At 68.0% G+C, this 49,060-nt stretch carries 42 protein-coding genes, 1 pseudogene and 1 riboswitch; of the genes and pseudogenes, 37 read left to right on the top strand and 6 right to left on the bottom strand.

All coding sequences use genetic code 11. The features are described 5' to 3' along the window. The first annotated feature begins 173 nt into the window (after nt 1-173). From N864_RS02445 to N864_RS02430, 4 genes are all read left to right on the top strand, one after another. The gene (locus N864_RS02445) at nt 174-764 is read left to right on the top strand and encodes a GtrA family protein (RefSeq protein WP_240474177.1); all 591 of its coding nucleotides are present in this window, start codon (nt 174-176) and stop codon (nt 762-764) included. Continuing rightward, nucleotides 757-1,956: a 5-(carboxyamino)imidazole ribonucleotide synthase gene (locus N864_RS02440; RefSeq protein ID WP_034713064.1), complete on the top strand. Its 1,200-nt coding sequence runs from the start codon at nt 757-759 to the stop codon at nt 1,954-1,956. Before N864_RS02445 ends, N864_RS02440 begins: the two co-directional genes overlap by 8 nt. Before the next feature lie 23 nt (nt 1,957-1,979). Further along, nucleotides 1,980-2,528: a 5-(carboxyamino)imidazole ribonucleotide mutase gene (gene purE, locus N864_RS02435; protein WP_034713061.1), complete on the top strand. Its 549-nt coding sequence runs from the start codon at nt 1,980-1,982 to the stop codon at nt 2,526-2,528. Nucleotides 2,529-2,887: 359 nt separating this feature from the next. After that, nucleotides 2,888-3,781, top strand: coding sequence for a hypothetical protein (locus tag N864_RS02430; RefSeq protein WP_155892793.1), 894 nt, complete (start codon nt 2,888-2,890; stop codon nt 3,779-3,781). Here the strand turns inward: N864_RS02430 and N864_RS02425 are convergent. Continuing rightward, entirely contained in the window at nt 3,771-4,235 is a 465-nt protein-coding gene (locus N864_RS02425; protein ID WP_034713015.1) for a CoA-binding protein, read from the bottom strand. The two genes, N864_RS02430 and N864_RS02425, sit on opposite strands and share 11 nt — an antisense overlap. A gap of 238 nt (nt 4,236-4,473) precedes the next feature. Here N864_RS02425 and N864_RS02420 point away from each other — a divergent pair, with 238 nt between their 5' ends. After that, nucleotides 4,474-5,493 carry an LLM class F420-dependent oxidoreductase gene (locus tag N864_RS02420; RefSeq protein WP_034713056.1) on the top strand — a complete coding sequence of 340 codons (1,020 nt, stop codon included), beginning with the start codon at nt 4,474-4,476 and terminating at the stop codon, nt 5,491-5,493. 19 nt (nt 5,494-5,512) lie between these two features. Here N864_RS02420 and N864_RS02415 read toward each other — a convergent pair whose 3' ends face one another. The 3 genes from N864_RS02415 to N864_RS02405 are packed head-to-tail and all read right to left on the bottom strand — an operon-like array spanning nt 5,513 to nt 8,053. Continuing rightward, complete coding sequence (locus N864_RS02415; protein WP_034713012.1) at nt 5,513-6,298, bottom strand: SDR family oxidoreductase; 786 nt, start codon at nt 6,296-6,298, stop codon at nt 5,513-5,515. Further along, the gene (locus N864_RS02410) at nt 6,291-7,082 is read right to left on the bottom strand and encodes an acylneuraminate cytidylyltransferase family protein (RefSeq protein ID WP_034713009.1); all 792 of its coding nucleotides are present in this window, start codon (nt 7,080-7,082) and stop codon (nt 6,291-6,293) included. Before N864_RS02410 ends, N864_RS02415 begins: the two co-directional genes overlap by 8 nt. Then, nucleotides 7,079-8,053 carry a Gfo/Idh/MocA family oxidoreductase gene (locus N864_RS02405; protein ID WP_034713006.1) on the bottom strand — a complete coding sequence of 325 codons (975 nt, stop codon included), beginning with the start codon at nt 8,051-8,053 and terminating at the stop codon, nt 7,079-7,081. Before N864_RS02405 ends, N864_RS02410 begins: the two co-directional genes overlap by 4 nt. 33 nt (nt 8,054-8,086) lie before the next feature. Between N864_RS02405 and N864_RS02400 the strand changes: the two genes are divergently transcribed. The 8 genes from N864_RS02400 to N864_RS02365 are packed head-to-tail and all read left to right on the top strand — an operon-like array spanning nt 8,087 to nt 17,245. Next, nucleotides 8,087-9,532, top strand: coding sequence for a lipopolysaccharide biosynthesis protein (locus tag N864_RS02400; RefSeq protein WP_240474176.1), 1,446 nt, complete (start codon nt 8,087-8,089; stop codon nt 9,530-9,532). Between the two features lie 42 nt (nt 9,533-9,574). Continuing rightward, entirely contained in the window at nt 9,575-10,996 is a 1,422-nt protein-coding gene (locus N864_RS02395; RefSeq protein ID WP_240474175.1) for a hypothetical protein, read from the top strand. Continuing rightward, complete coding sequence (locus tag N864_RS02390) at nt 10,993-11,730, top strand: PglD-related sugar-binding protein (protein WP_081793299.1); 738 nt, start codon at nt 10,993-10,995, stop codon at nt 11,728-11,730. The genes N864_RS02395 and N864_RS02390 overlap by 4 nt, the downstream gene beginning before the upstream one ends. Beyond that, the gene (locus tag N864_RS02385) at nt 11,727-12,764 is read left to right on the top strand and encodes an N-acetylneuraminate synthase family protein (protein WP_051518091.1); all 1,038 of its coding nucleotides are present in this window, start codon (nt 11,727-11,729) and stop codon (nt 12,762-12,764) included. The genes N864_RS02390 and N864_RS02385 overlap by 4 nt, the downstream gene beginning before the upstream one ends. After that, nucleotides 12,764-13,954, top strand: coding sequence for a UDP-N-acetylglucosamine 2-epimerase (neuC, locus tag N864_RS02380; RefSeq protein WP_051518090.1), 1,191 nt, complete (start codon nt 12,764-12,766; stop codon nt 13,952-13,954). Before N864_RS02385 ends, neuC begins: the two co-directional genes overlap by 1 nt. Next, on the top strand, nt 13,951-15,006 hold the full coding sequence (locus tag N864_RS02375) for a nucleotidyltransferase family protein (RefSeq protein ID WP_034713000.1): 1,056 nt from the start codon (nt 13,951-13,953) through the stop codon (nt 15,004-15,006). The genes neuC and N864_RS02375 overlap by 4 nt, the downstream gene beginning before the upstream one ends. Nucleotides 15,007-15,065: 59 nt before the next feature. Then, nucleotides 15,066-16,076: an SDR family NAD(P)-dependent oxidoreductase gene (locus tag N864_RS02370; RefSeq protein WP_034712996.1), complete on the top strand. Its 1,011-nt coding sequence runs from the start codon at nt 15,066-15,068 to the stop codon at nt 16,074-16,076. Beyond that, nucleotides 16,073-17,245, top strand: coding sequence for a DegT/DnrJ/EryC1/StrS family aminotransferase (locus tag N864_RS02365; RefSeq protein WP_051518088.1), 1,173 nt, complete (start codon nt 16,073-16,075; stop codon nt 17,243-17,245). Before N864_RS02370 ends, N864_RS02365 begins: the two co-directional genes overlap by 4 nt. A 55-nt stretch (nt 17,246-17,300) precedes the next feature. On the opposite strand, the gene N864_RS02360 is transcribed toward N864_RS02365, so the two are convergent. Beyond that, nucleotides 17,301-18,623: a bifunctional o-acetylhomoserine/o-acetylserine sulfhydrylase gene (locus N864_RS02360; protein WP_034712995.1), complete on the bottom strand. Its 1,323-nt coding sequence runs from the start codon at nt 18,621-18,623 to the stop codon at nt 17,301-17,303. Nucleotides 18,624-18,699: 76 nt separating this feature from the next. Then, nucleotides 18,700-18,816: riboswitch (SAM riboswitch) on the bottom strand. Between N864_RS02360 and wecB (N864_RS02355) the strand changes: the two genes are divergently transcribed. The 8 genes and pseudogenes from wecB (N864_RS02355) (at nt 18,811) to N864_RS25005 (ending at nt 26,288) form a co-directional block, all read left to right on the top strand. Continuing rightward, nucleotides 18,811-20,085, top strand: coding sequence for a non-hydrolyzing UDP-N-acetylglucosamine 2-epimerase (gene wecB, locus N864_RS02355; RefSeq protein WP_081793301.1), 1,275 nt, complete (start codon nt 18,811-18,813; stop codon nt 20,083-20,085). Its footprint overlaps the riboswitch before it by 6 nt. Before the next feature lie 9 nt (nt 20,086-20,094). After that, the gene (locus N864_RS02350; protein ID WP_034712991.1) at nt 20,095-21,255 is read left to right on the top strand and encodes an acyl-CoA dehydrogenase family protein; all 1,161 of its coding nucleotides are present in this window, start codon (nt 20,095-20,097) and stop codon (nt 21,253-21,255) included. Next, a complete protein-coding gene (locus N864_RS02345) occupies nt 21,252-22,271 on the top strand; it encodes a glycosyltransferase family 2 protein (RefSeq protein WP_420805199.1) in 1,020 nt (339 codons plus the stop codon). Before N864_RS02350 ends, N864_RS02345 begins: the two co-directional genes overlap by 4 nt. Beyond that, a pseudogene (locus N864_RS26365) lies at nt 22,268-22,855 on the top strand (glycosyltransferase family 4 protein); the annotation flags it as partial. The gene N864_RS02345 and the pseudogene N864_RS26365, both read left to right, overlap by 4 nt. A 3-nt stretch (nt 22,856-22,858) precedes the next feature. Continuing rightward, nucleotides 22,859-23,431, top strand: a complete 573-nt coding sequence (locus tag N864_RS25895; RefSeq protein WP_240474174.1) for a glycosyltransferase — start codon at nt 22,859-22,861, stop codon at nt 23,429-23,431. Nucleotides 23,432-23,498: 67 nt separating this feature from the next. Next, nucleotides 23,499-24,377 carry an ABC transporter permease gene (locus tag N864_RS02335; RefSeq protein WP_051518086.1) on the top strand — a complete coding sequence of 293 codons (879 nt, stop codon included), beginning with the start codon at nt 23,499-23,501 and terminating at the stop codon, nt 24,375-24,377. Then, the gene (locus tag N864_RS02330) at nt 24,352-25,146 is read left to right on the top strand and encodes an ABC transporter ATP-binding protein (protein ID WP_051518085.1); all 795 of its coding nucleotides are present in this window, start codon (nt 24,352-24,354) and stop codon (nt 25,144-25,146) included. The genes N864_RS02335 and N864_RS02330 overlap by 26 nt, the downstream gene beginning before the upstream one ends. Before the next feature lie 500 nt (nt 25,147-25,646). Further along, on the top strand, nt 25,647-26,288 hold the full coding sequence (locus tag N864_RS25005; protein WP_162164493.1) for a glycosyltransferase: 642 nt from the start codon (nt 25,647-25,649) through the stop codon (nt 26,286-26,288). Here N864_RS25005 and N864_RS02320 read toward each other — a convergent pair. Beyond that, nucleotides 26,274-27,422 (bottom strand): glycosyltransferase, encoded by a 1,149-nt coding sequence (locus N864_RS02320; RefSeq protein WP_240474173.1) that lies wholly within the window; start codon nt 27,420-27,422, stop codon nt 26,274-26,276. The genes N864_RS25005 and N864_RS02320 overlap by 15 nt on opposite strands. Nucleotides 27,423-27,738: 316 nt before the next feature. Here N864_RS02320 and N864_RS02315 point away from each other — a divergent pair, with 316 nt between their 5' ends. From N864_RS02315 to N864_RS02240, 16 genes are all read left to right on the top strand, one after another. Continuing rightward, on the top strand, nt 27,739-28,338 hold the full coding sequence (locus N864_RS02315; RefSeq protein WP_034712987.1) for an acyltransferase: 600 nt from the start codon (nt 27,739-27,741) through the stop codon (nt 28,336-28,338). Beyond that, nucleotides 28,335-29,429: a DegT/DnrJ/EryC1/StrS family aminotransferase gene (locus tag N864_RS02310; protein ID WP_034712984.1), complete on the top strand. Its 1,095-nt coding sequence runs from the start codon at nt 28,335-28,337 to the stop codon at nt 29,427-29,429. Before N864_RS02315 ends, N864_RS02310 begins: the two co-directional genes overlap by 4 nt. Further along, complete coding sequence (locus N864_RS02305) at nt 29,429-30,427, top strand: Gfo/Idh/MocA family protein (RefSeq protein WP_034712981.1); 999 nt, start codon at nt 29,429-29,431, stop codon at nt 30,425-30,427. Before N864_RS02310 ends, N864_RS02305 begins: the two co-directional genes overlap by 1 nt. A gap of 386 nt (nt 30,428-30,813) precedes the next feature. Beyond that, the gene (locus N864_RS02300) at nt 30,814-32,019 is read left to right on the top strand and encodes a glycosyltransferase family 4 protein (RefSeq protein WP_034712979.1); all 1,206 of its coding nucleotides are present in this window, start codon (nt 30,814-30,816) and stop codon (nt 32,017-32,019) included. Continuing rightward, complete coding sequence (wecB, locus tag N864_RS02295) at nt 32,016-33,083, top strand: non-hydrolyzing UDP-N-acetylglucosamine 2-epimerase (protein ID WP_034712977.1); 1,068 nt, start codon at nt 32,016-32,018, stop codon at nt 33,081-33,083. The genes N864_RS02300 and wecB (N864_RS02295) overlap by 4 nt, the downstream gene beginning before the upstream one ends. Next, nucleotides 33,080-33,754 (top strand): class I SAM-dependent methyltransferase, encoded by a 675-nt coding sequence (locus N864_RS23395; RefSeq protein WP_051518083.1) that lies wholly within the window; start codon nt 33,080-33,082, stop codon nt 33,752-33,754. Before wecB (N864_RS02295) ends, N864_RS23395 begins: the two co-directional genes overlap by 4 nt. Next, the gene (locus tag N864_RS02285; RefSeq protein WP_034712975.1) at nt 33,754-34,509 is read left to right on the top strand and encodes a hypothetical protein; all 756 of its coding nucleotides are present in this window, start codon (nt 33,754-33,756) and stop codon (nt 34,507-34,509) included. The genes N864_RS23395 and N864_RS02285 overlap by 1 nt, the downstream gene beginning before the upstream one ends. Next, on the top strand, nt 34,506-35,795 hold the full coding sequence (locus N864_RS02280; RefSeq protein ID WP_034712972.1) for a nucleotide sugar dehydrogenase: 1,290 nt from the start codon (nt 34,506-34,508) through the stop codon (nt 35,793-35,795). Before N864_RS02285 ends, N864_RS02280 begins: the two co-directional genes overlap by 4 nt. Before the next feature lie 3 nt (nt 35,796-35,798). Continuing rightward, nucleotides 35,799-37,625 carry a glycosyltransferase family 4 protein gene (locus N864_RS23390; RefSeq protein WP_240474178.1) on the top strand — a complete coding sequence of 609 codons (1,827 nt, stop codon included), beginning with the start codon at nt 35,799-35,801 and terminating at the stop codon, nt 37,623-37,625. Nucleotides 37,626-37,632: 7 nt separating this feature from the next. Continuing rightward, nucleotides 37,633-40,218 (top strand): glycosyltransferase, encoded by a 2,586-nt coding sequence (locus N864_RS02270; protein ID WP_081793297.1) that lies wholly within the window; start codon nt 37,633-37,635, stop codon nt 40,216-40,218. Between the two features lie 85 nt (nt 40,219-40,303). Then, a complete protein-coding gene (locus tag N864_RS02265; RefSeq protein ID WP_162164491.1) occupies nt 40,304-41,575 on the top strand; it encodes a glycosyltransferase in 1,272 nt (423 codons plus the stop codon). Nucleotides 41,576-41,655: 80 nt separating this feature from the next. Then, on the top strand, nt 41,656-42,111 hold the full coding sequence (locus tag N864_RS02260; protein WP_034712970.1) for a hypothetical protein: 456 nt from the start codon (nt 41,656-41,658) through the stop codon (nt 42,109-42,111). Continuing rightward, a complete protein-coding gene (locus N864_RS02255; RefSeq protein ID WP_240474172.1) occupies nt 42,024-43,154 on the top strand; it encodes a DUF6270 domain-containing protein in 1,131 nt (376 codons plus the stop codon). The genes N864_RS02260 and N864_RS02255 overlap by 88 nt, the downstream gene beginning before the upstream one ends. A 131-nt stretch (nt 43,155-43,285) precedes the next feature. After that, entirely contained in the window at nt 43,286-45,043 is a 1,758-nt protein-coding gene (locus N864_RS23385; protein WP_162164490.1) for an N-acetylmuramoyl-L-alanine amidase, read from the top strand. Continuing rightward, nucleotides 45,040-47,130, top strand: a complete 2,091-nt coding sequence (locus tag N864_RS23380) for a SpoIID/LytB domain-containing protein (RefSeq protein WP_051518078.1) — start codon at nt 45,040-45,042, stop codon at nt 47,128-47,130. The genes N864_RS23385 and N864_RS23380 overlap by 4 nt, the downstream gene beginning before the upstream one ends. Nucleotides 47,131-47,232: 102 nt before the next feature. Next, nucleotides 47,233-48,954, top strand: a complete 1,722-nt coding sequence (locus N864_RS02240; RefSeq protein ID WP_034712962.1) for a D-glucuronyl C5-epimerase family protein — start codon at nt 47,233-47,235, stop codon at nt 48,952-48,954. The last annotated feature ends 106 nt before the right edge of the window (nt 48,955-49,060 follow it).

Here is a 49,060-nt window from a genome sequence, read left to right as displayed (position 1 = left end):
GCCCCAAGGCCACAGTCCGTCGAAAGGCCACAACCCGTCGTGGGCCTCACCGGGCTGGGAGGCCAGCGGCACGTGGAGCTGGCTGAGCGGCATACGACCCGGTGCTCTTGGGGGACTGGGCGGGATGCCCGAATCGTCCGGTTGCACCCAGCCGCGGACGCTAACCTCTGCAGGTGAGCCGGATCCGGGACTACCTGTTTGTGCGCCACCGGCACAACTGGGTGCTCCTGCTGCGCTTCGGCATGGTCGGCGCGTCCGGCGTGCTCGTCAACATGGTCGTGCTGGTCCTCGTGAAGCGGCTCGGCCCCGACCCGGACGGCGCGGTCCTGCCGATCCCGTTCACGGACTTCAACGTGCGGTGGTACCACCTCTACTCGACGGTCGCGTTCCTCGCCGCCAACCTGTGGAACTTTCAGCTCAACCGGTCCTGGACCTTCCACAGCGCCGGACACCAACGGTGGTGGCGCGAGTACTGGCCCTTCCTCGTCGTCGGATTCGTCGGCCAGGCCATCGGGCTCGTCCTGCTCACGCTCCTGATGCACCCGGGCTCGTTCCTCGCCCTGCCCACCTCGGTCCTCGACGACTCGACCGGTCTGCGGACCCGGCTCTACTGGGCGCAGCTGATCGTCATCGCGGTCGTGACGCCGCTGTCGTTCATCCTCAACAAGGTGTGGACCTTTGCCGCAGTGCGGGCCCCGCGTCCGACCCCCGGCGCGCCGGAGGTCGGGGCCGGCTCCCCGACTACGCTTGGTCGTCGTGACTGAGCCGAAACGTGCCCCCGGAGGTTTCCCCGTCGTCGGAGTCGTCGGCGGTGGCCAGCTCGCGCGCATGATGCAGGGCCCGGCCATCGAGCTCGGCATCCAGCTGTCCGTCCTCGCCGAGGACGCTTATGCCGCAGCGGCGCTCGCGATCCCGTCGGCACCCGTCGGCGAGCACACGGATCTGGAGATGATCCGCAAGTTCGCCGCGTCGTGCGACGTCGTCACCTTCGACCACGAGCACGTGCCGCAGGATGTCCTGGCTGCGCTCGAGGCCGACGGAGTCGTGATGCACCCGACGCCCGCGGCGCTGCGGCACGCGCAGGACAAGCTCGTCATGCGTCGCCGGCTGAGCGAGCTTGGGATCGCCTGTCCACGCTGGGCCGTCGCGCGGACGGCCTCGGAGGTGGCGGAGTTCGCCGAGGAGGTCGGCTGGCCGCTCATCGCCAAGACCCCACGCGGAGGGTATGACGGCAAGGGCGTCCTGCTCGCGAGCTCGGTCGACGACATGGCGGAGTGGCTGACCCAGGTGGGCCGCCGGGGCCCCCTCGAGGACGGGCTGCTCCTCGAGGAGCGCGTCGACTTCGTCCGCGAGCTCGCGGTGCTCGTGGCGCGCAGCCCCTCGGGGCAGGCCGCGGCGTGGCCCGTGGTCGAGACGGTCCAGACCGAGGGGATCTGCACCGAGGTGCTCGCGCCGGCGCCGGGCCTCGACGCCGACCTGGCCTCCGTCGTCACGGAGGCGGCGCTGCGGATCGCCGGCGAGCTCGACGTGACCGGGGTCCTGGCGGTCGAGATGTTCGAGGTCCGGCCCGGCGGGGCATCCTCGTCGTCGTCCTACGTTGTGAACGAGCTCGCGATGCGGCCGCACAACTCGGGCCACTGGAGCATGGACGGGGCCGTGACGGGCCAGTTCGAGCAGCACCTGCGCGCGGTCCTCGACCTGCCGTTGGGCGACCCGCGGCCCCGAGCACCGTGGACGGTCATGGCCAACGTGCTGGGCGGTGAGGACGAGGAGCTCTACTCGGCGTACCGGCATATCATGGCCCGCGACCCCGGGGCGAAGATCCACGTCTACGGCAAGGGTGTCCGGCCCAGCCGCAAGATCGGCCACGTCAACGTGTCCTCCGACGACCTGGAGTCGGCCCGCGAGCGGGCCCAGCACGCGGCGGACTACCTGAGGGGAACGGTGAGGGAGTGAGCCCCGTGGACTCGGCGGACTCGATGGACTTGGAGCGCGACGTGGACCTGTCCGCCAAGCGTGCGGTCGTCGGCATCGTCATGGGCAGCGACAGCGACTGGCCGGTCATGCGTGAGGCAGCCAGGGCCCTGCAGGAGTTCGAGATCCCCTTCGAGGCCGACGTCGTCTCGGCGCACCGGATGCCCGACGAGATGGTCGCCTACGGTCAGCAGGCGGCGGCTCGCGGGCTGCGCGTCATCATCGCGGGAGCCGGCGGAGCGGCCCACCTGCCCGGCATGCTCGCGTCCGTCACGCCGTTGCCGGTCGTCGGCGTGCCAGTTCCCCTCAAGTACCTCGACGGCATGGACTCGCTGCTGTCGATCGTGCAGATGCCGGCCGGTGTCCCCGTCGCGACCGTCTCGATCGGCGGGGCCCGCAACGCCGGGCTGCTGGCCGCACGCATCATCGGCTCGTCCGGCGACGAGCTGGGGCAACGGGTGCACGAGCGGATGGTGGCGTTCCAGTCCACGCTCCGGGACCAGGCCCACGCGAAGGGCGCCTCGCTGCGCGATGAGGTGGCCCGGGGCCTCTGACCCCGCGTCGACCGGTCACCTTCTCCGCCTTGACCGGTCACTTCTCCCGCGTTGACCGGTCACCTTCTCCACGTTGACCGGTCACCCTCCCGCAGTCGAGACCCAGGCTGGCCCCTCACGCGTCGCCCGCGGCGCTGCCGTTTATCCACATGCCCTTGAGCGGAGAGGGCTTGTCCACAGCTCCGAGTCGCGTGGCGGCGCTTGGGCCTGCCCTGCAGCAGCCTGAGGTCATGAGCGGACTGAATCTCCCGGACGCGTTACGTACCGGACCCTTCCGACTTGCGGATGGCCTCGAGCAGGGCCTGTCGCTGGCGCAACTGCAGTCGCCCGAGCTGGAAAGGCCCACCCGAGGTGTGCGCATGGCCGACCCTCCGGTGGGGCTGGCTGAACGCGCCCGGGCCTTCGCCCTCGTTCTGCCGGCAGGCGCCGCCTTCTCGCATCTGACTGCCGCCCGGCTATGGGGCTTCCCGATCTCTGCACAGATGGAAAGCGACGAGCGTCTCCACGTGATGGTCGACGGTGCGGATCGCCGGATCCGTCGGCAAGGGGTGGTGGCCCATCGCGGCCTCGACTGCAGAGAGACAGCCCTCGTTGAGGGCCTGCTCACGGTCGGCATCTCCGATACGTGGGTCGACCTGGGGGAGCTGACCGGTCTCGGCAACCCGGTCGGCCTCGACGACCTCATCGTCGCCGGCGACGCCGCTGCTCAGCTGCTGGGAGACGTGTCTCCGCTCCGGGACGCCGTCCTGCGGCGTGTCCGACCAAGGGGCAAGCTGATGCTGCTACCTGCCCTCCGCATGGTCCGATTGGGAGCGGAGTCCGGCATGGAGACACGGGTGAGGTTGCTCTTCGTCAGAGCGGGCCTTCCCGAGCCGGAGCTGAACGGCCTCGTCTGGACGGCCAGAGGCAAGCTGCTCGGCCGAGCGGACATGTTGTGGCGCAGCCGCCGAGTTACGGCCGAGTACCAGGGCGCGCGGTTCCATTCGGCCCCTGACCAGAAGCGTCGTGACAGGAGGCGTCTCCAGGGGTTCCGCGCCGATGGCTGGCGAGTCGGCGAGATCTGGGCCGATGACATGCGTACACCGGAGGCACGTCGCGACTGCGTGTTGCGGTTCGCCCGGCTGCTTCGGGTCAGCGAGGACTCGCTGAACCTTGATGCATGCGAGCCGCCCTTCTTCTCTCAGGAGTACTGGGAGGCGATGCTCGACCGCCGGGCCCGTCGACGGCACCAACAGCGTCTCGTCACCCGGTGACGGCCGCGGACCCGTCGCCGGGTATCAGCCGTGGGAACTCGATCTTGGGGCAGGTGTCCATGACGACGTGGAGGCCGGCAGCTTCTGCGCGGGCCGCGGCATCTTCGTCAATGACGCCGAGCTGCAGCCAGAGCGACTCGATGCCCAGCCGACCCTTCTGATCGATCGCTTCATCGACGAGCGGTGCCACATGCTCGCTGTTGACGAAGTAGTCCACCACGTTGACCTTGGTCCCGGCCGGGATATCCGCGAGGGAGGCGTAGGCCTGCGCTCCGTGCACGGGCAGCGCCTTGGGGTGAATCGGGATGAGCTGCATCCCGAGCTCGAGCTGTAGCCACTTCGACACTCCGAAGGCAGTGCGCTCCGGGTTGTCGCCCAGTCCGACGACCGCCCATGTGGCGGGCGTCGTGAGCAGGTCCCGGATGACTGCTGGATCGTTGCGGTGGGCTGTCATGCCCCCATCCTCACATGCGGGCACCTGAGCAAACGGGAGCGGCGTCACCGCCATCTGGCGTGAGCATGTTGGGCCCAGCCCACAGAGCGCATTGGCTGCTGAGGAAGATGACCGGTCGACGGGGGGAAGGTGACCGGTCGAGGGAGGCAATGTGACCGGTCGACGCGGGGAAGGTGACCGGTCGAGGGAGGCAATGTGACCGGTCGGCGGGGGTTGGGTCCGTGCAAGGATGGCGGTCATGCGCTTTGGAATCTTCGTGCCCCAAGGCTGGCGGATGGACCTCGTCGGCATCGACCCCGACCAGCAGTGGGACGCCATGAACGGTCTCGCCCGCTACTTCGACGAGGGGGACACCTTCGAGTCGATCTGGGTCTTCGACCACTTCCACACCGTCCCCGCCCCGACCGAGGAGGCGACGCACGAGGCCTGGTCGCTCATGGCCGGCCTCGCCGCCACGACGAACCGCGTCCGGCTCGGCCAGATGTGCACCTGCATGAGCTACCGCAACCCCGCGTACCTCGCCAAGGTCGCTGCCACCGTCGACCACATTTCCGGTGGCCGGGTCGAGATGGGCATCGGTGCCGGCTGGTACGAGCAGGAGTGGCGGGCCTACGGTTACGGGTTCCCTTCTGCGAAGGAGCGGCTCGGCCGGCTGCGCGAGGGCGTCCAGATCTTCCGCGACATGTGGACCAACGGCCGCGCCACCCTCGACGGCGACTACTACCAGGTCGACGAGGCCCGCTGCTACCCCCGCCCCCTCCAGGGGACGACTGCCCCGGGAAGCAAGCTCAACGGCATACCGATGTGGATCGCCGGCGGCGGCGAGAAGGTCACCCTGAAGATCGTCGCCCAGTACGCCGACTACGCGAACGTCGACGGGACGCCCGAGGTGTTCGCCCACAAGAGCGAGGTGCTGCGCAAGCACTGTGAGGACCTCGGGCGCGACTTCGACTCCATCACACGCACGGCCGACTACAACGTGTTCATCGCGGAGACGCAGTCCGAGCTGGAGGACCGCTTCCGGTTCTACGAGGAGACGCTGCGCAAGGGCGGCATCCCTGAGGCGAGGATCGAGAGCAACGTGGCCGCGATGCGGCGCGGGCCGGCTGTCGGCACGCCCGAGCAGATCGTCGAGGCGCTCAAGGGCCTTGCCGGCATGGGCCTCAGCTATGCCATCACGAACTTCTTCGAGGCGGCCTACGACCGCTCCGGGATCGAGCTGTTCGAGTCGCAGGTCGTGCCGGCCCTGCGCGGCTGACGGGTGCCGGCTGGACGGCTCACCAGGCCGTCCAGCCGCCGTCGACGGCGACCGTCTGTCCCGTCACGTACGCCGACGCGTCCGACGCGAGCCACGTGACGACCCCGCGGAAGTCGTCCTCCGTGCCCATCCGCGCGAGCGGGGTGAGCCGTTCGTACCGCTCCACGAACGCCGGGTCCTGCCCGCGCGCGATCCCACCCGGGGCGAACGCGTTGACCCGGATGTCGGGGGCGAGCACGGTTGCCAGATAACGGGTCAGCTGGGCGATGCCGCCCTTGGAGGCTGCGTAGGCTGCGGGGTTGCCCATGCGCGTCCCCTCGTAGAGGCCCATATTGGGACCGACGAGCCCGTAGATGCTCGAGACGTTGATGACGCTCCCGTGGCCCCCGGCCCGCAGCAGGGGAGCCAGCCGTCGGGTCAGCGAGAACGGTGCAAGGAGGTTGAGCTGCAGCGCCAGCGCGAACGCCTCGTCGGTCTGCTCCTCGAACGGCACGGCATAACCCGGCACCCCGGACGTGCCCGTGAAGGCGGCGTTGTTGACGAGGACGTCGCACGCCTGCAGCTCCTCGGCGCAGTCCACCACGGCCGAAATCCCCTCGGGTGCAAGAAGATCGGCCGGGCATGCGACGTGGTCAGTGCCGGGCAGCGCCGCCACCGTCGTCGCACAGGCCGGTCCGTCGAGGTCGACGACGACGACCCGGGCACCCGCCCGGGCCAGGGCGTCGGACAGGACCGAGCCGAGCGGCCCCGCCCCACCGGTCACGATCGCCGTCCGACCGGTGAGGTCGGTGCTCCCGTCAGCCATCACGGTCCTTTCGTGCTGTGTCACCGTGCGCGGCGACGGACTGCTCGGTGAGCCAGGGCAGCTCGATGAGTCCGGCGTCGACGAGCGCCTCGATGAGCCGGAACTCGTACTCGTCGTCGATGGAGAAGGCCTGCGCCTCGGGGATCTCCAGCCCGGCGTGCCGGCCCTCGTCGAACCAGGACCCCTCGAGCCGCCGGACGAAGTCGGCCCTCCACAGGTAGAAGTTGCCGTTGATCCGCAGGAACCGTGGTACGTCCTGGCGGCGGGTCACGCCCGTCCCCGCGTCGAAGAACCTCGTCAGCTCGCCGAGCTGCCCGGACTCCCCAGCGGGGCGGACGCCGACCCAGACCGGGTTGAAGGTCGGCTCCGAGACGCTGATCACGCCGTCCAGGGACGGGTTCTCGGCCAGCTGTCTGGCCGCCTCGTCGAACTGGCGCGGCACCCGCGCGGGGCTCGTTGGGTCGAGAAGGAGGACAGCGTCATACGGGCGGCCCTCCTCCCGCTCCACGCTCTCGAGCGCATGGCGCACGACCGGGCCCATCGGGGTGTCGTCCTGCGCGAGCCGGGCGGGCCGCAGGAACGGGACGTCACCGCCGTGGTCCCGCGCGACCTCCGCGATCTCCTCGGAGTCGGTCGTCACGACGCAGCGCGTGACCGCCGGGGAGAGTGCTGCGGCCCGCAGACTGTGGACGATGAGCGGCAGACCCGCCAGCTCGCGGATGTTCTTGCCGGGCAGGCCCTTGGACCCACCCCGGGCGGGTACGACGGCCAGGATCCGGCTCACGAGAGAGCCCTCGCGCGGTCGCACACCTCGAGCGCGGCCAGCCCCTCGCGGAGGGTGGCCGGAGCCCCCGCGGTATGCCGCTCAGCCGCTGAGGTGGTCGGGTGCAGTTCCAGCGCGGCGCGGGCCTGGGTGGCCATGACGGTGTCGCGGTCAAGGTCCTCGGGGAAGTGGCGCTCGGCCGTGGCCCCCCGAGCGTCGGCGGATCGCACGCGCGCCGTCGCCACGGACCATGAGACGGAGCCGCCGGCGCTGCGGATGACCGTGCCGCGGGACGCGGGTCGGGTCACGTAGTCGAGCCGCGTCGTCCCGGTCGCACGGGCCGTGGCCCACAGGAGGGTGGCTGCCTGCTCGGCCGCCAGGTCGAGGGGGCCGTCGTGCTCGAGGTGGGCGCCGAGCAGGCTCGGCTCACCGAACAGGACCATGGCGTAGTCGATCTCGTGGACCAGGTCCCGCAGGACGCCACCCTCGTCGGGGCGTGCCGAGTAGCTCTCGCGATAGTCGCGACCCGACCGCCAGTCTGGCAGCCAGGACTGGCACCACACCTGGGCCGAGAGCCGCCCCTCGAGGCGCGTCACCTCGGCAAGGAGGTGCCGGAAGGCGGCGTGCGCGCGTAACGGGGCGGCCACCCACACGTCGTCCCCTCGGGGATGGGCCGCGAGCTGTGCGGCAGCCGCGCGCGTGGGGGCGACGGGCTTCTCGAGGAGCACGCGGCCCGCCCCACGATCGAGCGCCTCGACCGTGTCGCTGACGTGCCGTCCGGTGTCGGTCGCGACGACGACCAGGTCGGCGCCGGCGACGGCATCCGGACCCGAATTGTCGTCGAGGAGCGGGACCCCGGTGGCCTCGTCCTGACGGAGCGGACCTCGCGACCGGAGCGGCCAGAGCCGCACGTCGGCGCCCAGGCTGCGGAAGACCCGCGCGTGGCGCTGCCCGATGGAGCCGGCGCCGCGGACCACGACGGTCGCTGTCACGTCCGGCCTCCTTCGTCCTAGTAGGTTCACATCGTGGCAGATTCTCCGGATCCACTGGTCCCGGGCGACCCCGCCCCGGCCGCGGCGGACCGGACCGGGAGCGCACGGCGGGTGGCCGTGCACTCCCTCGCCTACGTCGGGGGAGCGGCCCTGCAGGGCCTGGGGATCCTGCTCATCATCCCGTTCGCGACCCGCCTGCTGGGCCCGGCGGAGTTCGGCCGGGTCGCGACGGGGCTCGTCGTCGTGCAGATGGTCGGCACCCTCGCCGCGGCGGGGCTGCCGCAGGTGATCATCCGGGAGCACCACCGTGGCCGCGAGGGACCAAGGGTCGCCCGCGCCCTCGCCGGCACGATGGTCCTGCTGGCCCTCACCGTGGGCGTGGCGGGCGCGGTCGTGCTGCTCGTCCTGTCCGCGCTGACCCCGGTCTCGCTCGGCGTCGGCGCCGCGGTCGTCGTCGCCGCGGTCGCCCTGACGATCGTGGTGGCCGCCCAGTCGCTCATGCGCGCACAGCTGCGGCCGGCCAGCTTCCTCGCGCTCGCGGTGCTCGCCACGGTGGTCGCCCAGCTCGCCGGGCTGATCGCCGCCCGCGGCAGCCGCAGCGCCGCGACGTACCTCGCCGCCTACGCGGGCGTGCTCGTCGTCGCCGCCGTCGTGGCGGTCGTCATCGGTCGGCCGCTTTCACCCACCGTCGAGCGGGACCGGACCCGGGCCGGCATCCGACTTGCTGCGCCCCTGCTACCACAGGCCGTCGCCATGCTCGGCCTGCTCATGGGCGATGTGCTGCTGGCCCGATGGCTCCTCGGGGAGGCTGCGGCCGGCGGCTACCAGGTGGCACTCCAGCTCGGCAACATGCCCTTCGTCCTGTCGACCGCGCTGTTCAACGCGTGGAGCCCCCTCGTCCTGTCGCACCCCGTCGACAGGCGGGCGCGCTTCACGGCTCGGACGGGCAGTGTCCTGACGATCGTCGTCGGGCTGGGCGCGCTCGGGGTGGCGCTGCTCGGCCCGTGGCTCGCCGCCGTCATGGCGCCCGCGAGCTTCGGGCACGCTGACCTCGTGCGCACGCTGGCGTGGCTCGTGGGGGTCGCCGTGCTCTACATGCTCTACCAGGGCGGCTCCCTGGCCGTCCTGGACGCGGAACGAACGGGCCGGCTCGCCTGGGCGGCTCTCGCGGCTCTCGCGCTCCTCGTCCTTGCCGCCCTCCCGCTGTCGGCGTTCGGAATCGCCGGAATCGCCGTCGCGAAGCTGCTCGGCTATCTCGTCCTCGTCGCCGCGACGACCGGCTTCGCCTACCGCCACTCCCGGCTGCGCTGGCCCCGTGCGACGCTCACCTTCACCGCCCTCACCGTGGCCGCGGCTGGAGCGGTCGGCTGGCTCGGGGTGACGGGCGCCGGCGCCTGGACCCGGGCCGCTCTCGCCGTCGTCGTCGCAGGCATCGCCGTCGCCCTCGCGCCGCGCGTCCTGCGCACGCTACGTGGCTAGGATGACGACGCCCGATCCCATCGCTCAGGAGGCCCTCGTCCCGTGGTGACGCCGCTGGTCCACATGGGGCTCGGGTACGACGATCTCCTCGTCCCCGCCCTCGTGCACGCCGGGTTCGACACCCGAGACCTCATCCTCGTCGTGCGCACCGACGCGAACCTCAGCTGGGTCGGCCGCCACACGCCCCGGGCGACGGTCGTGCGCCTGCCCTACGCGCAGGCCCGCCGCGCCAACGCCGTGTCCGGGCTCGCTCCGCACGCCGCCCTCAAGCGTGCCTGCGCCGGGGTGGGTCTCGACGTGCTCGACCTGCTCGTGTGCGAGCGGGCGCTGCGCCGCAACCGCGTCGACACGGCCATGAACTTCCTCAACCTGGCGGCAGAGGAGCTCGAGGCGGCCATCGCCGGACGTGGCCCCATCCTCGCCCTGACCGAGTTCACCGTGACCTCTGAGCTGCTCACGGCCGGGCTCGTGACCCACCACGGCGGCCTCGCGACCTGGCCACGCGGCATACGGCTGCCGTCCGACCGCTTCGGACTGATCGGCGCACCCAAGGGCATCACGCTCTTCGAGCGTCCGATCGAGGACCCGGACGCCGTGGCTGCGGGGGAGCGCTACCTCGCCACGTGGCGGGAGGAGCAGGGCCGGCCCATGGGTTTCGCCCGGAACCTCAAGGTCGAGTCGGGCCAGGAGATCTGGCGGCTGGCGACCGACCGGCTCAAGGAGTTTGCCCGCGACCGCGGCCGCAACCTGCAGCTGCCGAAGCCGACGGACTACGCGCGCCTGCCCTGGCTCAACCCCCTCAAGGCGCGCCTGAACCTGCACGAGTACCGGACCCGTCGATGGGACCCGGTGCCCGACCGCTTCGTGTTCCTGCCGCTGCAGGTGCAGCCCGAGTCGAGCATCGACGTCATGGGGCAGGAGTGGCGCGACCAGGCCTATACCGCGCGGGTCCTCGCCGACGCCCTGGCGCCGCTCGGCATCGGCGTCGCCGTCAAGGAGCACGCGCACTTCATGTGGCGCCGCGACCTCGACTTCTGGCCCCAGTTCGACGTGCACCCCAACATCGCGACGGTCGACCCATTCGCCGACTCGCGCGAGCTGATGAAGCGTGCGGTCTTCACGGTGACAGCCACCGGGACTGTCGGGCTCGAGGCAGCGCTGCTCGGCCTGCCCGTCGTCACCGGGGCCCCCATGCCGTGGAGCGAGCTCGGTTGTGTCGCACGGCTGCGCGACCCCGACGAGCTGCCCGACTTCGTGGCGCGCCGCGGCTGGGAGGAGCTGCGCGAGGAGGAGACGCGCATCGAGGAGTGGTTCGCGCACCGCTACGTGCGCAACTCCTGGCAGGGACTCGTCCTCGACCCCCCGCGGGTCCCCGAGGTCCTCTCCGCGGGCAACATCCGCCGCGTCGGTGCGGCATTCGCCGAGGCGGCCGGCGCCCTCGGCCAGGCGGGGGGCGCCGCATGACGGAGTGGTATGCCGCTCAGCCGGCACCACGCCAGACCACCAGGGGTGGGGCTGAGCCTGTGGACGGGTCCGGGTGGGTCGTCTTCGGCGCGGGCGGGCACGCACGCGCCGTGGTCGACGTCCTCGAACGGCTGGGCGAGACTGTCGCCGCAGTCGTGGGCGACGCGCAGGGCTCGACCTGGCACGTCGAGGTGATCGCCGACGACACAGCCGGGCTCGCCCTCGTCACCGACCAGCGGCTCCGTGCCGCGGTCGCGATCGGGGCCGCCGGCCCGCGGCTTCGCACGCTGGGGCAGCTGCGGGAGACGGCAGGCCGGGGTGGAGGAGCTGGGCGCCCGATCGAGGAGGTCGCCCCGGCGGTCGTGGCGACGAGCGCCACCGTGGCCCGCACCGCCGTGCTGGGCGCCGGCACGATCGTGCTCGAGCACGCCCACGTCGGTCCCGCCAGCCGGGTCGGCGACGGCGTCATCGTCAACACCGGCGCCATCGTCGAGCACGACTGCACGCTCGGCGACGGGGTCCACGTCGCGCCGGGGGCCGCCCTGCTGGGAGGTGCCAGCGTCGGGCCGCGCACGCTCGTCGGGTCGGGCGCCCGGGTGCTGCCACGGGTGACGGTCGGCAGTGACGTCACGGTGGGGGCCGGGGCAGTCGTCGTCCGCAGCGTCGAGGACGGGCTCGTCGTCCTCGGCGTGCCGGCCACCAGCGCAGCCGCAGCAACCGGAGGAGCATCATGAGAACCGTTCACCTCGGCAGCTGGCACCTGCCCCAGCCCCAGGCCGTCCACGTGATCGCCGAGGCCGGGGTCAACCACAACGGCGATCTCGAGCTCGCCCACCGGCTGGTCGACATCGCAGCGGGTGCCGGCGCCGACTCCGTCAAGTTCCAGACGTTCGATCCGGCCAAGCTCGTCTCCGCGACGGCGAGCACGACGCGCTACCAGCGTGACCGCGGCGGCAGCGCCGACCAGCGCTCCCTCCTCGAGGCGCTGACGCTGCCAGCCTCCGCCTGGGCGGAGCTGCAGGACCACGCCGCGCAGGAAGGGCTCGCCTTCCTGTCCACCCCGTTCGACCTCGACAGTGCCGAGCTGCTCGTGGGGCTGGGGGTGCCGGCGCTCAAGGTGAGCTCCGGCGAGCTGACCAACCTGCCGTACCTTCGGGCGCTCGCGTCGCTCGGCGTGACGCTGCTCGTCTCGACGGGCATGGGCACCGCCGACGAGGTCGCCGACGCGGTCGAGGCGTGCCAGGAGGCTCCCGGCCTCGTCCTGTTCCACTGCGTGTCGGCCTATCCGGCGCCGGTCCAGGAGTGCAACCTGCTCGTCATCCCTCGACTGATGGAGCAGCACGGGGTGCCCGTCGGCTGGTCGGACCACACGCCGGGCCTCACGACGGCCCTGGGTGCGGTTGCGCTGGGGGCGCCGATCCTCGAGAAGCACTTCACCGCCGACCGCACCCTGCCGGGCCCCGACCATCTGGCGAGCCTCGAGCCCGACGATCTCGCACACTACGTGCGCGAGACGAAGCTGCTCGCTCAAGCCCTCGGCGACGGCGTCAAACGCCGGATGCCCTCCGAGGAGGAGAACGCCACGCTCGTGCGGCGCTCCTGGCACGCCGCGACCGACCTTCCGGCCGGCACCGTGCTGAACCGTGCCGACCTCACCCTGCTGCGCCCCGAGGACGGCATCAGCCCGGCCGTGGACGTCGGCGGCCGGCGCCTCGCGCGGGCCGTCCGTGCGGGCGCACCGCTCACCGACACGGATCTCGCTCCCTGATGCCGGACCGAGTCGTCGCCGTCTTCGTCGGCACCCGTGCAGACCTCGGGCCGCTCGCGCCCGTCATCACCGCCATCGCCGACGCGCCTGACCTCACGTTGCGCGTCCTCACGGGCGTCATGTACGCCGCTGACGACCTCGCCGCGGCGCTGCCCGGACCCCGGACTGCCGAGGAGTGGAGACCGCTCGTGCGTCCGCTCGCAGACCCGATGAAGGCTGTCACTGCCGACGCGCAGGTCGCACAGGGTGCCCGCCTGGCTGCTGGCGTGGGGCGCGCGGTCCGCGACGAGGGGATCGACGTGATTGTCGTGCTCGGGGACCGGTGGGAGCTGCTCGACGTGGTCCCGCCTGCCTTCCTGCTCGGCGTCCCCATCGTGCACCTGCACGGCGGCGAGGTCACGGAGGGGGCCGTCGACGAGCGCATCCGGCACGCCGTGACGAAGCTGGCCGACGAGCACTGCGTTGCATCAGCGGACGCGGCCACGCGACTGCGCCAGCTGGGGGAGCCGGAGCAGCGGGTCCACGTGACCGGAGCGCCGGGCCTGGACCGGCTGACCTCGGTCCGGCCCATGAGCGACCACGAGATCGCCTGTCTGACAGGGCTACCCGCGATCCAGCGTCCCCTTGCCCTCTTCACCTACCACCCCGCGACGACGGCTGGAGTAGCACGCGTCGGTCCCTGGTCCCGAGAAGCACTCGAGGCCACCTTGGAGGTCTGCGGCACGGTCATCGCGACACATCCCGGGATGGACGCCGGCCGTGAGGGCATCCTCGCCGCGCTCGACGAGCTGGGCCATGCCCATGCCGATCGGCTCGCGGTTGTGCCTGCGCTCGGTCGGGACTATCCCCGCGTCCTCGCGGCGGTCGACGTCGTCGTCGGCAACTCCTCGTCGGGAATCATTGAGGCCGCCACCGTGCGGGTGCCCGCCGTCGACGTCGGCGACCGGCAGCTTGGGCGGCTGCGCGGCGAGAACGTGCTGCACAGCCGCGAGGGACGGAGCCATGTCGCACACGCCCTCCGGGAGGCACTGTCACCCGACTTCCGGGAGCGTACCGGTCACGCGTCCAACCCGTATGGCACCGGCGAAGCCGCGGAGCGCATCCTCGATATCGTTCGACGTGCAGGATCCGCCGGTCGGGCGAAGCCGTTCGTCGACCTGGACTGCACCCAGAAGGAGCGCAACGGATGACGTCACGGGACCTCCGGGCCGGTTGCGCGCCCAGGGCGGCGAGCATCCGCGACGCGCTCATCGTCATCGACCGGAGCGCCACCTCCGTCTGCCTCCTCGTCGACGAGGAGGATCGCCTCTTCGGGCTCGTCACCGACGGGGATCTTCGCCGCGCCCTGCTGAGGGGCGTCGGCCTCGACGCGCCGGCGCTCGAGCACGCGACCACGAGTCCCCACGTCGTCGAGTCGGGCACGTCCCGGGCCGCAGTGCTCGACCTGATGTCGGCGCTGCGGATCTCGGCCGTGCCGGAGGTCGACGCGGACGGCGTGCTCGTGGGCCTGCACACCCTGTCCGACGTCGTCGGGGCCGACGCTCTGCCGAACGTCGCGGTCATCATGGCCGGTGGCCGGGGGACGCGCCTCGGCGAGCTGACCAAGAACACGCCCAAGCCGCTCATGACGGTCGCCGGCCGCACGATCCTCGAGTGGATCGTGCTCGGGCTCGTTGGTGACGGCATCCGGGACATCTACGTCAGCGTCAACTACCTCGCGGAGCAGATCGAGGAGCACCTCCGCGACGGCAGCCGGCTCGGCTGCACCGTCCGCTACCTGCGTGAGGACCCGGAGCGGCCACTCGGCACGGCCGGTTCGCTCACTCTTCTCAGGCAGGAGCGGCCCGACCTGGACCACCCGGTCCTCGTCATGAACGGCGACCTCATGGTCCAGTTCGACGCGGCGAAGCTCCTCGACGTGCACCAACGCTCACACGCGGTCCTCACGGTGGCGACGCGCAGCTACCAGCACGAGGTGCCCTTCGGTGTCGTCGAGAGCGAGGACGGACGCGTCAGCGGCATCGTCGAGAAGCCGACGCTCAACTTCGACATCAACGCGGCGGTCTACGCCGTCGAGCCACGTGCGCTGGAGTGGCTGCCCGAGGGGCGCGCGAGCACGATGCCCGGCCTCGTCGAGACGTGCCTCGAACGGGACGAGGTCGTCACGGCGTGGCCGATCCGGTCCGACTGGATCGACGTGGGGACGCCCGAGGATCTCGCCCGAGCAAAGGGCCACCTGTGAGCGGCAGCAGGCTGAACGGCATACGTCTCGAGGAAGGGACCACGATGGAAGCGCGCCCGATGAGCGAGTCGATCGCCGGAAGAACCGTCCTGGTGACAGGGTCGGACGGCTTCATCGGGAGCCACGTCGTGGAGCGACTCATCTCCGACGGTGCGCGGGTGCGCGCGTTCTGCCTCTACAACTCGAACGGCTCGACCGGTTGGCTGGACGAGTCGGCCCCCTTCCGCAGGGCCGTGCAGGACGGACAGGCCGAGATCGTGCTGGGTGACATCCGCGACCCCGAACACGTCGCTGCCTCGGTCGAGGCCGTCGACGTCGTGCTCCACCTGGCCGCGCTCATCGCGATCCCGTTCTCCTATGTCGCCCCCCGGTCGTACGTCGAGACCAACGTCATCGGCACCCTCAACGTCCTCGAGGCCGTGCGTCGGCACGGCACCCCACGGATGGTGAACACGTCGACCTCGGAGGTCTACGGCACCCCGGAGGAGGTGCCCATCACGGAGGCGCATCCGCTGCGCGGCCAGTCGCCCTACAGCGCGACGAAGATCAGCGCCGACAAGATGTGCGAGTCCTATGCGCTCTCGTTCGAGACGCCGGTGACGGTGCTGCGGCCGTTCAACACCTTCGGCCCGCGGCAGTCGACGCGCGCGGTCATCCCCACCGTCCTGTCGCAGCTGCTGGCCGGTGCCCGCGAGCTGCGCCTTGGTGACCTGTCGCCTAAGCGGGACTTCACCTATGTCGCCGACACGGCCGACGGATTCGTGCGTGCCGCGCTCGCCGACGTGGCTCCCGGCACGGTGATCCAGCTCGGCACGGGTCGGACCGAATCGGTGGGCCACATCGTCGACCTGTGCCGCAAGGTCACGGGCAACGACGCTGAGGTCGTGACGGAGACCGAACGCATCCGGCCTGAGGGCTCGGAGGTCCAGGTTCTCCTGTCGGACCCGTCGCGCGCGCACGAGCTGCTCGGCTGGGCGCCGAGCGTGTCGCTCGAGGACGGGCTGGCACAGACCGCGGAATGGCTCCGGCCACGGGTCGACCCCGAGACCGTGGCGAGGTACCACCGATGAGCGAGGCACACGCCCCGGGCGCCCGAGGTCCGGAAGGGACGATCCCGCTCGCGGTGCCCAACATCGGCGACCTCGAGCGTCGCTATGTCCTCGAAGCGGTGGAGTCGGGGTTCGTCTCGTCCGTCGGGCCCTTCGTGGCGGAGTTCGAGCGGCGGTTCGCCGAGCGGGTCGGGGCCAAGCACGCCGTGGCGTGCTCGACGGGCACCGCTGCGATCCACATCGGGCTGATCCTGCTCGGCGTCAGGCGGGGCGACGACGTGGTGTGCTCGGACTTCACGTTCGTCGGGTCGGTGGCGCCGATCGCCTACCTCGGTGCGAGACCGGTGCTGGTCGACAGCGAGGAGCGCACCTGGAACCTCGACCCCGCTCTGCTGGCCGAGGAGCTCGAGCGGCGGGCCCGGGTGGGGGAGGCGATGCCGAAGGTGGTCGAGGTCGTCCATGCGCTGGGGCAGCCGGCCGACCTGGCGCCGATCGTCGAGGTCTGCGAACGCTTCGGTGTCGCGATCCTCGAGGATGCGGCAGAGTCGCTGGGCTCTGGGTGGTCCACCGGGCCGCTTGCGGGCCGGCAGACCGGAACCGTCGGCGCGGTCGGTTGCTTCTCCTTCAACGGCAACAAGATCGCGACGACCGGGGGCGGCGGCATGATCGTCACGGACGACGACGAGCTTGCCGCTCGCGCCCGTCATCTCACGACCCAGGCGAAGGTGGCCGACGTCGGCTACCTGCACGACGAGGTGGGCTACAACTACCGCCTGACCAACCTCGCCGCGGGGCTGGGGCTTGCCCAGCTGGAGCGTCTGGATGAGTTCGTCGGAGCCAAGCACCGGATCGCCGCCCGCTATGACGTCGCCTTTGCCGACCTGCCGCTCGTGCTTCCGCCCCGGCTGGCGGGTCTCGACGCGACCTACTGGCTCTACTCCGTGCTCGTTCCGGAAACGGACGGCCGTGGACGGGACGAGCTGCTCGGGCATCTGTCTGAGCGGGGCGTCGGAGCCAGAGCGCTCTGGCGACCGCTGCACCTGCAGCCGCCCTACGCGGGCGCCCCGGTCGTGGGCGGGACGGTGGGGCAGGCGCTCTTCGAGCGCGGGGTGTCGCTGCCCTGCGCAACCGAGCTCACCGAGGCCGACCAGGACCGTGTCGTCCGGGCGGTCCGCTCGTTCTTCTCCTGACGTGCGTCGCATCGACAGGCCGGCCCACGGGCCGGCCTGTCGATGTTGCCTCCGGTCAGGCCTTCGCCGCGGCGAAGCCCTGCTCGAGGTCGGCCAGGATGTCGTCGATGTGCTCGATGCCGACGGACAGCCGGACGAGTCCGGGGGTGACCCCGGCGGCGAGGCGGTCCTCATCGGGCCCCTGCGAGTGCGTCGTCGACGCCGGGTGGATCACCAGGGACCTGACGTCGCCGATGTTCGCGACGTGGCTGTGCAGGGTGAGGCCCTCGACGAACTTCTTGCCGGCATCGAGGCCGCCCTTGATCTCGAAGGCGAGGACCGCTCCGGCGCCCTTCGGGACGTACTTCTGGGCCAGCTGGTAGTTCGGGTCCTCGGGCAGCGAGGCCCAGACCACCTTCTCCACCTGGTCGTGGCCCTGCAGGAACGCCGCCACCTTGTGGGTGTTCTCGATGTGCCGCTCGACGCGGAGGCTCAGCGTCTCGATGCCCTGGCCGATGAGGAAGGCGTTGAACGGGGAGATCGCGTTGCCGAGGTCGCGCAGCAGCTGCACGCGTGCCTTGAGGATGAAGGCGAGGTTGACGCCGAAGGCGCCGTCCTTGCCCAAGTCCCGGGCATAGACGAGGCCGTGGTAGCTCGGGTCGGGCTGGTTGTAGTTCGGGAACCGCTCCGGGTCCTTGCCGAAGTCGAAGTTGCCGGAGTCGACAATGGCTCCCGCGATGCTCGTGCCGTGGCCGCCAAGGTACTTCGTGGCGGCGTGCACCACGATGTCTGCGCCGTGCTCGATGGGGCGCAGCAGGTAGGGCGTCGCGATCGTGTTGTCCACGACGAGCGGGACACCGATCTCGTGTGCGACTGCGGCGACCCCCTCGATGTCGAGGATGTCGGACTTCGGGTTGGCGATCGACTCGCCGAAGAAGAGCTTGGTGTTCGGCCGGGCTGCGGCACGCCAAGCTTCCGGGTCGGCCGTGTTCTCGACAAACGTCACCTCGATGCCGAGCTTGGGCAGCGTGTTCTGGAAGAGGTTCACCGTGCCGCCATAGAGCGCCGGGCTCGCGACGACGTGGTCACCGGCCTCGGCAATGTTGACGATGGCATAGAAGGTCGCCGACATGCCGGAGCTGAGCAGGAGCGCCCCGACGCCGCCCTCGAGGGAGGCGATGCGCTTCTCGATCGCGTCCTGGGTCGGATTCATGATCCGGGTGTAGATGTTCCCCATCTCGGAGAGCGCGAAGAGGTTCTTCGCGTGCTCGGTGTCATTGAAGACGTACGAGGTCGTCTGGTAGATCGGCAGGGCCCGGGCGCCGGTCGCAGGGTCGGCCTGCTCCTGGCCCACGTGGACCTGGCGCGTCTCGAAGGACCAGTTCGGGGTGTCAGTCATCGTGCTTCCTCATATCCCGTGTGCTCGGTCTCGGTGCCCGACGGCACCGACGTCTCTCATCGGTGCGGGAGAAGGCTCTCCGCGCTTGCCGACGGACGGTGTCCGTCGACCTGGTCCTCACCCGGGGCACCCCACCGCGGTCTGGGAGGGTTGCCGGCCAGCGAGCCGGGGCTTCGCACTGGCACTCATGACCTTGCACTGCAGCATAGGTGACCCCTCTGCTGTATGCCGCCCACGTCCTCATCGTGGACAGCGGCCGTGGGGACGGGGAAGCACGAGCGACTATCGTGGGTCCGATTCCAGGGCTTCCCGGGAGCGAGGATGTACCTCTCGACCCTCTCGACGCGGGAGTCGTACGCCGAACAGAAAGCGTGATGCAGTAGTGAAGGTCCTGAGCGTGGTCGGAGCACGGCCGCAGTTCGTCAAACTCGCGCCGATCGCCGCCGAATTGGAGCGTCGCGGCGACGAGCACGTCATCGTCCACACCGGCCAGCACTACGACGTCAACATGAGCGACGTGTTCTTCAGCGACCTTGGCATTGCGGCTCCCGACGATCACCTGGCAGTCGGCTCGGACACCCATGGCCGGCAGACGGGCGCCATGCTGGCTGCCATGGACGAGGTGCTCGAGCGCCACCAGCCGGACTGGGTCCTGGTCTACGGAGACACGAACTCGACGATTGCGGGCGCACTGGCGGCGGTGAAGTCGCACATTCGCGTCGCGCACCTCGAGGCCGGCCTGCGGTCCTTCAACCGGCGCATGCCGGAAGAGCACAACCGAGTGATGACCGATCATGCTGCCGATCTCTGCCTGGCACCCACGGAGGTGGCCATGGCGCACCTTCGTGAGGAGGGCCTCAGTGATCGAAGTGTCCTGGTAGGGGACGTCATGACCGACGTGCTGTACCAAGTACGTGATCGCGTGGTCGGCGAGGAACCGGCCGTGCCGGCGCAACTGGCAAGCGAACCGTTCCGGGTCGCGACGCTCCATCGAGCGGAGAACACGGACGATCCGCATCGCTTGGCGGCAATCATCAAGGCCTTGGGTTCCCTGCCCGAACCGACGCTCCTACTGGCTCATCCCCGTCTACGTGCACGGGCAGCCGAGCAGGGGCTCGACCTCGCGGTCGGCTCACTCGTGGTCTCCGATCCGCTGGCCTACCCACAGCTGGTGTCGGCCGTGATGGCAAGTATCGGGGTCGTCACCGACTCGGGCGGCCTTCAGAAGGAGGCGTTCCTCCTGCGTGTGCCTTGCGTCACGGTACGGAGCGAGACGGAATGGACCGAGACTGTCGACCTCGGATGGAACGTTCTCGCAGAGGACCCGGCGCAGTTGCCCGAGGCGGTTCTTTCCCTCGACCCTCATGCGACGACGGCCGCTCCCTACGGCGACGGCCACGCCGCCCGTCGAGCGATCGAGGCCATCTTGGCGCACGGTGGGAGCCGTGCGTGCAGCAGATAGCATGCAGTCGTGACGAGCCCAGACTTCGATTTCTTCAGGATCTCCGAGGACCATGAGACCCTTCGCCAAGCGGTGCGGGCCGTGGCCGAGGACAAGATCGCCCCCTTCGCCGCCGCGGTGGATGAGGAGGCGCGCTATCCCCAGGAGGCCCAGGATGCCCTGGTTGCCTCGGACTTCTTCGCGCCGCACGTGCCCGCCGAGTATGGCGGGGTGGGTGCCGACGCGCTCGCCACCTGCATCGTCATCGAAGAGGTCGCGCGCGTCTGTGCCTCGAGTTCGCTCATCCCTGCTGTCAACAAGCTCGGATCCCTACCGCTGATCCTCGCCGGCAATGAAGACCTGAAACGACGCTACCTGTCGCCTTTGGCCGCTGGTATGGCCGGTTTCTCGTATGGCCTGTCGGAACGGGAGGCGGGCTCCGACACAGCCTCGATGAAGACCCGAGCGGTCCCCGATGGGGACGGCTGGGTCTTGACTGGGCAGAAGTCATGGATCACGAATGCCGGCGTTTCGGAGTACTACACAGTGCTGGCCGTGACAGACCCGGACGGCAAGCGAGGAAGTAACATCACTGCCTTCGTCGTGGAGAAGTCGGACTCCGGGTTCACCTTTGGTGAGAAGGAGCGCAAGCTCGGGATCAAGGGCAGTCCCACGCGCGAGTTGCACTTTGACCATGTCCGCATCCCTGGCGACCGCATCGTGGGCAAGGTCGGTGATGGACTGAAGATCGCCCTGCGGACTCTCGACCACACTCGTGTGACCATTGGCGCCCAAGCCGTGGGACTCGCCCAGGGAGCACTCGACGCGGCTCTCTCCTATGTCAAACAGCGCCAGCAGTTCGGCAAGCGCATCGCGGACTTTCAGGGCATTCAGTTCATGTTGGCCGATATGGCGATGGAGCTAGAGGCGGCCCGACAGATGGTCTATGTCGCGGCGGCGAAGTCGGAGCGGGAGGACAAAGACTTGGCCTTTTTTGGTGCCGCGGCCAAATGCTATGCGTCCGACGTCGCGATGAAGGTCACGACGGATGCGGTACAGCTGCTGGGCGGGGCCGGCTACACGCGTGACTTCCCACTGGAACGCATGCTGCGTGACGCGAAGATCACCCAGATCTACGAGGGGACCAATCAGATTCAGCGCATCGTCGTGGCGCGCCAGCTGCTCAAGTGAGCGGCACCACATCCGTGGGCAACCTCGAGTCACTGGATGGCTGGGCTCCTTCGCAGCCTCCGACAGTGAGCGTTATCCTCCCCATCCTCAACGAGGAGCGGCATCTGGCAGACGCGGTGGCGATGGTATTGGGCCAGGACTATCCGGGCTCACTGGAGATCGTTCTCGCGCTCGGGCCTTCGCGGGACGCCACCGACGAGGTTGCGGCCAGCCTCATGGCTTCCGATTCCCGGGTCAGGTGTGTCTCGAACCCGAGCGGGCGCACGCCAGACGCTCTCAACGCCGCCATCGCCGCCTCCACTGGTGACGTCATCGTCCGCGTCGACGGTCACTCGGAGATCCCGCCGTATTACGTGTCGACCGCAGTCACCGAACTGATTCGCGTTGGCGCCGACAACGTGGGTGGGATCATGGACGCCCAAGGCACCAATGACTTCGAGCGGGCAGTCGCGTGCGCCATGCGAAGCAAGGTCGGTGTCGGCAACTCTGCTTTTCACGTCGGTGGGTCCGCGGGGGAGGCGGAGACTGTGTACCTCGGTGTATTTCGACGAGCTGCACTTGAGCGCGTGGGCGGCTACGACACGCACTTCGCCCGGGCACAGGACTGGGAGATGAACCACCGCATTCGCGAGTCAGGCGGCAGGGTGTGGTTCACGCCGGATCTCAAGGTCACCTACCGCCCGCGCGGGACCGTGCGCGCCCTCGCGAGGCAGTACTTCCACTACGGCCGCTGGCGTCGGATCGTCGCGCGCTACCACGATGGCACCATCAATGCTCGCTACCTGGCGCCCCCCACCATGGTGGTCGCGACGACGACGGCGACTCTGATTGGTTTCGCATGGCCAGCGGCATGGCTGGTCCCGCTCGCTTACGCCGGCGCCGTCCTCTGTGGCGGACTCGCCATCAGCCGCGGGGAGACGGCCAGAACGCGAGCCTTGACACCCCTCGTCCTCGGGATCATGCACTGGTCGTGGGGGCTCGGGTTTCTCACCAGTCCGCGAGGCTTGGCACGATGAGTGGTCGGTCCGTGCTCATGCTTGTATGGACCTCCGTGGCCACCGACACTCGTGTGCTCCGCGAGGCGGAGGCACTGGCCAAGGCGGGCAGCCGGGTGCACATCATCGGGCGCGCGGTCCCCGAGAGCTTCAGGCCACCTGATGGAATCACGATCGGTAGTGCCGGGAGACCACCTCTGTCGGCGGGGCGCACCCGTCGCCGGACCCGACCGGAGCGAGTCGCTCGATGGGTGTTGCTCTCGTCGCACGTCGCGCGCCGGATGAAGGAGTGGCAGACCGCGGCCGAGCAGCTCGCCCTCGAGTGGGCGCACCAGCACGGAGTCCCGGATGTCGTTCATGCCCATGACTTCAGCGCGCTGCCACCGGGGCACCGGCTGGCCAGTCAGTGGTCGGTGCCGCTTGTGTATGACACGCACGAGTATTGGGTCGGGCGTCCGGTGGAGGGCCTTCGTGACCCCCTGAGACAGCGTCGCGAACGGCTCCTGGAGGGGGAACTCGGGCGCGACGCAGCGGCTGTCATCACTGTCGGGGAAGGTGTGGCCAGAGCGCTGCGCCAAGACCATCCGTGCTGGCCCCCCATCACGGTCGTGCGCAACACCTTCCCTTCGCGTGCTGCCCCGCCCTCGCCCGCTGCCGCCCCAGGCGGCCTGGTGTATGCGGGCCGGCTGGCGGCGTTCAGGGAACTGGAGGTGGTGGCGCAGGCCAGTCTTGCGCTCGATCTGCCGATCACACTGGTGGGGCCGGCGGACGACTCGTGGCTTGCTGGCTTCGATCCAGGCCGGGCGGTCGTGCTGCCGAGCGAGCCACTGCGCGCAGTCGATGAGCGACTGCGGAGGGCGGGGGTCGCCTTGGTCACACACTCCGATCGGTGGCCCAACCACCGGCTCGCGCTCCCGAACAAGCTCTTTCACGCAGTCAGCCTGGGCATCCCGGTCATCGCGACGGACGTCGGTGAACTTGGCGCAATGGTGCGGGAACACGGGCTCGGAACGGTCTACCGACCTGGTGACCCGGATGACATGGCGCGCGCCGTGCACGATCTCGTCACGGACTACCCGATGCACCAGGCTTCGGTCGCACGTGCACGTCCGATGCTCTCCTGGGAACAGGACTCGCAGGCGCTCCGGCGCCTCTACCAAGGTCTGGCGGACGCGGACTGAGTCTCCGAGGTGTCGACTACACTCGGCCCGTCGTCGCGACCCGGCGATACGTTGGAAAGGCAGAAACATGAGCTCCGAAAGCCCGGTGGCCCTTGGCGGCTCCCGCCAGGACTTCACCCCCCCGGTGCACATCTACGAGCCGCACAGGGCCGGCATCCCGAACCTCGGGCCCTACATCAGGGAACTCTGGCGGCGACGCGAGTTCGCGAGTGAGAGTTCGAAAGCGGCGCTGCGCTCGGAGAACACCCTCACGGTCTTCGGCCAGGTATGGATGGTCCTCAATCCATTGCTCCTGGCGGGGGTCTACTACCTCCTCGTGTCTGTGCTTTCGGGCAAACCACAGGGATGGGGATACTTCTCGCACCTGACCGGGGGCCTCTTCGCCTTCTACTTCGTCTCCAACTCGATGATGTCGGGCGCCCAGTCGATCGTGGGCGGTGGAAAGCTCCTGCTCAATACATCGTTTCCCCGGCTCCTCATGCCGTTCGCCGCGGTCCGGACCGCCTTTTTCCGGTTCCTGCCGACGGTGCCCGTCTATCTCCTCTTCCACGTGCTTGCCGGCAACCCCTGGAACTTGGGGACGCTCAGTGCGCTCGCTTTCCTGTTCCTGCTCGTGATCTTCAGCCTGGGTATTGCGGCCTTCTTCGCCACGATCCAGGTCTACTTCCGCGACGCCACGAGCTTTCTGCCCTACCTGAACCGCATCTGGCTCTATGTGTCGCCTGTCCTGATCACCATCGACAAGATGCCGAAGGAACTGCGCAGTCTTGGAGAGATCAACCCCCTCTTCTCCCTGCTGGGTGGCTACACCGAGGCCCTCGTCAGCGGGACAGTGCCGAGCCTCCGACTGTGGCTCTTCGCCAGTGGGTGGTCCGTCGCAGCACTCGTCATCGGCTCGTTGTTCTTCATCTCGAGGGAGCGTGATTTCGCTGTCCGCATTTTCTGAGAGCCCACCAGCCGTCAAGGTGCAGAATCTCTCGATCACCTACCGGACGACGATGGAGCGCGTCCCAACCTTCAAGAACGCTCTTGTCCGCTTCGGACGGGGCGAGCGAGCCGTTCGAGAGATCCACGCGGTCGACGATGTGTCCTTCGAGGTGGGCGAGGGCACCTCGCTGGGAATCATCGGCAACAATGGTGCCGGCAAATCCACCCTCATGCGCGCACTCGCAGGGATTCTGCCGCCGACGAAGGGCCGCATCGAGGTACGTGGCCGTATCACCCCGCTGCTGGCGCTCGGGGTCGGGTTCAACAACAACCTCAGCGGCCGGGAAAACATCATCCTGGGTGGCCTCGCCAGCGGACTGTCCCGCAAAGAGGTCGAAGCGCGAACGGACCTGGTGACGGAGTTCGCGGGGCTTGAGGAGTTCATCGATGCGCCCATGCGTACCTATTCGTCCGGCATGTACAGCCGACTCGCCTTCTCTGTGGCCGTCAACATGAATCCCGACATCCTCATGATCGACGAGGCGCTGTCCGCGGGCGACGCGACATTCAAGACCAAGGCTGCCGAGAAGATGGATGAACTCCGGCGCCAGGCCCGCGCCATGTTCTTGGTGAGTCACTCGCTCGGCTCGATCAAAGAACTGTGCAACGAGTGCATCTGGCTTCACAAGGGGCGACTGATGATGCACGGGGAGCCAGAGGAAGTCATCGAGGCGTATCAGAAATTCGTCAACGTGGGTCCCTCAGCCATGACGCTCGACGACCTGTGAACAAATCCGGTCGAAGCTGAGGGTGCGCCGTGGTGGACATCAGCATCGTCACGAGTGGCCACGACGTCAGCGATGCGCGGATCCACCGGATCTGTGCGGCTCTGCTCGACGAAGGGCTTCGCGTCGAGGTGTGGGGTCTCGGATCGAAGGACAGTGGCCCCCCGGACGTCGTGACACGGACAACCCGAAGGCCAGGGATCGGCGCACGCGCCCTCGTGGCCATTCGGTTGGCCATGCGGGCTCGTGGACGTGTTCTCCTGGCCCTCGATCCAGACTCCTTTCTTGCAGCGTTCGTTATCTCACGCATACGGCGGACTGCCGTCGTGGCAGACGTCCACGAGGACTACGCGGCGCTACTGGGGGACAGGGCCTGGGCCGTGGGGTGGCGGGGGCGCCTCGGACAACGACTCGCACGACTCGCCACTGCGGTCACCCGGCGTGCGGATCTTGTCGTCGTCGCCGATGAGCATGTCCCGCCACGGGAGGCTCGGAGCCGGATCGTGCTGCGCAACCTGCCACTCCTCGAGCTGCTGCCTGCGCCCACCGCTGTCTCCCGGCCGTTCCGTGCGGTGTACGTCGGAGACGTCAGGGGCTCGCGCGGACTGTGGACCATGTTGGACGCGATCGAGAGGACGGATGGCTGGGAGCTGGATGTCGTGGGGCCGGTTTCACCAGTCGATGCGGCACGCCTGCAGGAACGACTGGGCCAGGGCACGCTCGCCCGCCGAGTCCGTTTCCACGGCCGCCACGAGCCGCGTCAGTCGTGGGCCCTCGTTGCCGGCGCCGCGTGCGGTCTGGTGCTGCTCGACGACACCAGGGCCTTTCGCGACGCGCTCCCGACCAAGCTGTACGAATATGTCGCCTCGGGGCTTCCCGTCGTGGTCACGGACCTTCCACGACAGCGCGCCTTCGTGGAACGCTACGGCATCGGGGAGGTCATCCCCTCGGGACCGGAGGCGGCGCCTGCGACCGCTCGTGTGCTCCTGGATTGGGCCGCGCACCCCGAGCGCCTCGCTGAGTTGGCGGCACGGACGGCGGTGTTCCGTGCCGAAGCGGATGCTTGGGCCGAGGACTACCGAAGCATGGCCCGATCCGTGGCGCGCCTCGCCGCTGCGAGGGGAGCCGACTCAGACACGCAGTGATGCCGCGAGAGCTTCGATTCGTGGGGACAGTTGGTGGCCCCGCTCGAACGACCGACCGAACCGGGCGGCCGCACGTCGGACATCCGCCTTTGACTCCAAGGCTGCACGGCCCGCGGCCTGGAGCGCCTGTGCCACCGCTTCGGCCTCGAGCGTGTTCGTGGGGAACCACAGCGGATAGCCTCGCATGACGTCACTCGCAGCGTTATCCGGCGCATGGACGGACACGATCGGAAGGCCGCTCGCCAGATATTCGTAAACCTTGCCTGATGTGACATAACGCCCAGATCCCAAGATGAGGAGTAGGGCATCGAAGCGCTCATACGTCGCACGAACGTCGGCCCTCCGTAGCGGTCCCATGTAGGTGACCCCATCCTGGGTATGGCGGCTGAAGACGCGCTCGATGCCGGGGTCGGACAGCGAGTGGAAGCCGAGATAGCCCCAGAACTCTGCGGTCGCGTCACGCAGCGCTGCCGATTGCTGGCGGGCAAGTGACCAGGCCTCTGCGAACCGCTCCAGCGGAACCTTGCGACTCACGGTGCCGACGTACCCGAACCTCAGGGGCTCCGTGGACGAGTTGTCGATACGAGGGATCGGCGCGAGTTCAGGGTCGAATCCGTTGGCCACGACGTGCATCCGTGCAGCCGCCTCTGGGTAGCGCGCGGCGTGCCAGGCTCGTATCGGCTCGTTGACGAACCACACCTCATGCGCATGCTTCACGAATTCGGCCTCCGCCCGTGCCTGACGGGACCGGTCGGCATGCACCTGCTCTCCCGTGAAGACGTCCAGCAGCCACGCGTCGCGATAGTCGAGGACGTAGGGCACCGCGTGACGGCGGTGCAGGACTCTGGCGGCTGTGAAGTCAACGTGAGGGTTAGCAGTGGCCACCACGAGGTCGACCGGTCGTCGAGCATGGACATCGAGGGCAGATCCTTCGAGCTGTCGGCGCCACGGCCCGTAGACAGGCTCCGGGAAGGGGACCTGGTCGAGAAGCACTCTGGCGTGCCACCACAAGCGTGGAGCGAGCCGACGAGCCATGCTCCATTCCGTGCGGTCCTCCACCGGGTAGGGCCACGAGAAGGGCACCCGCACGACCTCGGCCCTGGGGTGGATGAGCTCCTCCAGGGACTCGTCCACACCGGTGTGGCGTACGAAGGTGTCGCGGTCGGCGGTGAGTACCGTGACGTCGAACCCTGCTGAGGCGAACGCGTTGGCCGTTGCCAGTGCCCGGTAGACACCTCCGGTGCGCCCGGGGGGGAAGCCCCATGCGACGTAGAGGACATGCAGCGGGCGAGCGGGCACCGGCATGGAGCTCCTTCGGACGGGTCTGGCCGGGTGATGGGGTCTGCAGGACACCGCGGCGGCGCCACTATTCCAGATCGCCCCCCTCGATGCGAGGATCCGGGCGTTCGGATGTAAGGATGAGCGCGCCCGTCGATGAAAGGAAGACCGCGTGGCAACGAAAGTCCAGCCGAGCGCCGACGTCTCGAAGGAAGCAGTGTTGGGGGACGGTACGTCCGTCTGGCACCTCGCTCAGGTGCGTGAGGGTGCAGTCCTGGGGAAGAACTGCATCGTGGGGCGCGGCGCCTATGTGGGCACCGGCGTGCAGATGGGAGACAACTGCAAGCTGCAGAACTACGCCTTGGTATACGAGCCGGCCATCCTCGGTGACGGCGTCTTCGTCGGACCGGCCGTCGTCTTCACCAACGACCACTTCCCGCGCTCCGTGGATCCTGACGGCCGGCTCAAGCGGGGGGACGACTGGGAGGCCGTCGGTGTGACCGTGAAGGACGGGGCCTCAATCGGGGCGCGGGCTGTCTGCGTGGCGCCTGTCACCATCGGCCGGTGGGCCCTTGTGGCGGCAGGGTCGGTGGTGACCAAGGACGTCGCGGACTTCGCCCTCGTCGCTGGTGCTCCCGCTCGTCGGATAAAGTGGGTTGGCCGTGCGGGCGTTCCACTGGTGCAGTCTGAGGACCACATCTGGACATGCCCGCAGACTGGCGAGAAGTACATCGAACACCAGGACGTCCTGACGGAGGCACCCCAGCAATGAGCGACTTCATCCCACCCGCCAAGCCCATCATCGGGGACGAGGAGCGGGAGGCAGTCGATCGCGTGCTCCGCAGCGGCATGCTCGCCCAAGGACCGGAGGTCAAGGCGTTCGAGCAGGAGTTCGCTGACCACTTCAAGCTCGGCCGTGCCTGCGTAGCGGTCAACTCCGGCACGTCCGGGCAGCACCTCGGTCTCCTTGCGAGCGGTGTGAAGGCAGGGGATGAGGTGATCGTCCCCTCATTCACCTTCGCGGCGACGGCCAACTCGGTCGCCCTGACCGGGGCCGCGCCCGTCTTCGCGGACATCGACGCCGATGACTTCGGCCTCTCGCCTGAGTCGGTCGAGGCCGCGATCACCGAGCGAACCGTCGGCATCATGCCGGTTCACCTCTACGGTCACCCTGCAAAGGTGGACCGTCTCCTGGAAATCGCAGCAAGACATGATCTCCAGGTCTTCGAGGATGCTGCTCAGGCGCACGGGGCATCGCTCAACGGCCAGCCCGTCGGTGCCTTCGGGTCCTTCGCCATGTTCTCGCTCTACCCGACGAAGAACATGACGTCCGGCGAAGGCGGCATGGTCTCTGTCGCCAATGCCGAGGTTGAGCGCCTCGTCCGGCTCTACCGCAACCAGGGCATGGAGAAGCAGTACCACAATGAGGTTGTCGGACTAAACAACCGGATGACGGACATCCACGCTGCGATCGGGCGCGTGCAACTGACCAAGGTCGATGCGTGGACGAAGCGTCGTCAGGAAAATGCCGCATTCCTCGACGCCAACCTGACGGGTGTAACGACACCCCCCGTCCGGGAGGGCGCTGTACACGTGTACCACCAGTACACGGTCCGCGTGCCGGAGGACCGCGACGGCTTCGCACAGGCACTGCGCGACGAGTACAACATCGGCTCCGGCATGTTCTACCCCGTCCCGAATCACCGCCTGAAGCCCTTCGTCAGCGCCTCACACCCGGAGCTCCCGGAGACCGAACGGGCGGCCAGGGAGTGCCTCTCGCTCCCGGTCCATCCGTCCCTGTCGCAGGACGACCTCGAACGGATCGTCACGGCGGTCAATGCGCTCGCCGAGGCGGGTGCCTGATGGCGAACCTCCGTGCTGGTTTGATCGGACTGGGCATGATGGGCCGTCACCATGCCCGCGTGCTCGGCTCCCTTGAGGGTGTTGACCTCGTGGCGGTGGCGGACCCCGGGGGTGACGTGCACCAGGTGGCTGGCGGTCGTCCGGTCTACGAGAGCATCGAGCAACTGATCGAGCACGGCATCGACTACTGCATGGTGGCGGTGCCAACGATCCACCACGAACCCATCGGGCTCGCTCTCGCAGAGGCGGGTGTCCACGCCATGATTGAGAAGCCGTTGGCTCAGGACACCGCCTCCGCCGAGCGCCTCGCCAAGGCCTTCGACGACCGCGGGTTGATCGGTGCCACGGGCCACATCGAGCGTTACAACCCTGCTCTGCAGCAGGCCCGCGCCCGGCTGGAGGCTGGTGAACTGGGTGATGTCTACCAGGTGGCGACGCGACGACAGGGACCCTTCCCGGCACGGATCGCGGATGTCGGTGTCGTGAAGGACCTAGGCACACACGACATCGACCTGACGGCTTGGGTGACCCAACAGAACTACACTTCGGTGTCCGCTCGTACCGCGCACAAGTCTGGACGGCAGTATGAAGACCTGGTCGCCGTAGTCGGTCAATTGACGAATGGGACGGTCACGAGCCACCTCGTCAACTGGCTGTCGCCTCTCAAGGAGCGCATCACCATCATCACGGGCGAACGCGGCACGCTCATCGCAGACACCCTCACGGCAGACCTGACATACTACGCGAACGGCAACGTCGCGACGACCTGGGCTGGCATCGCCCAGTTCCGCGGGGTCACGGAGGGTGACGTCATCCGATATGCGATCGCGAAACCGGAGCCCCTCAGGGTCGAGCACGAGAACTTCAGGGACGCCGTACTCGGCAAGGACGCTGACATCGTGACCATGGAGCAGGGCTCAGGTACCGTCCGGGTAGCTGAGGCCTGCCTCGAGTCCGCCCGGTCCAGCACGACGATCGTGCTGGCCCCGTCGTCGTGACTGTCCCGCCCGTGCAGCGCGCTCCGCGGGTTGTCCTCTTCAGGCCCATGCCGCTTGATCGCGACACCCGGGCCAAGAAGTTCGCGGCCACGCTCGCCCGGGGAGGATACGACGTTGTCGTTCTCTCACCTGTGACGACAGGTTCTGATCTGAGCGAGCAGACGATGGGGGCGGTTCGAGTCGTGCCGGTGGCCGTCGGGACGCGCCACCGTGACACATCGAACCGAAGGGCCCTTGTCCTCCGGCAGACAAGAATCCCTGTGGTCACGCGCGAGGAGCCCGAGTCCTATCTCACTCGCCTGGCTGAGCGGCAGCAGACCCTCCGACGGAGCAAGTCACGAGCGGCTCGATTGCACAGGGGAATCGCACCGACCGCTGAAGGTGTTGTGTTCGGCGCGAAGTGGGCGATCACCCAGATTCACAGGGCTGCGGTCATGGCGGAGATCATGGGCATGAGGTCGCGATGGCGGACCCAGGACAAGCTGGACAAGGTTGTCGTCCGGTCGTGGCGACGGTTTGACCAGCGGCGACGGGAAACTACGCTGTTCGCAACGGCCCATGGGGTGCTCCCCGAGATCCGCGACTACGCCGAAGCTTTCGCTCCCGTGCTCGACCGGTTGCAGCCGGACGTCATCCACGCCCACCATCCCTTCGTCCTGCGCACCGCTGTCCGTGCCGCGCGGCGTCGCCGCGCGGCGGGCCATCCTTGCTGCGTCGTGTACGACGCGCGTGAAAACTTCGCCGGTATTCCGGAGGGGGAGCAGGGTAGTCCTCGTCGCCACGCCATGGTGGTCCGGCAGGAGGCCGACATGATCCGCCATGTGGACCGGGTCATCACTGTCTCGGATCCGATCGCGGATGAGCTGCAGGCTCGCTTTGGCCTCACGCGCCGCCCCGCCGTCGTGCTCAACGTCCCCATCTCGGCGGCGCGGTCTGCCCGCCGCACCATTAGGGACGTGGTTGGGGTCGATTCGGCGATCCCACTGCTGGTATACAGCGGAGGAATCAGCCGGGCCCGTGGGCTCGAGACCCTCGTCGATGCCATGGGACTGCTGCCTGACATGCACCTCGCCCTCGTCGCGGTACCTCACCCACATCCCTCGATACCGGGGCTGCTCGAAAGGGCGGCGGCGTTGGGCGCAGAAGCCCGGGTACACGTCACCGGACCGGTGGCCCAAGGCGACATTGCGACCTTCCTCAGCGGCGCCGACATCGCGGTGCATCCGTTGCCCGGAGGCTCGCCGAACCACGATCAGGCGCTTCCGAACAAGCTGTTCGAGTACCTGCACGCGGGCCTGCCTTTGGTGGTCTCGGATGCCCGTATGATGGCGGATTTCGTTATGACAGAGCATGTCGGGCAGGTCTTTGCCACCGGTGATGCCGCTGCGCTCGCCTCGGCGGTCCAGCGAGTCCGGGAGGAACCCCCGTCTCCCGAGACCATCGCGGAGGTGGCGCACCGTTGTTCCTGGCAGGGCCAGGAGGCGCTGTTGTTGGCGCTCTACGACGGACTGACCGGCTTCAGCTCGAAGTTGGATTCCGAGGCATCGATCGACGTCACCGTGGAAGACGCCAGAAGTGGAGCGAGCGCGTGAAGATTCTGACGATCGTCGGTGCGCGGCCAGAGTTCATCCAGGTGGCGCCGCTCGCCTGGGCCCTGGCTGACGGCGAGGACCAGCATGTCATCGTGCACACCGGCCAGCACTACGACCGACTCATGTCGGACGTCTTCTTCGAGGACCTCCATGTGCCAGAGCCGGACATCTTCCTGGGCGTGGGCTCGGGGTCCCACGGCATCCAGACGGGAGCAATTCTCGCGGCTCTTGATCCGGTGCTCGAGGAGGAGAAGCCTGATGTCGTCGTGGTCTTCGGAGACACGAACTCCACGCTCGCCGGCGCCTTGGCTGCAGTGAAGATGCACATCCCCGTGGCGCACATCGAGGCGGGGCTCCGCTCCTTCAACCGTCGCATGCCCGAGGAGGTCAACCGAATCCTCACAGATCACGCCTCGACCGTCCTCTATGCACCAACCGACATAGCGATGAGCCAACTCGCCCGGGAAGGGCTTGGCGAACGCGCTGTGAAGGTGGGGGACATCAAGACCGAAATCACCTTCGCCGTGCGGGACCAGGTGGCGAACCAGAGCGTCGAACTGCCGAGACAGATCGACGCCGACGGACCCTACTATGTCGCCACGATTCATCGTGCCGAGAACACCGACGACCAGGAACGTCTGGCCGGAACCATCGAGGCCTTGGCTGCGGCGCCCCACCCGGTCGCGCTCCTCGCCCACCCCCGCCTCAGAGACCGGGCCGAACGGGCAGGTCTGCGACTCGACCAGGGCGCGATCGTCGTCTGTGAGCCGCTGACCTATCCGGCAATGATCCGTGCCGTTGTCGGGAGTGTCGGGGTCATCACGGACAGCGGGGGCCTCCAGAAGGAGGCCTTCTTGTTGCGCCGGCCCTGCATTACCGTGCGCACGGAAACAGAGTGGGTCGAGACGGTCGAGCTCGGATGGAACATACTGTGCACGACGCCGGACCAGCTCGCTGCGGCCCTGCGCATGCCGGCGCCGCCGACGACCGACGCAGCACCTTATGGCACGGGCGATACCGCGGCCAGGATCGTCTCCGACCTCAGGAAGAGGGCCTTGTCGTGAGCGACCAGCACCCGCACGAGGCGCTACCCGCACTGCTGGCCCAGGACGAGGTGGTCTCCTACTGGGACCGACGGCATGAGTCCTTGGATGAGTTCCTCTCCGGCGGTGACGTCAGTTTCGGTTACCACGCCAACGAGGCGTTCTACGCGACTCGGCTCGGGCGGCTGCTCGACATCCTGCAGCCGACGAGTGTTCCGCTCGCACCGGACCGTGTTCTCGACGCGGGCTGCGGCAAGGGTTGGTTCACTCGCGCGCTGGCGCGATGCGGCTACCGCGTGGACGGCATCGACTCAAGCCCGCACGCGATTGCCGAGGCAGCGCGAGAGGCGGTCGGCCTCGACACCTATGAGGTTGCCACCCTGCATGAGTGGGCCCCGCCCCACCTTTATGACGCGGTCGTGGCGATCGACGTCCTGTTTCACGTCACCCAGGACGACGTGTGGCTCGCCAGCGTGCACAACCTGGCAGCCCTGACACGGTTGGACGGACTCCTGGTCATTGCCGACCATGACCACCCGGGCGCGCATGTCTGGGGGCAGTACCAGATCACCCGGGGCTCCGGGCTGTACCGGGAGCAGTTGGAGCCGCTCGGCTTCGAGTACCGCGGTTTCTCGCCCTACCGCTTCAGAGGAAACAAGGGCGGATTCCACACTTTCGAGAGGACGAGCTAGTGCTGCTTCCAGAGTTGATCGAACGGCATGGGCGCGTTGGCGGCGCGCTCTTCGCCGTCTCCGACGACGACTTCGCCGGCTTCACCCGATATGGCGCTCAGATGCTGGCGAACCAGTCGGTCGGTCCCATGGATCTCGTCCTCCTCGATGCGGCGATGACGACCGGCGACCCCTGGGACCGACTGGAAGGCCTGAGCGACGGCTCCCGCGTGCTCGTCGTGCTCATGGGGGAGCCGGCCGATGTCCCGCAGGGCAAGGTGGTGCAGGCCCTTTCGAGGTGCGAGCTCGACCTGGTCGAGGTGACGGCTCTGGAGGAGGTCTACAAGCGCCACGTAGCCGTGGTGGGCGAGCGAGGGGCGCCGCGGCCGGAACCCCAACACGCCCGGCGCGTCACCTGGGAGTGGGCGCTGGGTCGCCTCATTGCCCATGCCGAGTACGAGCGCCGACTCGCCCAGGACGCGGAGGGGAGGCAACGAGAGACTCAGCTGCGACGTGAGCTCATGGACGCGCTCGCCATGGAGACCCGCCTGCAGGAACTCACGACGCGGCTGACGGAGCTGGAGGCGACCCTCGAGGAGAGCCGTCGTGCGCTGCGGGAGTTGCGCAACGCTCCCGCCCGACGTTTGGGCGACGCTGTGCTGGCCATGCGCCACCAGCCACTGCAAGGCGCCAAAGGCGTGTACGACGAGGTGATGGCATCGCGCCGTAGACGGAAGCGCGCCGGCGCCGCCCAGACGAGAAAGGAACGCAATTGAAGATCACAGTCGTAGCCCTGGGAAAGATCGGACTGCCGCTGGCCGTCCAGTTCGCCGACAGCGGGCATGAGGTCATCGGAGCAGACGTCAACCCCTCGGTGGTCGATCTTGTCAACCAGGGCCTCGAGCCCTTCCCCGGGGAGCACCAACTGGCTGAGAAGCTGTCTGCTGCGGTGAGGGATGGACGGCTGCGTGCAACCACGCAAACGGCCTCTGCGGTGGCGCAGTCCGAGGCCGTTGTCGTCGTCGTGCCCTTGTTCGTCGATGAGAGCGGGGTGCCTGAGTTCGGCTGGATGGACTCGGCAGCCGAGGACATCGGTCGCGGTCTGCAGCCTGGCACCCTCGTCTCATTCGAGACGACGCTACCGGTCGGTACGACGCGCAACCGGTGGAAGCCAATGCTCGAGAAGGTGTCGGGTCTGCGCGAGGGGAGCGACTTCCACCTCGTGTTCTCACCCGAGCGAGTGTTGACAGGACGAGTGTTCGCGGACCTTCGCAAGTACCCCAAGTTGGTGGGCGGGTTGACACCTGCGGGTGCGGAACGAGCCACCGAGTTCTACAACGCGGTTCTGCAGTTTGACGAGCGTCCGGATCTCGATCGCCCCAACGGTGTCTGGGACCTCGGGTCTGCAGAGGCAGCAGAGATGGCCAAGCTGGCCGAGACGACGTATCGCGACGTCAACATCGCTCTGGCGAACCAGTTCGCCAGATTCGCAGCCGAGAACGGCATCGACGTGTTCCAGGTCATCGCCGCGAGCAACTCCCAGCCGTATAGCCACATTCACCGGCCGGGAATCGCTGTCGGTGGGCACTGCATTCCGATCTACCCGCGGCTCTATCTGTGGGGCGACCCGGAGGCCACCGTCGTCAGTACCGCTCGCAGTGCCAATGCCGGGATGCCCAGCTATGTGGTTGATCTGGCGAGCAAGCTGAATAGCGGTCTTGAGGGCGTCAAGGTGGCTGTGCTCGGAGCCAGTTATCGGGGCGGGGTCAAGGAAACGGCCTTCTCAGGCGTCTTTCCGACCGTAGAGGCGCTGCGCCAGGCCGGAGCGGAGGTCGTCGTTGAAGACCCGCTCTACAGTGACGACGAGCTCGTCGCCATGGGCTTCAAGCCATACCACGTGGGAGAGGCGGTCGACGTGGTTGTGGTCCAGGCCGACCACCGGGAGTATGCCAACCTCAGCGCGGCGTCGTTCCCCGGGGTTCGCACGGTGGTTGATGGCAGACGTGTGCTCGATCCCGCCGCCTTCGACTCGGTTCGGTTCGGTTCCGTCGGAGTCGGCTGAGTGATGCCCGAAGCTCGCGCGGCCGCGCAACTCGCCGTCTGCACTCCGTGGTATCCCACCGCCTACAACCGGGTGGGGGGGAATTTCGTGGCTGACTGGACGGCTCTCGGCGCGCGGCTCATGGAGCGTGTCCTGGTCGTCCACGCCGAGGAGTGGCCGGGTGGGACGGAGGCGAACGTCCAGAAATGGGCTGCCGACACCGACAAGGTCTTCAACATGGTCGCCCAGCGGCGCGGTTTTGACGTCGCCGGGCAGTGGGGCTGGATTACCCGTGTGCCCACTGTGATCACGAGCGGCTGGGACGTGCCGCAGCGGGCGCTTGCAGCGGTCGAGGCGACCGTGAAGTATGCGCCCCATCTCGCTGACAGCCCCGTCGTGCACGGCCACGTGGGCTACCTCGGCGGCCTGATGGGCGCGCGCGCCAAAAATGCGGATGCCCGCCTCATCGTGACGGAACACTCGACCGGCCTCGGGGACCTGCTGGCAACACCACGTGGACGTGAGCTGTATGACGAAGTGCTGACAGCGGCGCACCGCCTGACCTGCGTGAGCGCGTCGGTCCGCGACCAGGTCGTAGAGGTGTTCCCACATCACGCCCAAACCGTCGTGGTGGTGCCGAACCCGGTCGACTTCGAGGGTGCACCACGTCGCTCAGGTCCTCCGGAGTCTCTCGATCGCTGGGTGTTCGGCGGCGGCCTGATCGAGCGCAAGGGTGTGATGCGCCTGGTCGAGGCGTTCTGTCGTTTCGCCGGGAGTAGACCGGCGAGCACGCTCGATCTCTACGGCAGCGGGCCGCTCGAGGCTGACGCTCGTGAGCGCCTGACGCAGGCGGGCGTCGCCTCTCGGGTCACCTTCCACGGAAACGTGGCGCACAGCGAGTTCCTCCGAGCACTTCCCCACTACGACGTGCTCGTCGCCCCGAGCACGAAGGAGACTTTCCACTTGGTCGTCCCGGAAGCGGTCGCGGCGGGTTTGCCTGTGGTCGCAACTCGCTCCGGGGGGCCAGAGGAGGCACTGGCCGGCGTGGCCGACCGGGTCTCTCGCTTCATCGAGGTGAATGAAGATCCGGACGAACTGGTCCAAGCGGTTCTCGAGCTGGAGTCCGACCTGCCCGACCTGGACCTCGAGTCGGGGCGCGCCGAGCTCGACTCTCGGTACGGCCTTGGCGCCATCACCCAAATGCTGTCGTCGTTGTACGGCTCGGCCGAGACCGCCTCCTCGAATGACGGGGGAGAGGTGAGAAGCGGTACTGCTCCCGCTGCATCAGACCTCCCTCGTGACGCACCGACCGGGTCGTCGCTGTCTGCCGGCCGTGGAGAGGTAGTGCTCCTTTCCGCTTCGGGTTGGAGGGGCTACGCGATCCGGGCGGAGGGAGAGGCCGCACAGGCTGCCGGCGTCCCTGTCTCGGTCGTGACCGGCGATGGGGGCGTGCCGCACCTGGTTCCAATGGCCGCGGTCGTGGAGCCGGCGGCCTTCATGGCGTCCCTCGAAGGAGAGCAGAAGCGTCAGGCTGTAAGGGATCCAGTGACAAGGTCGTCATCCACCACCTCTGCCGTTCGGGGACGGAGTGGCCGCCGTTTCAACGTATTGCCGCGGCTCCGGTCAGCACGGAACAAGTCGAGAGTTCAGTCGGAGACCGGCCCTGCTGCGCCCATGACCGCTCCAATCCTTGACGCCGGATCCAGCGCTGCCGAGCCGAGCGTGCATATCTTGACGCACATCTCCGGATCCGCTTGGGCTGCTGCCCTGCTCCAGTCTCGCCCCGGGTCGAAGGTGGTCACCGAGCTGGATCGGCCGAGCCTGGGGCTTCCCCCGGTCGACGCCCCCTGAGGCCGACGTGGAGAGGAGACAGGAGGTCGTCGTCATGCTCGTGACGAATGACGTCGCGACGGACGCACGGGTGCGCAAGTCGGCTCTTGCCGTCGCTGCGACTGGGGCTGACGTGACCGTGATCGGCCTGGCGAGCGATGGGCGCCGCTCTGACGTCAGCATGGGACCGGTCCGGATAACCCGGGTGCCGGTGGAGTTCGTCCTGAGAGACGATGCGCGAGCACGCCTCGAGGCGCGCCGTCGACGGGGTCTCCTCGGCCTTCGGCCGCTCAGCACGGAGCGTGAGACGGTGCTGAGGTTTCGGGACGTGGCACGTCTCAGGGACCTCGACCCCGCTGCAGCCCCCGGCCGGATTGACTCTGCTCGACAACAGGCCCGGCGCGCACGACGCCTGGTAGGACGCCTTGGTGCCCTCGGGGCACGCGCGCTCTGGGGCGGACTGGAGCGCACGACCGGAAGGATCCCCATTGGTGCTCGGTGGCGCCGAGTGCTCCCAGAGGTCGACGACATCGAGCTGGCCTACGGGCCGGTCATCGATGCCCTGCAGCCGGACGTGATCCACGCCCATGATGTCCAGACCTTGCCGATCGCGGCGCGCGCTGCAATGCGGGCCCGAGCCCGAGGTCTTTCGCTGCTATGGATCTATGATGCCCACGAGTGGGTCGTTGGACTTTCCCGCTACCCAGGGCGCTCGGCACGCAAGATCGCAGCGTGGGCCGATCTCGAGCGCGAGTACATCAGGTCTGCAGATCGGGTGATCACGGTATCCCCGACACTGGCCACCGCATTGCAGGAGCGCTACTCCCTTCCGCGGCGCCCCGATGTCGTCCTCAACATCCCGCCCGGCTCGGGAGTGCGTCCGGATGTGGGGCTCCTCGAGCTCTCGGACGTGCGCACTGCAGCCGGCCTCGACACCGACACACCACTCATGGTGTATAGCGGGGGGGTGACGGAGGCCCGCGGTGTGGCCGACGTTGTGGCTGCCCTCCGGCACCTGCCAGAAGTGCACCTGGCCGTGGTCGCCGTGCCAGGCCCCGAGGCACCGGGCGTGCGGCGGTTACTCAAGGAGGCCGAAGATCTGGGCGTCTCCGGCCGGGTCCATGCACTTGACCCTGTGGCGCCCGACCAGGTCGTCGGCTTCCTCCGCACAGCGGATGTGGGCCTCATTCCGCTGCACCATTTCGGCAGTCACGAGTTTGCCTTGGCCAACAAGCTCTTTGAGTATCTACATGCGGGCGTGCCGATGGTCGTCAGCGACTGTCGAGCGCAGGCTCAGTTCGTCACGGAGCACCGCCTGGGGCTCGTACACCGAGCCGGCGATACGCCGAACCTCGCCCAGCAGGTGAAACAGATCCTGGGAACGCCCGCCGTCTGGAGGAGTCGTCTGGCGGCGGTGGCGGGACAACCGGAGTTCACGTGGGCGAAGCAGGCGCAGGCACTCCAGGCGGTCTACGCCGAGTTGTCCGAGGGCGCCCTGCAGATCCAACCAGAGGACCGTATGGCTGGTCTGGACCCGGGCGAGCAGCCCTTCCTGGAGCGGCGCCCTCGCCGGACACAGCTGGGAATCGGCCCGAGCAACAGCGCCGGCCAGGCCTGGGCGTGGTCCCGGGCAGTGGTTCGACAGTGGCCTGAGGTGCAGACTGAGGTAGTAGCCATCCTCAACGGGACCTACGACTACCCTGCAGATGTCCAGGTCCGGCCAACTATCTACCGGCGGGACCCGGTGTGGGGCCTTGACCTGCGCGAACATGCTCGAGCCACTTGGACACATGCGCTCATCGAGACCGGCCGGCCCATCTTCGGAGGCCTCGCTGGTGCAGATCCGAGACGCGACATCGCCTTCTTGCAGGATGCCGGCATCGAGGTTGGTCTCGTATTCCATGGCTCTGAGGTGCGCAGTCCTCGTCAACACGCCGCAACACACGCGTTCTCGCCGTTCCGGAACCCTCGCGACCCCTACACCAGGCGCCTACAGGAAGTTGCGGACCGCAATGCCGAGCTGGTCCGGGGATTTGGAGGCCCCGTGTTTGTTTCCACCCCGGACCAGCTCGACGATCTCCCGGACGCCACGTGGCTCCCGGTTTGCATCGACCTCGAGGCGTGGCCGCTCGTCGAGCGGGAAGAGACCGTCCCCCTCGTGGTTCACGCCCCGTCGAATCCAGTGCTCAAGGGCACGGACGCCGTCGAGAGGGCCGTCGAGCCCCTCGTTGCGGAGGGGCTGATCCGGTATCAGCGCGTCAGCGGGCTCCAACCGAAGCAGGCGGCCGAGCTGATCCGCACTGCGGATATCGTGGTCGACCAGCTCTTGCTCGGCCTGTACGGGGTGCTGGCGTGTGAAGCGCTAGCCTCGGGGGCGATCGTGCTCGGCAACGTCGGCGACCGCCTGCGTTCGCGGGTCCCGGCCGAAGTCCCCATCATCGAAGCGACACCTTCGTCGCTGAACGGGGAGCTTCGCCGCGTCCTCAGGGAATTGCCCGAGCTCAGGGCCTCCGCCGCGGGACGTCGAGCCTTCGTCCAGCATTTTCACAGCGGCTGTTACTCTGCCGACGTCCTCGGCGACTTCTTGGGTCTCGGAGATGCAACCAGCCAATGACGTGTTCGGAAGATCAAGGAACTATGCAACGCAACCACAACCCGGAGGCACAGTGACGTCGCGGAGACACATCCTGCTCCTGGGGATGCAGTTCCCGCCGGCGAGGGGTAGCGGCGTATACCGCATCCGGGCGTGGGCAAACCATCTTGCCGCGCGAGGCCACGACGTGACGGTGCTCGCGGCCAGCCGCCAGTACTGGCATGACCTGAGCGGGGACCTTGACGAAGAGCTGGCGGCTAGGACTCACCCTCGGGTCTCGGTAGTGGAGATGGACCTGCCCCGAGAGCACTTGGTGCAGGACGTGGCTCGGATGTCGTTCGTCCATGCGAACTTCCCCCGGGCGTACCTGTTGGCCCACCAGGCGCTGCAGCGCAAGGTCTTTCCCGAGCCCTACGCCCCGATGCTTCCCACTTTCGTGCTCCAAGGGCTGAAGGTACATCGTCTCAAGCCGGTCGACCTGATCCTCTCCACTGGCAATCCGTATGCCCAGTACGGGGCAGCCATGATTCTCGGTCGCCTCATCCGGCGCCCGTATGTCGTGGACTACCACGACCCGTGGACCCTTGATCTGTGGCAGGAGGAGGACGCCTTTCCTCCCGGGCACCTGGCCCACCGTTGGGAGCGACGCATCATCGACGGGGCCGCTCGTATCATCACCGTCAACCAGCCGCTCGTGGACTGGTATCAAGCGCGATATCCGGAGGCGGCAGGTCGAGTCCGGCTCGTCGAGAACGGGCTCGCCCCCGACACCGTGACCGAACCCCCGTTCTCGCCCGTCGGTGACCGTCCGCTACGTGTTGGTTTCCTCGGGACGATCCGCAACGACCTCCCCCTGGCGGAGTTCCTCGACGGTTGGGAGCTCGCGCAGCAGTCTCCGGAGCTGGCAGGTGCTTCGATGAACTTCTATGGCTACCTGGGCTTCTTCCGACAACACGCCAACGGGATCCTGCAGCGCCTGACCCGCTCGGAGGACCAGAGGGTGAAATGGCACGGTCCCGTCTCGCAGACGAAAGTCTCCGAGGTCCTCGGGAGTCTCGATGTCATGGCCATGTTGTTGACCAGCTCGCGGTACGTCACTGCCGGCAAGGGTTTCGACTACATGGCTTCCGGACGACCGGTGGTGGGCGTGCACGATCCGCGCAACGACACCACGACCTTGTTCAAGAACTACCCTCTCTTCTTTGGCGCCCGCGAGGTGACGGCCGAGGCAATCGCCAGTGCTCTCGTTGAGGGCGCCCGGGCAGCCAGGGCCGAGACGGTCGCGGAGTTCCGCGCCTGCCGAGCTGAGGCACTCAAGCACACGTGGGACGCGGCGATCGCCCCCGTGGCGGACGAGTTCGAGGAGCTCATGCGATGACGGCTACACCCGCGGCGAGCGTCGGGAGCGGAGGTCCTCTCGAGGGTCCTGCCTTTGGGGCCTACTACGTTGGGGTCGCCGTGATTCCCAAACGGCGGAGCACCATCGAGAACGCGCTGGGGCGCGTCGTCGAGCTCGGAGGCGAGGCGTTGCTGATCACGGCGGATGGGAGCGGTCGGGCCGCTCGGCCGGGTGTGCGACACCTCGACCTGCTGCGTCGGGAGATGCACTGGGGCCCGAACCGGCTCATCGCAGCCAGCCCCAAGCGGCTCGCCGCCCGTCTCGTCGGGAAGAAGGTCGGAGGTCGGTCCCTGGCATGGCGACGCTGGGTCGCGTCCAAGCCTTACAAGGTGGTGCGGTTCCACATCCTCTCGCGTGTGCTTGCCCCTCTCAACGGCGAGCTGCGCCCAAGCGAGGTGACCCACATCGTCATCGCAGGCGTGGAGTCGTGGCCCATCGCTTGGCACATTACTCGGTTCAATCCCGAGGCCCAGATCGTGTGGGACGTGCCGGGCGAGTGGCGGACGCCGCAGTGACGATCGCGATCTGGGGCAGTTGCGTCACGCGCGACATCTTTGAGGAGGTTCCCTCGCCGGAGATCCGTCTCCGCTACCACGCGCGCTCGTCGTGGGTCTCGCAAGCATCCCCGTCGGGAGATGAGCCCGTGGCGGTGCCCACGGGCACCGGTTTCGCTGAGCGCACGGTTCGCGAAGACCTCACCAAGGCGATCGTCCCGCAGTTGGTCGGGCAGCCCCCGGAAACGGTCATCTTCGACCTCATCGATGAGCGCTTCGATCTGGCGATGATCAGGCAGCGGGCCTACTCGCTGAACGACTACTACGGTCGGCTGGGGCTGGAGCAGGCGATGCGCGACCGGGCCGGCGCGGTCAGCGAGTTTCGGGATGACGCTCGGGAGGACCTCTTCGCCGGCGCCGTCGCCACCTTGGCCCCGACGCTTCTCACGGTGCTTCCCAGGACGAAGTTCGTCCTCCACGTGGCCTGGTACACCGCCCGCAGCGCCGATGCCTCCTACCGGTTCTATTCCTCGGCCCCCAACCACGTCGCTTGGTGCAACGAACGGTTGGCACATCATTATGCGGTCCTCATCGATCACTTCGGCGATCGACTGCACCTTCTCGAACCGGACCGCGCCACGTGTCTCGTCTCGGACCCGGGACATCGGTGGGGGCTGGCGCACTTCCACTACGTGCCGGAGTACTACCGTCAGGCGGCTGCACAGTTGTCCATGATCCGATCTGGACCGCTGCAGGCAGGTCGACCTCGTTATCCCCTCGCTCCGACGCGGTCCGAGAGTGGGGCAGTAGCCGCCTCGTTACCACCGGTGCCCGGCCCACCCATGGGGGCTGGACCCGGCGGCTCGGCGCAGCTCGCCCCGACATCGTCCCAGCTCGCGCCCGCAGCGCCGGAGTCCCTGTCAACATCCGGGTCCGAGGGGACCGTCAACTCTGTCGCGAAGCCCTCATCATCGGCGGAACGCCGACGCCTTGCCCCCGCCGTTTGGAAGCGTGTTTCGCGGTCATTTGCCAAGTGGCTCGGGCGGTCCGGTACTCGCTGGTAGTGCATCGAGTTCTATCGGGCGGCGGCCAAATGGTGCAAAAGTGGCTAAAGTACCTCGAGGTGCCGGTGGTACCTTCCCCAACCTCGGAGGCCTGAGTCATGCGCCGTTCCTTTGTGACGAAGCTTGCAATCGTGTCCATCCTCTTCGTGACGTGGTCAACGATCGCGCCCGTCATCAGTTTCGGCGCCGGGCCGTCGAACAAACCCGGGCCAAAAGTTGTCAGCAAGGGGCCGACCCGGGTTACCGCCGGCCGTCTCGCCACGTTCGTGGGGAGCGGACCCCTGACCGTGCTTGGCGTCACCTGGGCCAAGGGGTCCGCCCACGGGCAGTTGGACATCCGCGCGCGCTATCAGGCGTCGGGTGCATGGTCGTCCTGGACCAACCTGGGCGCACAACCCGACGCCTCGGAGGAGGAGGCCCCGGCTGCGCGACGCAGGGGCGCGCCGGCCGAGAGGGCGGGGACCGAGCCCATCGTGGTGGGGCAGGCAACTGGCTACGAGGTCCAGGTGTCGGTCAAGGGGGGCGGGCTTCCGAAGGACCTGCAAGTGGTCTCGGTCGACGCCTCCCAGACCGGTGCACCACCCACCAGCCCGGCGAACTCAGCGAGCGCCGAGGGGACCAGGCCTTGGATCTACAGCCGGGCGGACTGGGGTGCCGACGAGAGCAAGCGCAACTGCACCCACCCGGAGATGCCGTCCGTCAAGGCGGTCGCGGTCCACCACACCGCCGGCAACAACGGTTACACCGCTTCCCAGGTTCCCAGCATCATCAACGGGATCTATACGTACCACACGAGCGGGCTCGGTTGGTGCGACATCGGCTACAACGTACTGGTTGACCGGTTCGGGCGGCTCTGGGAGGGCCGCGGCGGCGGGCTCGACCGGAATGTCCAGCCGGCCGCTCAGATGGGCTTCAACATGAACACGAGTGCGATCTCGGCACTCGGCAACTACAGCACCTCTGCGGCGCCCTCGGCGATGGTCGACGCGATCGCGAGGTTCGCCTCCTGGCGTCTGGGTCTTGCGCACGTGGACCCGAAGGGGTCCACTACGTTGATCTCCCAAGGGGGATCTGGGAACCGCTACTCGTACGGGCAAACTGTCCGACTGCCGACGATCTTCGCCCATCGCGACGTGGGCTACACGGAGTGCCCGGGCGACAACCTGTATGCCGCCGTCCCGACCATTCGCTCGAAGGCGCGGGCCTACTCGGGCTCGGCGGCCATCTTCGATCCCAGCATCAACTTCTGGCGTATGTCGACAAACGATCTACCGGCCTTCAGGATCAACGGCTCGACTGCATCATCACAACAGGTCGCGCTTCAGGTGACCAATGCTGCAACAGGAGCCCTGGTATACAGCGCAACGACGTCCAGCCTCTGGCAGAAGTTCTCGGTCATTTGGGACAAGCGAGATGCGGGAGGGGTTGTCGTGCCGCCGGGCACGTACGTCATGAGGGTCACGAGCACGTCTGCGACCGCCTCGGCTCTTCCGTACAGCACGACCGTCCAGGTGACGGGGACTCCGGTGCCGCCTGGGGATCCCGCGCCCGAGCACCCCGTGAACCGGACGCCGGGATACTTCTACACCGGTACACACGCCTGGTTCACGTCGTGTGGTGCGTACTCGACCGCGACCCGCTGCTATGTGCAGATCTACAGCTCGAGGTGGAAGCGCAACAACTGGGCCTACACCGACCAAGGATACTCAAGCTGGCAGGGAAACCGGCTTGCAGTGACCGGACGCTGGTCCGATGGTGTGCATGCGTATTCAACGAACTGCAGCCCCAATGTCGCCACCGGCGCTCGGTCCTGCCGGACAGTTGTCTGGGACGCGAACGCACGAACCTGGGTCATTGACTCCATGGTGTGGCTGGGGGACGGTCGATGAGCGTCTTCCGTGGTGCTGGACCGCGCTCCACCACCGTTCTGCTCGCGACCCTGCTACTGGTCGCCGTCTCCACGGGCGTTTCTGCCCCAGCCCAGGCAGCGACAACGATCCCTGAGATCTATCGGTACCCCGCGGGTGAGACCACCGTCGTCGCGCTGACGGGACATGGATATGGCCACGGGCGAGGACTGTCCCAGAACGGTGCGCGAGGAGCAGCCGACGCCGGGCTGACCTGGCAGCAGACCTTGGCCTTCTATTACCCGGGTGCCGGGCTCGCCTCCTGGCCGGTGGACGAGCTGAAGGTGCGTCTGGATCAGGTGGGGACATCCCGAACCTACCTCCAGGCCGCTCCTGGGCTGCAGGTGTCGGCAGGGCGTTCCGCGCAGCCCGTGCTCTTGCCCGTCAGCGCGCCCAATGGCAAGCCGGCCGTGGCATACCAGATCGTTCGCGCCGGCTCCTCACTGCAGGTCGAGGTGAGCGATGGCTCGGCCTGGACGCCGTGGGATGTCACAGGTAGCGGTTCGCCTCCCGCGACGCCATTCGTCGTGAGTCGCCAGGACGGCGGAGCGATCACCACTCAGGTCGTCAAGAACACGAGCAGCCAGTCGACCAGCCCCGTGCTCCGTGAGTACCGCGGGCGGCTCGTGACGTGGCCGGGCTCCACGACGGGCACGGTCATGACCGTGAATGAGCTGTCGATGGAGCTCTACCTCCGAGGTGTCGTCCCCAGTGAGATGCCGGCCAGCTGGCCGGCTCCTGCACTATCCGCACAAGCCGTCGCGGCGCGAACCTATGCGGCGTTCGAGGCACAGAACAGCTCGAGCAGCCGGTTCGACATCTGCGACACGACATGGTGTCAGGTCTATCGCGGGAAGGCCGATGCCGGCCGTTCCAATGAGTACTCGACCACCAACGCCGCGGTCGCTGCGACCGCACAGACGATCGTGATGTACTCGGGCAAGCCGGCTTTCACACAGTTCAGCGCGAGCAACGGAGGCTACTCGGTCGCCGGGTCCCTCCCGTACCTCGTCGCGAAGGCTGATCCCTACGACGGCCGGATCCCCAACACGTCCAACACATGGTCGACCAGTATCGCGATCTCTGGGATCGAGCAGGCCTACCCGGCCATCGGGAAGTTCCGCGCCATGCGCATTCTCTCCAGGGACGGACGGGGGGACCAGGGGGGCCGCATTCTCCAACTCGCGCTGGACGGTACCTCGGGATCCGTTCAGGTGACCGGTCCGCAGTTCGCATCCCGCTTCGGCCTGCGCCAGGCGTGGTTCCGGCCCACGAATGCCGCCACACCCTCCGCCCCCGCCTGGCCTCGCGATTTCAACCAGGATGAGCGAGCCGACGTGATGACCCTGCTGGGCACGGCCTCTGGAGGTCAGGTCCTCACCCTGCACCGGGGAGATGGGTCGGGCTACTTCATCGGCCCGTGGGTCCGCTATACGACTGACTTCGGGCGCGGGACACGGGTGCTCACGACCGGACCTTGGGACCTGGACGACAAGGGCGACCTGCTTGCGATCCGCAGTGACGGAAGCCTCTGGCTCTACCGAGGCAACGGACTATCTGAGCCGGGACCCGCGACCTCCCTCGGTGCTGGCTGGGGCGGCTACCGCGACCTGTTCGGGGTCGGCGACATCGATGGCGACGGGCGAAACGACCTCGTGGCCCGCCATCCGGACGGGGCGCTGTACATCGTGCCGGGGAACGCGACGGGCGGCCTGCTCCCGCGTCACCTTGTCGGCTACGGGTGGGCGGGCTTCACGACCGTCTTCTCCCCAGGCGACTTCAACGGTGACGGGAACGTCGACCTGATGAGCCGCGACAGTGGTGGGACCCTCTACTTCTATCCCGGCAAGGGCAACGGGACCTTCGGCTCAAGGATCTCGCTCGGGGCCGGGTGGAGTGGCTACACGGCACTGCTCTCTCCCGGGGACTTCACCGGGGACGGCCGGACGGACGTGGTGGCGCGTGGCCCGGACGGGGTGCTCTATGTCTGGGCAGGCGCCGGCAACGGGCGCTTCATCGGAAGGACCTCCCTGGGCGCCGGATGGGCCAGTTATCGGATGGTCAGTTGAACCCTTACGCCAACCGCGAAGGCCTGACCGGGGGGCCTCGTCAGGACGACCTTTCCTCCGCCATGCTTTGCCACGTCTTGTTCCTTCTTCTGAGGAGTCCCCGTGCGCCGTTCAGCGAGCGCCACTCTGTTAGTCCTTTCCCTCTCGTTCGCGTGGCCGGGGATCGTCGTTGCACCATCGGCATCGGCCGCCGTTGCCACGGTCGCGTCCACCGGCAGCGGTTCCTCCACCGGGTTCGAGCCCGGCGATGGCACCTCGCTGGATACGGATGCCGGGCTGTCGTCCGCGCCCAGCGCGGCGCGTCTGGACCGCATTCGGGAGGAGAGCAAGGCCAGCCAGCAGCAACGGCCTCGGAGCCGCGCCCTCACAGCGCCTCAGGCGCCGACGGCCGGAACGTACGAGCTCGGCCCGGACGAGCCACAGCGGGTGCCTCGGTCCCAGATGCCGTATACCCGCAACCATCCCGTCGCGCTTGACGGAAACCAGCCCAGGGACGCAACAGGAGTGGCCGTCTACCTGGTCGAGGGCCGAGAGTTCCAGCATCCGGTGCGGCAGGCCCTCGACGGCATCGACATGCTGGAGTCCTACAAGCTCACGGGCAATGCAACGTACCTTGCTCGTTCCCAGGCAGACGCCAAGAGGCTCATCGAGACCCGCCGCGTCTCCCGTGAGGCTTGGTTCTTTCCCTACGAGTTCGACTTCGCCCTCCACGGCGACCCCAACGATGTGATCGCCGCCCCGTGGTACTCCGCCATGGCACAAGGGACGGCACTGAGCCTCTTCACGCAGTTGTACGAGCAGACCAGGGACCCTGGTTATGAGGAGGCGGCCAGGCGCACCATGGCGAGCCTGCTCCTCGGGCCCAGCGGCGATCTGCCTTTTGTCACCTGGGTCGACTCCTCCAAGCACCTCTTCCTGGAGGAGTACGCACAGCAACCTCTGGATCGCTCCGACCGTACTCTGAACGGCCATGTGTTCGCTGTCTACGGTCTTTACGAGTACTACCTCATGACGGAGGACCCCGCTGCGAAGGAGGTCTTCTCAGGTGCGCTCAAACTCGTGCGTGACTACTACGCCAACTACCGCAACGTCGGATGGATCAGCAGCTATTGCCTGACACACCCAGAGGTGCACAGCGGCAAGTACCACGCGATCCATGTCCAGCAACTCCGAGTGTTGCAGGGGCTTACTGGTAGGACGGAGTGGTCGGACTGGTCCGACGAGCTCTTCGCCGACTATCCGGATCCGGAGGTCCGGACCACACTGCAACTGGCAGCGGGACGTCAGGTGGGCTACAAGTTCGACGCTCGTGGGGCGATCATCGCAACCCGCGTGGAGCCGTATTCCAGAGTGACAGCGGTGGCGATCGATCGACGCGAGCGGATCAAGGGCAGGGGAGTGTTTTACAGGGTGACGTCTGGGCCGTGGGCCGGCTGGTTCCTGCCCGAGCAGTCAGGCCGCTCCTACGCCCGAGCGATGCTACGAGTCCGGCAGCACCCGTTGGCCCGCTCTGCCGAGCTGCCCGCCCGGGAGATTCTCGTGAGGCAGTTTGACAATGCCGGCAACACGACCAGTCTTCGACGAATATCCCTGTCGGCCCCCACTGCTGTGCGCTATCGGTATGTCACCGTCATCAACGGTGAGACCTGGATCCGACCGGTGGATGGACCGGCCCCCGACTACTGGGTACGGGCGGCCGACGTCGGAGTGGGCGTTTCGCCCTATACCGCCCCCGTCGTGAGGAGCGTTGCTGCCAGCCCCGCGCAGCTCACGCGCGCATCGATCCAGGAGTCGCTGCCATTTGTCGCCGGCCGCGCCGGTTGAGGATGGCGGCGTCATGTCCGGTGAGGACGTTCTGGCGTTATGAGGAAGGCCCCGCCGGGTGTCCGGCGGGGCCTTGGTCGTCACGGTGTCGTGGTGGTTGTCAGGG

This window comes from Intrasporangium chromatireducens Q5-1, from assembly GCF_000576575.1.
In the GTDB taxonomy this organism is placed as follows: domain Bacteria; phylum Actinomycetota; class Actinomycetes; order Actinomycetales; family Dermatophilaceae; genus Intrasporangium_A; species Intrasporangium_A chromatireducens.
This window is presented reverse-complemented; position numbering and strand designations above follow the sequence as displayed.

Coding starts and splice junctions, on each gene's coding strand:
- purE (WP_034713061.1), top strand. CDS start 1,980: ATGGACTTGGAGCGCGACGTGGACCTGTCCGCCAAGCGTGCGGTCGTC.
- N864_RS02430 (WP_155892793.1), top strand. CDS start 2,888: ATGGCCGACCCTCCGGTGGGGCTGGCTGAACGCGCCCGGGCCTTCGCC.
- N864_RS02425 (WP_034713015.1), bottom strand. CDS start 4,235: ATGACAGCCCACCGCAACGATCCAGCAGTCATCCGGGACCTGCTCACG.
- N864_RS02420 (WP_034713056.1), top strand. CDS start 4,474: ATGCGCTTTGGAATCTTCGTGCCCCAAGGCTGGCGGATGGACCTCGTC.
- N864_RS02415 (WP_034713012.1), bottom strand. CDS start 6,298: ATGGCTGACGGGAGCACCGACCTCACCGGTCGGACGGCGATCGTGACC.
- N864_RS02390 (WP_081793299.1), top strand. CDS start 10,993: ATGACGGAGTGGTATGCCGCTCAGCCGGCACCACGCCAGACCACCAGG.
- N864_RS02385 (WP_051518091.1), top strand. CDS start 11,727: ATGAGAACCGTTCACCTCGGCAGCTGGCACCTGCCCCAGCCCCAGGCC.
- neuC (WP_051518090.1), top strand. CDS start 12,764: ATGCCGGACCGAGTCGTCGCCGTCTTCGTCGGCACCCGTGCAGACCTC.
- N864_RS02375 (WP_034713000.1), top strand. CDS start 13,951: ATGACGTCACGGGACCTCCGGGCCGGTTGCGCGCCCAGGGCGGCGAGC.
- N864_RS02370 (WP_034712996.1), top strand. CDS start 15,066: ATGAGCGAGTCGATCGCCGGAAGAACCGTCCTGGTGACAGGGTCGGAC.
- N864_RS02365 (WP_051518088.1), top strand. CDS start 16,073: ATGAGCGAGGCACACGCCCCGGGCGCCCGAGGTCCGGAAGGGACGATC.
- N864_RS02360 (WP_034712995.1), bottom strand. CDS start 18,623: ATGACTGACACCCCGAACTGGTCCTTCGAGACGCGCCAGGTCCACGTG.
- wecB (WP_081793301.1), top strand. CDS start 18,811: ATGACCTTGCACTGCAGCATAGGTGACCCCTCTGCTGTATGCCGCCCA.
- N864_RS02335 (WP_051518086.1), top strand. CDS start 23,499: ATGAGCTCCGAAAGCCCGGTGGCCCTTGGCGGCTCCCGCCAGGACTTC.
- N864_RS02310 (WP_034712984.1), top strand. CDS start 28,335: ATGAGCGACTTCATCCCACCCGCCAAGCCCATCATCGGGGACGAGGAG.
- N864_RS02305 (WP_034712981.1), top strand. CDS start 29,429: ATGGCGAACCTCCGTGCTGGTTTGATCGGACTGGGCATGATGGGCCGT.
- N864_RS23390 (WP_240474178.1), top strand. CDS start 35,799: ATGCCCGAAGCTCGCGCGGCCGCGCAACTCGCCGTCTGCACTCCGTGG.
- N864_RS02265 (WP_162164491.1), top strand. CDS start 40,304: ATGCAGTTCCCGCCGGCGAGGGGTAGCGGCGTATACCGCATCCGGGCG.
- N864_RS23380 (WP_051518078.1), top strand. CDS start 45,040: ATGAGCGTCTTCCGTGGTGCTGGACCGCGCTCCACCACCGTTCTGCTC.